Annotated in this window: 56 protein-coding genes (2 of these 56 cut by a window edge); 24 read left to right on the forward strand and 32 right to left on the reverse strand. The window is 74.6% G+C overall.

Annotated features, from left to right (window positions below; all coding sequences use genetic code 11):
• Positions 1 to 849, reverse strand: the 5' portion of a protein-coding gene (locus BLT39_RS18345) for a hypothetical protein (RefSeq protein ID WP_131801514.1). 156 nt of this gene lie to the left of the window's left edge; 849 of the gene's 1005 nt are visible here — the first part of the coding sequence; it begins with the start codon at positions 847 to 849; its stop codon lies beyond the left edge, outside the window.
• A 161-nt stretch (positions 850 to 1010) separates the two neighbouring features.
• On the opposite strand from BLT39_RS18345, the gene BLT39_RS18350 reads away from it, so the two are divergent.
• The 3 genes from BLT39_RS18350 (at position 1011) to BLT39_RS18360 (ending at position 3220) form a co-directional block, all read left to right on the forward strand.
• Positions 1011 to 2021 carry a zinc-binding alcohol dehydrogenase family protein gene (locus BLT39_RS18350; protein ID WP_091067079.1) on the forward strand — a complete coding sequence of 337 codons (1011 nt, stop codon included), beginning with the start codon at positions 1011 to 1013 and terminating at the stop codon, positions 2019 to 2021.
• 150 nt (positions 2022 to 2171) lie between these two features.
• The gene (locus BLT39_RS18355; RefSeq protein ID WP_091067084.1) at positions 2172 to 2672 is read left to right on the forward strand and encodes a pyruvoyl-dependent arginine decarboxylase; all 501 of its coding nucleotides are present in this window, start codon (positions 2172 to 2174) and stop codon (positions 2670 to 2672) included.
• Positions 2669 to 3220, forward strand: a complete 552-nt coding sequence (locus BLT39_RS18360; protein WP_091067088.1) for a hypothetical protein — start codon at positions 2669 to 2671, stop codon at positions 3218 to 3220. Before BLT39_RS18355 ends, BLT39_RS18360 begins: the two co-directional genes overlap by 4 nt.
• A gap of 65 nt (positions 3221 to 3285) precedes the next feature.
• Here the strand turns inward: BLT39_RS18360 and BLT39_RS18365 are convergent, their stop codons facing one another.
• Genes BLT39_RS18365 through BLT39_RS18380 form a run of 4 tightly spaced genes read right to left on the reverse strand, consistent with a single transcriptional unit; the run spans position 3286 to position 7423 of the window.
• Positions 3286 to 4569: an SAM-dependent methyltransferase gene (locus tag BLT39_RS18365; protein WP_091067092.1), complete on the reverse strand. Its 1284-nt coding sequence runs from the start codon at positions 4567 to 4569 to the stop codon at positions 3286 to 3288.
• Positions 4566 to 5378 (reverse strand): DUF1365 domain-containing protein, encoded by an 813-nt coding sequence (locus BLT39_RS18370; protein WP_207508124.1) that lies wholly within the window; start codon positions 5376 to 5378, stop codon positions 4566 to 4568. The genes BLT39_RS18365 and BLT39_RS18370 overlap by 4 nt, the downstream gene beginning before the upstream one ends.
• Positions 5375 to 6685 (reverse strand): NAD(P)/FAD-dependent oxidoreductase, encoded by a 1311-nt coding sequence (locus BLT39_RS18375; protein WP_091067095.1) that lies wholly within the window; start codon positions 6683 to 6685, stop codon positions 5375 to 5377. The genes BLT39_RS18370 and BLT39_RS18375 overlap by 4 nt, the downstream gene beginning before the upstream one ends.
• 48 nt (positions 6686 to 6733) lie before the next feature.
• Positions 6734 to 7423 carry an alpha/beta hydrolase gene (locus BLT39_RS18380; RefSeq protein WP_091067449.1) on the reverse strand — a complete coding sequence of 230 codons (690 nt, stop codon included), beginning with the start codon at positions 7421 to 7423 and terminating at the stop codon, positions 6734 to 6736.
• Positions 7424 to 7528: 105 nt separating this feature from the next.
• Here BLT39_RS18380 and BLT39_RS18385 point away from each other — a divergent pair, with 105 nt between their 5' ends.
• The 4 genes from BLT39_RS18385 (at position 7529) to BLT39_RS18400 (ending at position 11711) form a co-directional block, all read left to right on the forward strand.
• Positions 7529 to 9301, forward strand: coding sequence for a putative bifunctional diguanylate cyclase/phosphodiesterase (locus BLT39_RS18385; protein ID WP_165640317.1), 1773 nt, complete (start codon positions 7529 to 7531; stop codon positions 9299 to 9301).
• Between the two features lie 31 nt (positions 9302 to 9332).
• Positions 9333 to 9992, forward strand: a complete 660-nt coding sequence (gene msrA / locus BLT39_RS18390) for a peptide-methionine (S)-S-oxide reductase MsrA (RefSeq protein ID WP_091067102.1) — start codon at positions 9333 to 9335, stop codon at positions 9990 to 9992.
• A gap of 124 nt (positions 9993 to 10116) precedes the next feature.
• The gene (locus BLT39_RS18395) at positions 10117 to 10599 is read left to right on the forward strand and encodes a YfbM family protein (RefSeq protein WP_242658545.1); all 483 of its coding nucleotides are present in this window, start codon (positions 10117 to 10119) and stop codon (positions 10597 to 10599) included.
• A 17-nt stretch (positions 10600 to 10616) separates the two neighbouring features.
• Positions 10617 to 11711, forward strand: coding sequence for a class I SAM-dependent methyltransferase (locus BLT39_RS18400; RefSeq protein ID WP_207508127.1), 1095 nt, complete (start codon positions 10617 to 10619; stop codon positions 11709 to 11711).
• Position 11712: 1 nt separating this feature from the next.
• On the opposite strand, the gene BLT39_RS18405 is transcribed toward BLT39_RS18400, so the two are convergent.
• The 5 genes from BLT39_RS18405 to BLT39_RS18425 form a co-directional block, all read right to left on the reverse strand.
• A complete protein-coding gene (locus BLT39_RS18405; protein ID WP_091067112.1) occupies positions 11713 to 12462 on the reverse strand; it encodes a GAF and ANTAR domain-containing protein in 750 nt (249 codons plus the stop codon).
• Positions 12463 to 12626: 164 nt separating this feature from the next.
• A complete protein-coding gene (locus BLT39_RS18410) occupies positions 12627 to 13124 on the reverse strand; it encodes a phosphoribosyltransferase (RefSeq protein ID WP_242658536.1) in 498 nt (165 codons plus the stop codon).
• Positions 13125 to 13145: 21 nt separating this feature from the next.
• Entirely contained in the window at positions 13146 to 14066 is a 921-nt protein-coding gene (locus BLT39_RS18415) for a pseudouridine-5'-phosphate glycosidase (RefSeq protein WP_091067115.1), read from the reverse strand.
• Entirely contained in the window at positions 14063 to 14941 is an 879-nt protein-coding gene (locus tag BLT39_RS18420) for a carbohydrate kinase family protein (protein ID WP_091067119.1), read from the reverse strand. Before BLT39_RS18420 ends, BLT39_RS18415 begins: the two co-directional genes overlap by 4 nt.
• A gap of 38 nt (positions 14942 to 14979) precedes the next feature.
• Positions 14980 to 15990 (reverse strand): LacI family DNA-binding transcriptional regulator, encoded by a 1011-nt coding sequence (locus BLT39_RS18425; protein WP_091067123.1) that lies wholly within the window; start codon positions 15988 to 15990, stop codon positions 14980 to 14982.
• A 157-nt stretch (positions 15991 to 16147) separates the two neighbouring features.
• Between BLT39_RS18425 and BLT39_RS18430 the strand changes: the two genes are divergently transcribed.
• Positions 16148 to 16765: a TetR/AcrR family transcriptional regulator gene (locus tag BLT39_RS18430; protein WP_165640318.1), complete on the forward strand. Its 618-nt coding sequence runs from the start codon at positions 16148 to 16150 to the stop codon at positions 16763 to 16765.
• Between the two features lie 126 nt (positions 16766 to 16891).
• Complete coding sequence (locus BLT39_RS18435) at positions 16892 to 17596, forward strand: hypothetical protein (protein ID WP_091067129.1); 705 nt, start codon at positions 16892 to 16894, stop codon at positions 17594 to 17596.
• 6 nt (positions 17597 to 17602) lie between these two features.
• Here BLT39_RS18435 and pucL read toward each other — a convergent pair whose 3' ends face one another.
• Genes pucL through uraD form a run of 4 tightly spaced genes read right to left on the reverse strand, consistent with a single transcriptional unit; the run spans position 17603 to position 19826 of the window.
• Positions 17603 to 18493, reverse strand: a complete 891-nt coding sequence (pucL, locus tag BLT39_RS18440; protein WP_091067134.1) for a factor-independent urate hydroxylase — start codon at positions 18491 to 18493, stop codon at positions 17603 to 17605.
• Positions 18494 to 18541: 48 nt separating this feature from the next.
• Complete coding sequence (locus BLT39_RS18445; protein ID WP_091067136.1) at positions 18542 to 19003, reverse strand: nuclear transport factor 2 family protein; 462 nt, start codon at positions 19001 to 19003, stop codon at positions 18542 to 18544.
• An 11-nt stretch (positions 19004 to 19014) separates the two neighbouring features.
• Positions 19015 to 19332: a hydroxyisourate hydrolase gene (gene uraH, locus BLT39_RS18450; protein WP_091067139.1), complete on the reverse strand. Its 318-nt coding sequence runs from the start codon at positions 19330 to 19332 to the stop codon at positions 19015 to 19017.
• Positions 19329 to 19826: a 2-oxo-4-hydroxy-4-carboxy-5-ureidoimidazoline decarboxylase gene (gene uraD / locus BLT39_RS18455; protein WP_091067143.1), complete on the reverse strand. Its 498-nt coding sequence runs from the start codon at positions 19824 to 19826 to the stop codon at positions 19329 to 19331. The genes uraH and uraD overlap by 4 nt, the downstream gene beginning before the upstream one ends.
• Before the next feature lie 42 nt (positions 19827 to 19868).
• Here uraD and aceB point away from each other — a divergent pair, with 42 nt between their 5' ends.
• From aceB to BLT39_RS18480, 5 genes are all read left to right on the forward strand, one after another.
• Entirely contained in the window at positions 19869 to 21437 is a 1569-nt protein-coding gene (gene aceB, locus BLT39_RS18460) for a malate synthase A (protein WP_091067146.1), read from the forward strand.
• A complete protein-coding gene (locus BLT39_RS18465) occupies positions 21437 to 22633 on the forward strand; it encodes a DUF6986 family protein (RefSeq protein WP_091067149.1) in 1197 nt (398 codons plus the stop codon). The genes aceB and BLT39_RS18465 overlap by 1 nt, the downstream gene beginning before the upstream one ends.
• A 175-nt stretch (positions 22634 to 22808) precedes the next feature.
• Positions 22809 to 23762 (forward strand): ATP-binding protein, encoded by a 954-nt coding sequence (locus tag BLT39_RS18470; protein WP_165640319.1) that lies wholly within the window; start codon positions 22809 to 22811, stop codon positions 23760 to 23762.
• 32 nt (positions 23763 to 23794) lie between these two features.
• The gene (locus BLT39_RS18475; RefSeq protein WP_091067157.1) at positions 23795 to 24613 is read left to right on the forward strand and encodes an SDR family oxidoreductase; all 819 of its coding nucleotides are present in this window, start codon (positions 23795 to 23797) and stop codon (positions 24611 to 24613) included.
• On the forward strand, positions 24610 to 25140 hold the full coding sequence (locus BLT39_RS18480; protein WP_242658537.1) for a MarR family winged helix-turn-helix transcriptional regulator: 531 nt from the start codon (positions 24610 to 24612) through the stop codon (positions 25138 to 25140). Before BLT39_RS18475 ends, BLT39_RS18480 begins: the two co-directional genes overlap by 4 nt.
• Here BLT39_RS18480 and ald read toward each other — a convergent pair.
• Positions 25117 to 26232 (reverse strand): alanine dehydrogenase, encoded by a 1116-nt coding sequence (gene ald, locus BLT39_RS18485; RefSeq protein ID WP_091067162.1) that lies wholly within the window; start codon positions 26230 to 26232, stop codon positions 25117 to 25119. The genes BLT39_RS18480 and ald overlap by 24 nt on opposite strands.
• A gap of 119 nt (positions 26233 to 26351) precedes the next feature.
• Here ald and BLT39_RS18490 point away from each other — a divergent pair, with 119 nt between their 5' ends.
• Positions 26352 to 26813, forward strand: coding sequence for an Lrp/AsnC family transcriptional regulator (locus tag BLT39_RS18490; protein WP_207508128.1), 462 nt, complete (start codon positions 26352 to 26354; stop codon positions 26811 to 26813).
• Positions 26814 to 26826: 13 nt separating this feature from the next.
• Here BLT39_RS18490 and BLT39_RS18495 read toward each other — a convergent pair whose 3' ends face one another.
• Positions 26827 to 27150, reverse strand: a complete 324-nt coding sequence (locus BLT39_RS18495) for a hypothetical protein (protein WP_091067166.1) — start codon at positions 27148 to 27150, stop codon at positions 26827 to 26829.
• Between the two features lie 183 nt (positions 27151 to 27333).
• Between BLT39_RS18495 and BLT39_RS18500 the strand changes: the two genes are divergently transcribed.
• Entirely contained in the window at positions 27334 to 28746 is a 1413-nt protein-coding gene (locus BLT39_RS18500) for a YcaO-like family protein (RefSeq protein WP_165640320.1), read from the forward strand.
• Here the strand turns inward: BLT39_RS18500 and BLT39_RS18505 are convergent, their stop codons facing one another.
• From BLT39_RS18505 to BLT39_RS18520, 4 genes are all read right to left on the reverse strand, one after another.
• Positions 28747 to 29631 (reverse strand): carbohydrate ABC transporter permease, encoded by an 885-nt coding sequence (locus BLT39_RS18505; RefSeq protein ID WP_207508130.1) that lies wholly within the window; start codon positions 29629 to 29631, stop codon positions 28747 to 28749. It abuts the gene before it with no gap.
• Complete coding sequence (locus BLT39_RS18510) at positions 29628 to 30563, reverse strand: carbohydrate ABC transporter permease (protein WP_091067173.1); 936 nt, start codon at positions 30561 to 30563, stop codon at positions 29628 to 29630. The genes BLT39_RS18505 and BLT39_RS18510 overlap by 4 nt, the downstream gene beginning before the upstream one ends.
• Positions 30560 to 31855 (reverse strand): ABC transporter substrate-binding protein, encoded by a 1296-nt coding sequence (locus BLT39_RS18515; protein ID WP_165640321.1) that lies wholly within the window; start codon positions 31853 to 31855, stop codon positions 30560 to 30562. Before BLT39_RS18515 ends, BLT39_RS18510 begins: the two co-directional genes overlap by 4 nt.
• A gap of 63 nt (positions 31856 to 31918) precedes the next feature.
• The gene (locus BLT39_RS18520) at positions 31919 to 33025 is read right to left on the reverse strand and encodes a polysaccharide deacetylase family protein (RefSeq protein ID WP_091067179.1); all 1107 of its coding nucleotides are present in this window, start codon (positions 33023 to 33025) and stop codon (positions 31919 to 31921) included.
• A gap of 134 nt (positions 33026 to 33159) precedes the next feature.
• On the opposite strand from BLT39_RS18520, the gene BLT39_RS18525 reads away from it, so the two are divergent.
• Together BLT39_RS18525 and BLT39_RS18530 are read left to right on the forward strand one after the other, a co-directional pair.
• Entirely contained in the window at positions 33160 to 33945 is a 786-nt protein-coding gene (locus BLT39_RS18525; RefSeq protein ID WP_165640322.1) for a DUF1295 domain-containing protein, read from the forward strand.
• Between the two features lie 20 nt (positions 33946 to 33965).
• Complete coding sequence (locus BLT39_RS18530) at positions 33966 to 34523, forward strand: dihydrofolate reductase family protein (RefSeq protein ID WP_091067185.1); 558 nt, start codon at positions 33966 to 33968, stop codon at positions 34521 to 34523.
• On the opposite strand, the gene BLT39_RS18535 is transcribed toward BLT39_RS18530, so the two are convergent.
• The gene (locus tag BLT39_RS18535; protein ID WP_242658538.1) at positions 34520 to 35857 is read right to left on the reverse strand and encodes an ATP-dependent 6-phosphofructokinase; all 1338 of its coding nucleotides are present in this window, start codon (positions 35855 to 35857) and stop codon (positions 34520 to 34522) included. The two genes, BLT39_RS18530 and BLT39_RS18535, sit on opposite strands and share 4 nt — an antisense overlap.
• Before the next feature lie 130 nt (positions 35858 to 35987).
• Between BLT39_RS18535 and BLT39_RS18540 the strand changes: the two genes are divergently transcribed.
• Positions 35988 to 36587, forward strand: a complete 600-nt coding sequence (locus BLT39_RS18540) for an SGNH/GDSL hydrolase family protein (protein WP_091067193.1) — start codon at positions 35988 to 35990, stop codon at positions 36585 to 36587.
• Here BLT39_RS18540 and BLT39_RS22580 read toward each other — a convergent pair whose 3' ends face one another.
• The 3 genes from BLT39_RS22580 to BLT39_RS18550 are packed head-to-tail and all read right to left on the reverse strand — an operon-like array spanning position 36588 to position 40693.
• A complete protein-coding gene (locus BLT39_RS22580; RefSeq protein WP_165640323.1) occupies positions 36588 to 36728 on the reverse strand; it encodes a hypothetical protein in 141 nt (46 codons plus the stop codon).
• A gap of 39 nt (positions 36729 to 36767) precedes the next feature.
• Positions 36768 to 38612 carry a hydantoinase B/oxoprolinase family protein gene (locus BLT39_RS18545; RefSeq protein WP_207508132.1) on the reverse strand — a complete coding sequence of 615 codons (1845 nt, stop codon included), beginning with the start codon at positions 38610 to 38612 and terminating at the stop codon, positions 36768 to 36770.
• Positions 38613 to 38617: 5 nt separating this feature from the next.
• Positions 38618 to 40693: a hydantoinase/oxoprolinase family protein gene (locus BLT39_RS18550; RefSeq protein WP_091067200.1), complete on the reverse strand. Its 2076-nt coding sequence runs from the start codon at positions 40691 to 40693 to the stop codon at positions 38618 to 38620.
• Positions 40694 to 40880: 187 nt separating this feature from the next.
• On the opposite strand from BLT39_RS18550, the gene BLT39_RS18555 reads away from it, so the two are divergent.
• Positions 40881 to 41813 (forward strand): AurF N-oxygenase family protein, encoded by a 933-nt coding sequence (locus tag BLT39_RS18555; RefSeq protein ID WP_091067203.1) that lies wholly within the window; start codon positions 40881 to 40883, stop codon positions 41811 to 41813.
• A gap of 10 nt (positions 41814 to 41823) precedes the next feature.
• Positions 41824 to 43257 (forward strand): FAD-dependent oxidoreductase, encoded by a 1434-nt coding sequence (locus BLT39_RS18560; RefSeq protein WP_091067205.1) that lies wholly within the window; start codon positions 41824 to 41826, stop codon positions 43255 to 43257.
• Positions 43258 to 43374: 117 nt separating this feature from the next.
• Here BLT39_RS18560 and BLT39_RS18565 read toward each other — a convergent pair whose 3' ends face one another.
• From BLT39_RS18565 to BLT39_RS18595, 7 genes are all read right to left on the reverse strand, one after another.
• Complete coding sequence (locus BLT39_RS18565; RefSeq protein WP_091067208.1) at positions 43375 to 44196, reverse strand: SDR family oxidoreductase; 822 nt, start codon at positions 44194 to 44196, stop codon at positions 43375 to 43377.
• Positions 44197 to 44234: 38 nt separating this feature from the next.
• Positions 44235 to 45518: a mechanosensitive ion channel family protein gene (locus tag BLT39_RS23400; RefSeq protein ID WP_091067212.1), complete on the reverse strand. Its 1284-nt coding sequence runs from the start codon at positions 45516 to 45518 to the stop codon at positions 44235 to 44237.
• A gap of 123 nt (positions 45519 to 45641) precedes the next feature.
• A complete protein-coding gene (locus BLT39_RS18575; protein ID WP_091067215.1) occupies positions 45642 to 46325 on the reverse strand; it encodes an SRPBCC family protein in 684 nt (227 codons plus the stop codon).
• Positions 46322 to 48730 carry an aerobic carbon-monoxide dehydrogenase large subunit gene (cutA, locus tag BLT39_RS18580; RefSeq protein ID WP_091067219.1) on the reverse strand — a complete coding sequence of 803 codons (2409 nt, stop codon included), beginning with the start codon at positions 48728 to 48730 and terminating at the stop codon, positions 46322 to 46324. The genes BLT39_RS18575 and cutA overlap by 4 nt, the downstream gene beginning before the upstream one ends.
• Entirely contained in the window at positions 48727 to 49245 is a 519-nt protein-coding gene (locus tag BLT39_RS18585; RefSeq protein ID WP_091067222.1) for a (2Fe-2S)-binding protein, read from the reverse strand. The genes cutA and BLT39_RS18585 overlap by 4 nt, the downstream gene beginning before the upstream one ends.
• Positions 49242 to 50105: an FAD binding domain-containing protein gene (locus tag BLT39_RS18590; protein ID WP_091067226.1), complete on the reverse strand. Its 864-nt coding sequence runs from the start codon at positions 50103 to 50105 to the stop codon at positions 49242 to 49244. The genes BLT39_RS18585 and BLT39_RS18590 overlap by 4 nt, the downstream gene beginning before the upstream one ends.
• Positions 50102 to 51571 carry a uracil-xanthine permease family protein gene (locus BLT39_RS18595; RefSeq protein WP_091067230.1) on the reverse strand — a complete coding sequence of 490 codons (1470 nt, stop codon included), beginning with the start codon at positions 51569 to 51571 and terminating at the stop codon, positions 50102 to 50104. The genes BLT39_RS18590 and BLT39_RS18595 overlap by 4 nt, the downstream gene beginning before the upstream one ends.
• A 190-nt stretch (positions 51572 to 51761) precedes the next feature.
• On the opposite strand from BLT39_RS18595, the gene BLT39_RS18600 reads away from it, so the two are divergent.
• Together BLT39_RS18600 and BLT39_RS18605 are read left to right on the forward strand one after the other, a co-directional pair.
• A complete protein-coding gene (locus BLT39_RS18600; RefSeq protein WP_242658539.1) occupies positions 51762 to 53216 on the forward strand; it encodes an FdrA family protein in 1455 nt (484 codons plus the stop codon).
• Positions 53217 to 53219: 3 nt separating this feature from the next.
• On the forward strand, positions 53220 to 54626 hold the full coding sequence (locus BLT39_RS18605; RefSeq protein WP_091067235.1) for a YlbE family protein: 1407 nt from the start codon (positions 53220 to 53222) through the stop codon (positions 54624 to 54626).
• Between the two features lie 21 nt (positions 54627 to 54647).
• Here BLT39_RS18605 and BLT39_RS18610 read toward each other — a convergent pair whose 3' ends face one another.
• Positions 54648 to 55466, reverse strand: a complete 819-nt coding sequence (locus BLT39_RS18610; RefSeq protein ID WP_091067238.1) for a mycofactocin-coupled SDR family oxidoreductase — start codon at positions 55464 to 55466, stop codon at positions 54648 to 54650.
• Between the two features lie 106 nt (positions 55467 to 55572).
• Here BLT39_RS18610 and BLT39_RS18615 point away from each other — a divergent pair, with 106 nt between their 5' ends.
• A protein-coding gene (locus tag BLT39_RS18615; RefSeq protein WP_242658540.1) for an SDR family NAD(P)-dependent oxidoreductase crosses the window boundary here: on the forward strand, positions 55573 to 56424 show its 5' portion. It continues 291 nt past the right edge of the window; the window shows 852 of its 1143 coding nt (coding positions 1-852); the start codon lies at positions 55573 to 55575; its stop codon lies off the right edge, out of view.

Consider the following 56424-nt stretch of genomic DNA (forward strand, 5'->3'; position numbering starts at 1 on the left):
GGGGCCGGAGGGGACCGGGGCCGGGGTCAGGGGCAGCCCGGGGAGCGGGGAGGTCGGGGCGACCGGCGCGACGTCGTCCGTGCCGGAGCCGGCGTCCGCACCGGTGGCGGAGGTCCACCCGGCCGGGGCGTCGGCGGCAGGGGCCTGCGCACCCGGCGCGCCCAGGAGCAGCTCACCGTCCAGGCCGGCGGACCCGGCCCCGACGGGGGCCGGGGCGAGCACGCCCGTCACCGGGGTGAGCACGCCCGTGACGGGGCCGAGCACGCCGGTCACCGGGGAGAGCGCATCCACGGCGGGGGTCAGGGAACCGGTGAGCGGTGCCAGGGCCTCCAGAGCCGGGGACAGCGCCTGCAGGGCCGGGGAGGGCGTGCCGGTGACGGGCGAGAGGGCACCCACCACGGGGGTGAGCTCGCCGGTCACGGGGGAGAGTGCGCTGGTCAGCGGCACGACGGCGGCCGCGACGGGGTGGGCCGCGGCGTCGACGGCGGGAGCCGCGACGGCGACGACCGGCGCCGCGACCGCGACCACGGGAGCGGCCACGGGCGCGACCACCGGAGCCGCACCGGCGGCCACGGGCGCGGCCACCGGCACCACGACCGGCGCGACGACCTGGGTCGCCGACGAGGCGACCGCGGCGGCCCCGCCCTGCACGACCGGCGCGGCGACCTGGGCGACGGGCGCGGCCACCTGCTGCACGACCCCGCCGAGCAGCGGCGCCGCGGCGGGCTGCTCCGTCGAGGCGGAGGCGGCGGCCTGGCCGGCCAGCCAGAGGCCGGCGCCCATGCCCGCGACGGCGAGCGTCCGCAGGGCGACCCGGGACAGGCGCGCAGGGCGAGGGGATGCAGACATCCGGCTCACCTCCGCACACGCTTGGTCATCGGGCGACCACATCAAGTTACCTAACGGAACGGTGCCGAGCAGGTCCCTCGATCGGCTGGTTCACCGGAACGGACGGTCACGTTCCGTCACGTCGGGATGCCGGGCCGGCCCCGGTCGCGTTGGCTCCGGGCATGGACTCCACGCGCACGACCACCGCGATCGCCGCCCTGCGCCCCGGCCCCGTCGAGGCCCCCGACTCCTTCGCCACCGTCGAGCTCGAGCTGCCCCCGCTCGGCCCGCACGACCTGCTGGTCGACGTCCGGGCGGTGTCGGTCAACCCGGTCGACGTCAAGGTCCGGGCGTCCTTCGACCCGGCCGAGGCACCCAAGGTGCTCGGCTTCGACGCCTCCGGCGTGGTCGTCGCCGCGGGGCCCGAGGTCACCCGGTTCGCCGTCGGCGACGAGGTGGTGCACGCCGGCTCCATCGCCCGGCCGGGCACCGACGCCGGCCTGCACGTCGTGGACGAGCGGATCACCGGCCCCAAGCCGGCGACGCTGACCCACGCCGAGGCCGCCGCGCTCCCGCTGACCGCGATCACCGCCTGGGAGGTGCTCTTCGACCGGCTCGGGCTCACCGCCGACAGCACCGGCACCCTGCTCGTGGTCGGCGGCGCCGGCGGGGTCGGCTCGATGGTCACCCAGCTCGCCCGCGCCCGGACCGGCCTCACCGTGGTCGCCACCGCCGCCCGCCCGGAGTCGCAGCAGTGGGCCACCGCGATGGGCGCGCACCACGTGGTCGACCACGCCGACCTGGTGGCCGCCGTCCGCGCCGTGGCCCCGGACGGCGTCGACCACGTCGTGAGCGCGTACTCCGAGGGCAACGTCGAGGCCTACGCCGAGCTGCTGCCGCTGCACGGCACCGTCGTCGCCGTCGACGACCCGGTCGGGCTGGACCTGCTGCCGCTGAAGCCCAAGAGCCAGGGCTGGCTGTGGGAGTTCATGTTCGCCCGCCCGCTGCACCGGCCCGAGGACACCTACCAGCACGACCTGCTCGTCGAGGTCGCCCGGCTGGTGGACGCCGGCACCCTGCGCACGACGGCGACCACGGTCCTCACCGGCATCACCGAGGAGAACCTGCGCGAGGCGCACCGCCGGGTGGAGGCCGGCGGCGTCGTCGGCAAGGTGGTGCTCGAGCGCGGGTGACCCGGGCCGACGACCCCGGGTGACCCAGCTCTCATCACCCGGGGTGGTCGTCCCCTCGCCGACGTCACCCGATCGTGGAGGCCCTTCCCCCGGCTCCTGACCTCTCGTTACGTTGCGTCACGCCTGATGGACCGCGTGACGAGGAGACCGATGGACCCCCAGCCCGACCGCACGATCCCGGTGGTCACCGGGACCGGGACCGGCAGCACGGAGCTCTCGGCCTTCGACGCCGCGCTGCGCGACGCAGGTGTCGCCAACTTCAACCTCGTCCGGTTGTCCTCGGTCGTCCCGCCGCGCACGTCGGTGGACACCGAGGGCACCCACCCGGTCCCGGCCGGCGCGTGGGGCGACCGGCTCTACTGCGTCTACGCCGAGCAGCGCGCCTCGGTGCCGGGGGAGCAGGCCTGGGCCGGCATCGGCTGGGTCCAGCGGGTCGACGGCGAGGGCGGGCTGTTCGTCGAGCACGAGGGCGACTCCGAGGAGATCGTCGCCAAGCTGATCGACCTGAGCCTGGCAGACCTCGTGGCCGGGCGGCCCGAGTCCTTCGGCCCGGTGCAGCAGGTGCGCACCGGGGTGACCTGCACGGAGGAACCGGTCTGCGCACTCGTCGTGGCCGCGTACGAGACGGCCGGCTGGGAGTTCGCCCGGTGAGGGTCGAGCGGCTGCAGACCGTCCCGACCGAGCTGGTCGACGGCTTCTACGTGCTCTACACCGCGGCGTTCGAGCCGCTGCGGGTGCTCGCGGCGGCCCGGCACGTGCTGACCGCCGAGGAGTTCGCCGAGGAGATGGCCGACGAGCGGATCGACAAGTACGTGGCCTTCGACGAGACCGGCGCGGCGGTCGGGCTCACCACCTTCACCGGTGACTTGTCGTCGGTGCCGTGGATCGAGCCCGCCTACTTCGCCGCCCGGCACCCCGAGCACGCGCAGCGCGACGCGATCTTCTACCTCGGGTTCACCCTGACCGACCCGCGCGCCCGCCGCGGCCGGGTGTTCCGGGCGACCCTGCAGCCGATCATCGACCGCATGGTGGCCGCCCGGGGCGTCGTCGCCTTCGACATCTGCGCCCACAACGACACCGTGCAGCACCTCTCCCGGGGCATCGAGCGCGCGATCGGCGCCGCGTGCGACAGCACGATGCGCGCCCCCGACGTGCAGACCTACTACGAGATGGTCGTGCACGGCCCCAAGGCCGCCTGAGCCCGGCACGGATCCTGGGCAGTCCCCGACGGGGACGCCCAGGAGCCGTGCCGAGCCGGCCGGGATCAGGCGGGGAAGGGGTTCCTGGCCAGGCCGAGCTGGCTGACGCCCAGGTAGCCCGAGCGGAAGCCGGCCTCGCAGTAGGCCAGGTAGAACTCCCACATCCGGCGGAACGTGCCGTCGAAGGCGCCGTCCAGGGTCGGCCAGGCGTCCAGGAACCGGTCGCGCCACAGGTGCAGGGTGTGCGCGTAGTGCGGGCCCAGGTCGCGGCGCTCGACCACCGACAGGCTGGTGTGCGCGGACAGGTTGTCCTCGATGGAGCGGATCGAGGGGATGATCCCGCCGGGGAAGACGTACTTGTGGATCCAGGTGTAGCTGCGCCGGGTGGCCATCATCCGGTCGTGCGGCATGGTGATCGACTGCAGGCCGACCCGGCCGCCGGGGGCCAGCAGGGTGTCCAGCGCGGTGAAGTAGGTGGCCCAGAACTTCTCGCCGACCGCCTCGATCATCTCCACCGAGACGACGGCGTCGTACTGGCCGCGGGCGTCGCGGTAGTCGCACAGCTGGACGTCGACGAGGTGGTCCACGCCCGCCTCGGCGGCGCGCTCGCGGGCCAGGGACTGCTGCTCGGAGGACAGGGTCAGCGTGGTGACCCGGGCGCCGCGCTGCGCGGCCCGGATGGCCAGCCCGCCCCAGCCCGACCCGATCTCCAGCACGTGCATGCCCTCGCCCACCCGGGCCAGGTCCAGCACGCCGTCGATCTTGCGCCGCTGGGCGTCCTCGAAGGAGTCGCCGGGCTCGAACCAGGCCGACGAGTAGCTCATCGTCTCGTCGAGGAAGGCCTCGAAGAGCTGGTTGGACAGGTCGTAGTGCCGGCTGATGTTGTGCCGGCTGTTCTCCTTGGTGTTCTCCTCGCCGATCGGCTGGGTGCGCTCGACCAGGTGGCGCAGCCGCTGGAACGCCGGGTGGACCAGCGAGGACATCCGCGCGGCGAACGGGGCGAGCAGGTCGGCCAGGTCGGTGCCCGGCCCCGTCGTCCAGTCGCCGGTCATGTAGGCCTCGCCGAAGCCGATCTTGGCGTCGGCGCCGAGCCGGTGGAAGACGTTGGCCGGGTGCACCAGGCGCATGACCGGCGCCTCCCGGTCACCGGCGCCCAGCACCGTGCCGTCGGGGAACTCCACCCGCACCGGCAGGGTCGACACCGCGTGCCGGAACAACCGCTCGGCGACCGCCGCGCGCAGGGGCGAGCGGGGTGCGGTCGCCAGTCCCGGCCAGTGCGCCTCGTCGGGCCGGGGCACCGGGAAGCGGGCGTCCGGGGACCGGCTCGGGTTGTGGTGCACCGTGGTCATGACCTGTCCTCGATCGTGTCCGGGAACTTCTGCCGGGGAGTGTTCGTACCGACCCCCGGAAGCGGATCGTGCGCCGGCCTGGGGACGACCGGCAACCTGCGCGCCCAGAGCCGGATGCCCTGCCACCGGATGAGCGCGGCCACCCACAGGCTCATGAGCGGCCAGCGCAGGATCGTACGGACGACGGCCCCGGTGCCCGCGGCGCGTGCCCGCCCCCGCAGGGTGGCCACGAACGGCGTGCGGCCGCCGACCTGCAGCGCCATCGTCACGTGCAGCTGCTCACCGGGCCCGGAGAACCGCATGAGGTACCGGCCGTCGACGGTGTTGAACGGGGAGACGTAGAAGTCCTTCTCCGCCTCGGCCCGGCCGGCGTCGTCGGGGTGCAGCAGGTAGGCGTGCCGCTCCCCGTAGGTGTTGTGCACCTCGGCGACGATGCAGGCCAGCGACCCGTCGGCCCGGTAGCACCAGTGCGTGGACAGCGGGTTGAACACGTGCGGGCCGCTGCGGGCGTTGGCCATCATCACCACGCGGGCGACGTCGTCCACGCCGTGCAGCGCGGCGAACCGCACCACGTTCTCCTTGATCGACGCGGCGGGGTCACCCAGGTGGTCGGCCGCGTCGAACCGGGCCGCCCAGCGCAGGCCGCGCGGCAGCCGGGGCAGGTCGTCGAGGTCGACCAGCCACAGGTAGCCGCCGTAGGAGAAGGCGTTCTCCAGCGGGTGCGACCGCCGGTGCCCGACCCGGACGTCGTAGAGCGCGGGCAGCGTGGTCGGCGCCCAGTCCACGAGCCCGGGCCGGACGGCGGTCACCAGCCGCTGCCGAGGGACTCCGCGGCGCGCACGCCCGACGCGCAGCCGTCCTCGTGGAAGCCCCAGCCGTGGTAGGCGCCGGCGAACGCCGTCCGGCCGGTGTTCAGCTCGGGCAGCCGGCGCTGGGCGGCGACCGAGGTCGGCGTGTACTCCGGGTGGTCGTAGACCATCCGGCGCAGCACGGTCGAGGGGTCGATGCGGTCGGTGGCGTTGAGCGAGACCAGGTAGTCGACCGGCTCGTCGACGTCGTGCAGCTTGTTCATCCAGTAGGTGACCTGCACCGACGTCGTGTCCACCGCGCAGCCGGGCATCCGGTAGTTCCACGACGACCGGGCCTGGGCCGCCACCGGCATGATCGAGGAGTCGGTGTGCAGCAGGGTCTCGTTGCGGGAGTAGCTGAACGCGCCGAGCACCGCCCGCTCGTCCTCGGTCGGGTCGGCCAGCAGGGCCAGCGCCTGGTCGGGGTGGGTGGCGACCACGACCACGTCCGCGGCGTGCCGCTCGCCGTCGGCGTCCACCAGCTCGACGCCGTCCACGTGCCGGGTGAGCGCGGTGATGCCGGTGCCGGTCTGCACGCTGGTCAGCCCCTTGGCGGCCTTCTCCACGTAGGCGCGGGAGCCGCCGGTGACCGTCCGCCACTGCGGGGACCCGCTCACCGAGAGCATCCCGTGGTGGGCCAGGAAACGGAACAGGTACAGCGCCGGGTACTGCAGCGAGGTGCCCGTGCCCGAGGACCACACGCAGGACACCACCGGCACCATGAAGTGCCGCACGAAGTAGTCCGAGTACCCGCCGAGGGTCAGGAACGCGCCCAGGGTCAGCCCGTCGAGGTCACCGGTGCCCCCGGCGCCGCGCTCGTGGTCGGCCCCGGCGAGGTCCACCAGCCGCTGGGCCTGGCGGTGGAACTTCTTCACCTCGACCAGCATCCGCAGGTAGGCCGGGTTGGCCAGCTGCTTGCGCTGGGCGAACACGCCGGGCAGGCCGCGGGCGCCGGCGTACTCCAGCCCGCAGCCCTCGCAGACGATCGACATGCTCATCTCGGTGGGCTGGGTGGCCACCCCGAGCTCGCGGAAGAGCCGCAGCAGGTTGGGGTAGGTGCGCTCGTTGTGCACGATGAACCCGGTGTCGATCGGGATGACCCGGTCGTCGGGGGTCTCCACGTCGTGGGTGTGCGCGTGCCCGCCGAGACGACCGTCGGTCTCGAAGAGCGTGACGTCGTGGGTGCGCTGCAGCAGGTGCGCGGCGGTGAGCCCGGAGACCCCGGATCCCACGACGGCGGCGGTCGGTCGGTTGTGCACGGCGGACATCTTCTTCTCCTCGGCAGTCGGGGAGCCCCCCGGTACCGCTGAGAAGGGTCACAGCGGAACGGCGAGGCCCTCCGGGCTGGGCTGCTGGAGAGCGTTCGCGACGTCGGCGCGCATCGGTTCGAGGCCGGTGCCGGCCAGCACCACGTCGCGGGCGAAGCCGTGCCAGGTGTGGGCCCGGCGGAGCATCGAGTGCCCGCCCGGCAGGGTGAACCGGGCGACCCGCGCCCCGGCCCGGCGCGCGCGGACGGCGAAGTCGGCCGAGAGCTTGGCCGGCACCCACCGGTCGCCCCGGCCGTGCAGGATCGCCACCGTCTGCCCGCGCAGCTGCATCACCGGCTCGCCGGGCGGGGTCCAGGGGGCCAGCGCGCAGACCGCGGTCACCTGGGGGTCGCCGCCGGCCTTGAGCGCGGCCCGCCCGCCCATCGAGTGCCCGACCAGCACCACCGGGACGTCGCGGCCGTGCTCGGCGCGCAGCTGCTCGATCGCCCACTGCACGTCCTTGTAGGCGTCGGCGGCCTCGCCGTTCCAGCCGGCGACCCGGTAGCGCACCAGCGCCGTCTCGACGCCGCGGCCGGCGAGCTCGTCGCGGACGAACCGCTCGAAGGCGCGCATCCGCACCAGGGACAGGGCACGGTCCTTGGGCGGCGCCTGGCTCGCGGCGGTGCCGCCGTGGCAGAACAGCGCCACACCGCGGGTCTCGCCGTCGACGGGCTGACGCTCGAGCTGGGGATCGGTCACCTGCACCGTTCGATCGTGGGCCGTGTCCGGTTCGACCGCACCCCAAGGGGTGATCCGGCGCGGTGGGGTCTGCACTCCGGACGATGTGGTGCCGAGATGCAGCCCATGACCTCGTGGCTCGCCGGCTGGCGCACCGGCTCGTCGCTGGCCGCCCCGGAGTGGGAGGCGCGGCACCGGTGGATCACCCGTGCCGCGCTCGCGCAGGCGGTGTGCCTGGCCCTGCTGACCGGCGCGCTCGACCACGGGCGCGGTGCCGCGGGCCTGGTCCTGCTGGCCACCGGCCTGCCGGCGGCGCTGGCCACCCGGGCCACCTGGCCCAGCCGGCTGCGCACCGTGCTGGCCACGCTGTCCCTCACCACCGGTGCGGCGCTGCTGGTGCCGGTCACCGGCCAGGGGGAGTCCTTCAGCTGGATGCTGCTGGCCATCGCCGCCTGCGCGCTCTACCAGGACTGGGCCATCGTGCCCACCGCGGTCGTCGTCGCCGTCGTCGACTTCGCGATCGTCGTCTTCGGGCCCGCCGAGCTCGACCTTTACGACCTGCTGCCGGTCGTGGCCACCCTGCTGGTCTGCCTGGTGCACCACCGCACCTGGCAGCTGGCCGAGGACACCGCCCGCACCGACCCGCTCACCGGCCTGGGCAACCGGCGCCGGCTGGCCGAGGCCACCGGCCGGATGCTCCGTGCGGGCGGGCCGCTGAGCGTGCTGTTCTGCGACCTGGACGGCTTCAAGGGCGTCAACGACAGCCGAGGCCACCACTTCGGCGACCAGCTGCTGGCCGAGGTGGCCGGCCGGCTGGGTGCCGGGGTGCGCAGCGGCGACCTGGTGGTGCGCCTGGGCGGTGACGAGTTCGCCGTCCTGGTCCCCGGGCCGGCCGTGCACGCCGCGGACGTCGCCCGCCGGCTGCAGACCGCGATGCGCGTGCCCGTGCAGCTGACCGGCCGCCCGGTCACCGTCACCGCCAGCATCGGGGTGGCGACCACGGCCACGGCCACCGGCCGGGACGCCGAGGAGCTGCTGCGCAACGCCGACGTCGCGATGTACCAGGCCAAGGCGACCGGCCGGAACCGCGTGGTCACCTTCGCGCCCGGGATGGCCGAGGCCGTGCTGGACCGGGTCGAGCTGGCCGAGGACCTCACCGCCGCGATGGCCGCCGGCGACCAGCTGTCCCTGCACTACCAGCCGGTCGTGACCCTGCCCGACGGCCGGGTGCACGGCCACGAGGCACTGCTGCGCTGGCGGCACCCCACCCGGGGGCCGGTGCCGCCGCTGAAGTTCGTGCCCATCGCCGAGCAGACCGGCGCCATCGGCGCGCTGGGCGCGTGGGTGCTGCACCGCGCGGTGGCCGACGCCGCCGCCGGGCTGGCCGACGGGTCGGGCCCGAGCCGGGTCGCGGTGAACGTCTCGGCGGTGCAGCTGGCCGACGAGGGCTTCGTGGACGTCGTCGCGGCGGCCCTGGCGGCGAGCGGGTTGCCGGCGCACCTGCTGGTCCTGGAGGTCACCGAGAGCGTGCTGGCCGACGACGTGGACGCCGTCTGCGCCCGCCTGCAGGCCGTCCGGGACCTCGGCGTCCGGATCGCCATCGACGACTTCGGGACCGGCTACTCCAGCTTGTCCTACCTGCGCCGGCTCCCGGTCGACATCGTCAAGATCGACCGCAGCTTCGTCACCGACCTGGCCCGGGGCGGCTCGGCGACCACCCTGGTCGCCTCCATCCTCGAGCTGGCCCGCAGCCTGTCGCTGGACGTCGTCGCCGAGGGCGTGGAGACCCCGGTGCAGCAGGTGGCGCTGGCCGAGCTGGGCTGCTCGTTCGCGCAGGGCTACCTGTTCGGCCGGCCCGCGCCGCTGGACACCGCAGCGAGGGCCCTCCAGCTGGACTGAGCAGGTTGCGGGCCGGTCCTACATTCGGGGCATGTCGTTCTTCTCCCGCGCCGCCAAGACCCAGCCGGTGTCCGCCGAGGACGCCCTCCCGGGCCGGTCCGCCGAGCTCCCGCACGTCCCCGAGCTGCACGCGGTCAACGGCAACCGGATCAAGCCGCCCTTCCCCGAGGGCCTGCAGACCGCCGTCTTCGGCGCCGGCTGCTTCTGGGGCGTGGAGAAGGTCTTCTGGCAGCTGCCCGGCGTCTACTCCACCGCGGTCGGCTACGCCGGCGGCTACACCCCGAACCCCACCTACGAGGAGGTCTGCTCGGCGCGCACCGGGCACACCGAGGTCGTGCTGGTGGTCTTCGACCCCGCGCAGATCTCCTACGACGTGCTGCTCAAGGAGTTCTGGGAGGAGCACGACCCCACCCAGGGCATGCGGCAGGGCAACGACGTGGGCACCCAGTACCGCTCGGCGGTCTACTACGTCACCGACGAGCAGAAGGCCGCCGCCGAGGCCTCGCGCGAGGCGTACCAGGCCCGGTTGAACGCCGCGGGCTACGGCGAGATCACCACCGAGATCCTGCCGCTGGGCGACTTCTACTACGCCGAGGACTACCACCAGCAGTACCTGTACAAGGTCCCGAACGGCTACTGCCCGGTCAACGGCACCGGCGTGAGCTGCCCGGTCGGCCTCACCGGCGTCTGACCCCCGCGGGGCCGGCATCGGCCAGGGTCCCCGGTCCGACTCCGTCCTCCTGCACCAGACCTGGCGCAGGAGGGCGGACCCCGGTGCGGGAGGACGACGCGGCGGGCACCATGCGCGCGTGGGCATGCTCTGGACCGCGGTACGGATGGACCCGGACCAGCTGGACGCCGTGCGCGCCGACCCCGGCCGCTGGTGGGACCTGCTGGAGTCCGACGGCGAGGACGTCGTGGACCTGGACAAGGCCTGGCGCGGCGTCCACGTGCTGCTCAACGGCGACATCGGGGACGTGACCACCCCGGCCGGTGCCGCCTTCTTCGGCGGGGAGCCGCTGGGCCCGGACGGGGGCGACGCCGACGCCGGGTACGGCGCGGCCCGGGTGCTCGCGCCCGACGAGGTGCTGGCCGCCGCCCGGGCGCTGCGGGGACTCGACCTGCTGCAGCTGCTCACCCGCTTCGACCCGCAGGCCTGGGGCGCCGACGGCGTCTACCCCTCGGGCTGGACCGAGGGTGATGCGCACGCCTACCTCCTGCCCGCGCTGCAGCAGCTGCGGGAGTTCCTGACCGCAGCGGCCCGGGAGGGGCAGGCGGTGGTGGGCGGCATCTGCTGAGCGGGCAGAGTGGGGCGGTGGCCTTCCTCGACCAGCTCCGCCGTGACCCCGACGTCGAGGCGCCCGACCTGGTCGCCGTCGACGCCACCGACCGGCTGCTGCTGGACGAGGCGGCCGCCGCGATCGCCGTCCACCCCGACGGCGTGCTCACCGTCGGCGACACCCACGGCGCCCTGACCCTGGGTGCGATCGTGCTGCACGGCGCGACCGGGGTGCGGGCGCACACCGACCTGCGGGTGGCCGAGCTGGCGCTGGCCGCCAACGCCGAGCGCACCGGCACCACCGGGTTCACCGTCCTCCCGCAGCTGGACGCCACCGGTGCGCGGGTGGTGCTGGTGCAGGCGCCCAAGGCGCTGGACGCGCTGCGCGAGGTCGCCGAGGTCGTCGCGGCGGGTGCGGACCCCTCCGTCACGGTCTACGTCGGCGGGCGGGTCAAGCACATGACCCGGGCGATGAACGACGTCCTGGGCGACTCCTTCACCGACGTGCACGCCACCCTGGCCCGGCAGAAGTCCCGGCTGCTGGTGGCCACCGGCCCCCGCCCGGGCACGCCGTCCTTCCCCCGCTCGGCCGAGCACCCCGACCTCGGGGTCACCGTCGTGGCCCACGGCGCCGCCTTCGCCGGCACCAAGGTCGACCTCGGCACCCGCGCCCTCCTCCGCCAGCTCCCGGCCGGGCCCGGCGGGGGGAGGGCGGTCGACCTCGGCTGCGGCACCGGCGTGCTCGCCGTAGCCCTGGCCCGGGCCGGCTTCTCCGTGCTGGCCTCGGACGCCTCCGCCGCCGCGGTCGCCTCGGCGGCGGCCACCGCGGCGGCCAACGGCGTCGCCGACCGGGTCGAGGTGACCCGGGACGACGCCCTGGCGGGCGTCGAGCCGGGCAGCGTCGACCTGGTGGTGTGCAACCCGCCCTTCCACCAGGGGACGACGGTGCACGCGGGGATCGCCGACCGGCTGTTCGCCGCGGCGGGCCGGGTGCTGCGCCCGGGCGGGCAGCTGCTCACCGTCTACAACTCGCACCTGCCGCACCGGGCGGCGCTGCGCCGGCTGGTGGGCCCGACCCGGCAGCTCTCCCGCGACCCCCGGTTCACCGTGACGGCCTCCACCCGGCTCTGAGTCAGCGCTCCAGCGCGGTCAGCAGCTCCTCCGGCAGGGTGCGCGAGACGACCTGCTGGGCCAGCGCCCGGACCTTGGTGTTGGTGTGCGAGGACAGCACCCGCAGCTGGTCGAACGCCTCCTCCGGGGTGACCCCGGTGCGCGCCGCGAGCATGCCCTTGGCCTGCTCGATCACCGCGCGGTGCGCCACCGCCTCGCGCAGCTGGTCGACCTCGGCGCGGGCCCGGGCGAACTCGTCCACGTTGGCCAGCACGACGCCCACCGCGCGCAGCTCGCCGTCCAGGTGCCCGGTGGTCTCCTCGGTCAGCGCGCCGGCGGCGGAGGCGTAGAGGCCCAGCGCCACCCCGAGCCCCTCGACCGGGACCGGCACCGGCAGCGCCGCGCAGCTGAGCGCACCCTGCCGCACGGCGGCCGCCCGGAACTGCGGCCAGCGGTCGTCGGTGCGGACGTCGGGCAGCAGCTGCGGCTGCGCGGTGCGGGCCGCGGTGGTGCAGGGCCCCGAGCCGGCCACCCGCTGCGCCTCGTCCAGCTCGTGCGCCAGCAGCCCGGTCCACGCCGCGCTCGTCGTGCCGGCCGGCGTCGCGACCGTCACCGACACCGCGTCGGCGGCCGGGACCGCGGCCAGGACGGCACGGGTGAGCAGCCGCTGCACGTCGTCGGGGGAGCAGTCGCGCAGCAGCACTCCGAGCAGCTGGTCCGCCACGCCGCCGGCGGGGTCGCGCCGGGGGTCGGCGGCCTGCGATGGGGTCAACCGGTACCTCGCCGTCCGGCCGGCCCCGGACGTGCGGGGACGGCCTCAGGTCCGGTGCCGCGGGGTCGCGCGCCTCGTCCTCGACGTCGACCGGCCGGCTGGGTGGAGCACCGAACCCGGCCAGAATAATGACTGCGCGGGTTCCGCTTCCAGGTGGCCCCGGGTCAGTGCGCGAGACCTCCGCGGCGGTTGACCACCGGCGGCTGCACCGACCAGGGGAAGTCGATCCACGCGTCGGTGCGCTTCCAGACGTAGTCGCACTTCACCACCGAGCGCGGCTTCTCGTAGACCACCGCCGAGCGCACCTCGGCGACGTAGCCGGCGCAGAAGTCCCGGACCAGCTCCAGGGTCTTGCCGGTGTCGGCGACGTCGTCGGCGATGAGCACGTCGGAGCCGGTCAGGTCGACCCGGTCCAGGTTCGGCGGCAGCATGACCGGCAGGTCCAGCCGCTCGTCGACGCCGGTGTAGAACTCGACGTTCATCACGAAGAGGTTCTTCACGTCCAGGGCGTAGCCCAGCGCGCCGCCCAGGAACAGCCCGCCACGGGCGATGGCCAGGATGAGGTCGGGCTCGAAGCCGTCGTCGGCGACCTGGTGGGCCAGGTCGCGGCCCGCCGTCCCGAACATCTCGTAGGTCAGCGTCTCGCGTTCCGGTGCCGTCACGCCGTCATCCTGGCACCCTGCTCAGCGCTCGAGCAGGGCCTTCGCCACCTGGGCCGCGACGGCCGCGTTGTTCTCGGCCAGGGCGAGGTTGGCCGGGATGGACTCGCCGTCGGTCTCGGCCTCGATGCGGGCCAGCACGAAGGGGGTCACCTTCGGGCCGCGCACCCCGGCGTCGTCGGCGGCGGCCAGGGCGCGCAGCATCTTCGCCTCGATCTCCTCCGCGGGGATCTCGGCGGCCTCGGGGATCGGCACGGTCAGCAGGACGCCGTTGTCCTCGCGCAGCCGGTTGCGCAGCACGCGCGCGACCGTCGCGGCGTCCTCCACCCGGTGCGGGACGGGCAGGCCGACCGAGCGGGAGTAGAAGGCCGGGAACCAGTCGTGCTGCCAGCCCAGGACGGGGACGCCGATGGCCTCGAGGTGCTCCAGCGTGCGGGGCAGGTCCAGGAAGGCCTTGGCGCCGGCGCAGACGGTGACGACCGGGTGGCCGGCCAGCGCGTCGAGGTCGGCGGAGACGTCGCCGGAGACCTCGACCCCGCGGTGCACGCCGCCGATGCCGCCGGTGGCGAAGACCTCGATGCCGGCGGCGTGGGCCAGCGCGACCGAGGCCGACACGGTGGTCATGCCCTCGGCCCAGCGCTGCGCGATGGCCACGGGGACGTCGCGCTCGGCCACCTTGGAGCTGCCGGTGAGCACCCGGTCGACGTCCTCGGGGGCCAGGCCCACCCGGGGCCGGCCGTCGAGCACGGCGGTGACGGCGGGGACGGCGCCCGCGCCGCGGACGGCTGCCTCGCAGCGGTCGAAGGCCTCGCGGTTGCCCGGCGCGGGCAGGCCGAGGTTGGAGAAGATCGTCGACTCCATGGCCACCACGGGCGTGCCCTCGGCCAGGGCGGTGGCGACCTCGTCGGCGACGACGAGACCGATGCGGTCGGCGGTGCTGGTCATGCGGTGTCTCCCAGAGGGGTGGGGTCGAGGACGGCGCCCGGCTGCTGCAGGACGCGGGCGGCCAGCGCGTGGCCGGCCCGGACGGCGGAGGGGAGGTCGGCGCCCGTGGCCGAGGTGGCGGCGAGCGCGGTGAGGAACCCGGCGGCGAACGCGTCGCCCGCGCCGGTGGTGTCGCGGACGGCGGCGACGGGGTCCACGGGCACCCGGGTGGTCGTGCCGTCGGGGAGGGTGACGGTGGTCGCGCCGGCGCCGGCCTTGACCACCGTCGTGCGCGCCCCGGGGACCGGGCCGAGGGCGAGGGACTCCTCGGCGTTCGCGATCAGCACGTCGGGGTCGAGCCCCGCGATCGCGGCCCGCAGGACGTCGGCGCCCAGCCGGGTGACCAGGTCGACGGAGGAGACGTCGACGCTGGTCAGCGCACCGGCGGCGCGGGCGGCGGCGAACAGGGTGGCCACCGCGGCGGCCGGGCCGGGGGTGGCCAGCGCGTAGGCGGGGGCGTGCACCACGGCGGCCCCGGCGACCCAGGAGGTCGGCGGGTCGGCCAGCTCGGCGGCGGCACCGCGGTCGGGGACCATCGTGCGCTCACCGGCCGGGTCCACCAGCACGACGATGCTGCCGGTGCGCCCGGCCCGCTGCACCGCCACCTCGACGCCGGCGGCCTCGAGCCCGGCGGTCAGCGAGGCGCCGAGCGCGTCGTCTCCGACCCGGCCGACGAAGCGGCTGGCGGCCCCGGTGGCGGCGGCGAACACCGCGACGTTGGCCGCGCTGCCGCCGCGGGTGCGCACCACCCGGCCGGGGTTGTCGGTGCCGTGCCGGAGGGGGCCCTCGGTCCAGACGACCACGTCCTCCACGACGTCGCCGATGCAGACCAGCACGGGACCCTCCTCGCCGTTAAGCGCTTAACGCGACGGTATCACATCGTCGCCGGCCCGGTGCTCCCGCGGACGACGAGCTGGGCGGGGAGCACCACCGGCGCCGGGTCGACGGCGGTCCCGTCGATCACCCGCGACAGCAGGACGGCGCCGCGGTGCCCGAGCTCGCGGGCCGGCAGCCGGACCGTGGTCAGCGGGGGTGCCGAGACCGCGGCGAAGGGGATGTCGTCGAAGGCGGCCACCGACAACCGGCCGGGCACCGGGACCCCGGCCGCGGCCAGCGCGGACAGCACCCCGAGGGCCTGCACGTCCGTGGCGGTGACCACGGCGGTGGCCCCGGACCGCTGCCAGCCCTCCAGCGCGGCCGTCGCGTGGCCCACCGCGCCGGCCAGGTCGATGCCGGAGCGGTCGCCGGTGACCACGGCCCCGGGCACCCGCCGCGCGAACTCGTCGGTGAACGCCGTCCGGCGCTCCACGAAGGTCGACCAGGGCCGGTTGCTGTCCACGAACACCACGTGCCGGTGGCCGAGCCCGGCCAGGTGGGCGGCGAGCTCGCGGGCACCGACGACCACGTCCATGGAGACCTGGTGGCCCCCGGCCGCCGGGTCGTCCAGGTGCACCACCGGCAGGTCGGGTCGGCCGGCGGGCAGCGTCCCGGGGTAGTTGATGAGCACGCCGTCGACCGTCGCCGCCCCCACCGGCTCGGTGTCGGGCTCGGCGTCGTCGGAGGCGAGCAGGAGCAGCAGGTGCCCGGTGCCCTCGGTCGCCTCGGCGATGCCGGCGGCCGCCCCGGCGGCGACCTGGGCGGTGAAGGGGTTGGTCATGTCGTGGGCGAGCAGGGCGACCTGGCGGCGCCGTCCGGTGGCCAGGGCGCGGGCCGAGGCGTCGGTGACGTAGCCGAGCGCGGCGATGGCGTCGAGGACCCGCAGCCGGGTGGCGGGGGAGACCCGTCCCTCGGCCTTGCCGTTGACGACGAAGGAGACCGTGGCCACCGAGACGCCCGCTCGGGCGGCGACGTCGACCGCCCGGGCCCGGCGGGGCGGTCTGGTCATGGCTGCGCGGCCTCCCTCGGTGCTGGTCGGACCCTAACCCGCTGTGGTCGACCTGTGCCTGACGCAACTCTCACCCCCGACCTGCCCGTCCGGCGTTGTGCTCCGCGGCCCGGGCTGGGAACGTCGGGAGCGACAACCCCGGACGGAACGAGCCACCGTGACACCCCGACCCGCCCAGCCCGCCGACGCCGCGGCCGTGGACAGACCGCGGCGTGGCCGACCGCGGGACGAGGAGCTCACCGGCCGGCTGCTGCACGGCGCGCTGGACCTGGTCGCCGAGCAGGGCCTCGGCCGGCTCAACGCCGACGCGCTCGTCGCGCGCACCGGGTCCGGGCGCAGCGGGCTGTACCGCCGCTGGTCGGACATGAGCAGCCTGGTCGCCGATGCGCTGGTGCAGCAGCCGCTGGTCCCGGCACCGGCCGACACCGGCAGCCTGCGCGGTGACCTGCTGGCCCTGTTCGAGCCGTGGCGGCACCCGCTGACCGCCGCCGAGCAGACCGCCGCGGCCCTGCTCGGCCCGGCGGGGCACGACGCCGCGCTGCGCAGCGCCCTCGACGAGGCGGTCGTCGAGCCGCTGGCCGCGGTCGTCGCGGCGGTCGTCGAGCAGGAGGCCCGTCGGGGCCGCCCGGTCCCGGCCGACCGGCAGCGGCTGGTCGGTGTCGTGGTGCAGGCCCTGTGGTGGGAGCGCTACGTGACCGGGCGTCCGGGGAGCACGGAGGCCGAGGTCGCGCAGATCGTCGACCGGGCCGTGCTGCCCCTGCTCGTGGACGGCTGACGGGTCTGTTAATTTTCGGCGGTTCGTGTCCCGCAAATGCGAGTCCGTCGAGTCCGCGGCGGACGGGGACCTGTCGTCGAGGAGCGTCACCGTGGTCCCAGCCCGCCGGCGCGCCGGTGTGCGCCGTTGAGCCTGGTCGAGCGTTTCCGCGCCGAGGTCGCGCGGACGCCGGACGGGGACCTGCTGCCCGACCGGCTGGCCCGGGCCTGCGTGGCCCTGCTGCCCTTCGAGGGCGCCGGGCTGTCCGCGAGCCTGCTGCCCGACCACCGGTTGCCGCTGGGGGCCAGTGACCCGACCGCGGCCGCGGCCGAGCGGCTGCAGTTCACCCTGGGCGAGGGTCCCTGCCTGACGGCGCAGCAGACCCGTACCCGGGTGGTCGCGGCGACCGCGGAGGAGCTGCGCGACCGGTGGCCGGTCTACGCCCAGCAGCTCACCGGGCTCACCCCGTTCTGCAGCGTGGTGTCCACGCCCGTGGGCGGGTCCCTGTCCGGCGTCGTCGCCGTGGACCTGTACCGGGCGGCGTCGGGCCCGCTCGCGGACGACGTGCTGGCCGCGGTCGACGAGGTCGCCGGCGCGGTGGGCGAGGCGCTGGCCGGTGACCTGTCCGGCGAGGTCGACCTGCAGCTGGGGCTGCCGCCGGCCCTGCGCACCCCGGCCATCGACGCCCGGCAGCGGGTCTGGCTGGCCATCGGCCAGCTGGCCGGGGCGCAGGGCAGCACCGCCAGCGCCGCCCTGGCCACGCTGCGGGCGCTGGCGTTCCGGCACGGCATCGACGTCGAGACCGCCGCCGACCGCGTGCTCACCGGCGAGATCGAGCTCGCCGGCCCCTGACGGGGGTCAGACGAAGCCGGGGGTGCCCTGCCAGGCGACCTCGGCCGGGGGGACGTCGTCGCGCAGCACGGCCCCCTCGATGAGCCCGTAGGGCCGGTCGTCGGCGTGGTAGACGACGTCGGGGTTGTCCAGCCCGAAGGCCGACAGGTCCTGCAGGAAGTGGTGCTTGTTCGGCATCGACAGCCGGACCTCGGCCACCTCCGGGACGGTCTCCAGCACCGCGGTGCCCATCGCGTGCAGGGTCTGCTGCAGGGCGAGGGAGTGGGTCGAGGCGAAGGCCTCGAGCATCGTCGTCCGCACCGTGTCGTACACGCCGTGCCAGTCCAGGTCGGTCGAGGTGTACCGCCAGCGCGCGGTCACCGCGGTGGCCAGGATGCGCTCCCGGGTCTCGGCGAGGGTGGTGTAGGCGTCGCGGGGGAAGCCCCAGAACTCCGACCCGGTCGACTTCAGCACCACCAGGTCGGTCAGCCCGGCGACGACGTGCAGCTGCGCGTCGTCGGCGGTGACCACGGCGGTGCGCACCTCGGCGCCGGCCCGGCGGAACGCGTGGTCGTGCGGCTGGCCGCCGACGGCGATCCGGTCCCAGCCGTAGGACTCCAGGGCCACCCGGGCGCCGCTGATCCACGGGTAGGACCCGGCGAAGTGGGCGGCCAGCCGGATGCCGAACGCCTCGGGGGAGGAGATCCCGTCGCGGGCGAAGGCGAACACGGTGTTCTTCTGCGCGTCGGTGGTCAGCACGTGCGCGTTGTCGCCGGTCAGGTGCGCGGCGGAGAAGTCACCGCGCAGCGCCGAGCTGACGTTGAGGTCCACGAGGGTGTGCCGCGGGGTGGAGCGGTCGACCGCGACCACCCGCACCTCGGCCTTCCCGTACTGGTTGGGTCCGAGCACGATCGCCATGGCGCCACCCTCCCCGATCTCGATGTCAGCCGTGTTGCACGTGGAACCTCAGCGCAGCGGGATGTCCCGGCCCCGCTCGTCGTCGGGCCGTGGCCCGCGGATGCGCCGGTCGGCCTCCGCGATGGCGGTGTCGTTGATGCTCGCCTCGCGGCGGCGCATGAGGCCGCGGTCGTCGAACTCCCACAGCTCGTTGCCGTAGCTGCGCCACCACTGCCCGCCGGCGTCGTGCCACTCGTACTGGAACCGCACGGCGATCCGGTCGTCGGTGAAGGACCACAGGCTCTTGCGCAGCGCGTACTCCAGCTCGCGCTCCCACTTGCCGGTCAGGAAGGCCACCACCTCCGCCCGGCCGGTCAGGAACTCGTCCCGGTTCCGCCAGACGGTGTCCTCGGTGTAGGCCAGGCTCACCCGCTGCGGGTCGCGGCTGTTCCAGGCGTCCTCGGCGGCCTGCACCTTGGCGGCGGCGGTGCCGGCGTCGAAGGGCGGGAAGGGGGGACGGGGCTCGGTCACGGGGATCCCTCTCAGCTGCCGCGGTAGGTGGAGAACGCGAAGGGGGCCAGCAGGAGCGGCACGTGGTGGTGCGCCGTACCGTCGACGACGGTGAAGTCCAGGCTCACCGACGGGTAGAAGGTCTCCCGGCCCTGCTCGAGGAACCACGACCCGGTCGCGAAGACCACCCGGTGCGGGCCGGTCCCGGTGTCCCGGTCGGCCAGCCGGAACCGGCCGTCGGCGTCGGTGACGCCCTCGCCGAGCAGCTCGTCGCCGGCGAACAGCTGCACCACCATGCCCGCCGCGGGCCGGCCGAGCACCGAGTCCAGCACGTGCGTGGAGACGCTCATGCCGGCACCAGCGCCCGGACCCGCAGCTGCGTGATCTGGGCGAGCTGCTCGACCACCTCGGGCCGCTCCTGGTCCGGCGTGTGCGCCAGCCGGCGCCGCAGCTCGGCGAGCATCTCCTCCGGCGTCCGGCCGGCGGCCCGGACCAGGAACACGTGGTCGAACCGGTCCTCGTACGCGCGGTTCCCGGCCAGGATGGCCTCCCGGACGTCGTCGTCGGCCCCCGACATCGAGGCCTGCTCCCGCCGGGACGACGACGCCTCGGCCGAGTCCCCGGACACCCGGTCCCCGATCCGCGGGTGCGCGGCCAGCGCCTGGGCGACGGCGTCCCAGGGCAGGGCGCGGGAGACCTCGCCGGCCCGGTCCACCAGGGCGTCCACCGAGTCGTAGGGGCGTCCCGACGCCACGGCGGGGGCGAACGGCGCGGCCGCGTTGCACGCCCGCAGCGCCGTCGTCACCTCGTCGTCGTCGGCGGCGTTGAAGCTGGCCAGGTCCACGGCTGCGAGGATGCCAGGACACCCCCGAGTCGAGGAGAGCGCATGGTCGACGTGCAGGTCGTCGGACCCGAGGTCGAGCGGTCCGGGGAGGTGCTCACCCCCGAGGCGCTGCAGTTCGTCGGCACGCTGCAGCACCTGTTCGGTGCCTCGCGCGACGAGCTGCTCGCCGCCCGCGCCCGGCGGCGGCAGGCCGTGGCCGACGGCGAGCCGCTGGACTTCCTGCCCGAGACCGCCGACGTGCGCTCCGGCGACTGGTCGGTGCCGCCCCCGCCGCCGGGGCTGGTCCGCCGCCGGGTGGAGATCACCGGTCCCACCGAGCCCAAGATGGCGATCAACGCCCTCAACTGCGGCGCCGACGTCTGGCTGGCCGACCTCGAGGACGCCAACACCCCGCACTGGCGCAACGTGGTCACCGGCCAGCTCGTGCTGCGCGACGCCGTCCGCGGGTCGCTGGAGTTCACCAGCCCCGAGGGCAGGCACTACGCCGTCCGGCCCGACGCCGTGCTGCCCACGATCGTGCCCCGCCCGCGGGGCTGGCACCTGGACGAGCGGCACGTGCTGGTGGACGGCGACCCGGTGGTCGGCGCGCTCGTCGACGCCGGGCTCTACCTGTTCCACAACGCGCAGGCCCAGCTCGACCGCGGCAGCGGTCCCTACTTCTACCTGCCGAAGATGGAGAGCCACCTCGAGGCGCGGCTGTGGGCCGACGTCTTCGTGCACTGCGAGCGCGAGCTCGGCCTGCCGCGCGGGTCGATCCGCTGCACGATGCTGATCGAGACCATCCCGGCCGCGTTCGAGATGGAGGAGCTGCTCTACGAGCTCCGCGAGCACGCCACCGGCCTGAACGCCGGCCGGTGGGACTACCTGTTCAGCGTGGTCAAGGTCTTCCGCGACGCCGGGCCGGCGTTCGTGCTGCCCGACCGGTCCGCGGTCACCATGACCGCGCCGATGATGCGGGCCTACACGCAGGCGCTGGTGGCCACCTGCCACCGCCGGGGCGCCATGGCGATCGGCGGCATGGCCGCGCAGATCCCCAGCCGCCGCGACGCCGAGGCCAACGCCCGCGCCCTGGCCAAGGTGCGCGAGGACAAGACCCGCGAGGCCGGCGACGGCTTCGACGGCTCCTGGGTCGCCCACCCGGACCTGGTGCCGGTCTGCCGCGAGGTCTTCGAGGGCGTGCTCGGCGACGCCGACAACCAGCTGGGCACGCAGCGGGACGTCCACGTCACCCGCGAGCAGCTGCTGGACGTCGCCGGCGTCCCCGGCGACCGCACCGAGGCGGGGCTGCGGGCCAACGTCGAGGTCGGCATCCGCTACCTGGCCGCGTGGCTGGCCGGCAACGGCGCCGTCGGCATCCACGGCCTCATGGAGGACGCCGCCACCGCCGAGATCAGCCGCTCCCAGGTCTGGCAGTGGCTGCGCGGCGGGGTCGTGCTGGACACCGGCGAGACGGTCACCCCCGAGCTGGTGCACCGGGTCATCGACGAGGAGGTGGCCGGCATCGGCGAGCTGGACCGGCTCGACGACGCCCGCCGGCTGTTCGAGCAGGTCGCGCTGGCCGAGGACTTCCCCGACTTCCTCACCCTCCCCGCCTACGCCCTGATCGACTGATGGAGGAGGCAGTCCTCGCCGAGCTGGACCGGGCGCTCGAGCCGGTGGACGCCGCCCGCGCGGCGGCCTACCCGGGCGAGGCACCGACCCGCCAGCCGGTGCACACCTGCTACGTGCCCGCCGACGCCGTCGTCCCCGGGCTGGTGGGGTCCTGGGGCGAGCAGGCGCTGGCCGCGCTGGACGAGCACGGCCTGCCCGACCTGGGGCTGCCCGGCGAGCTGGTCGAGCAGGTGCTGCCGCGGGTGCGGGCCAAGCTGGCCGCCGAGCCGGTCGAGGACCTGCGGGTGGACAGCGAGGACGGCTACCGCGGCCCGCCGGACCGGGAGGACGACGACGTCGCCCGCGCCGCGGCGGTGCTGGCCGCGGAGCCGGGCCTGCCGCCGTTCTGGGGCACCCGCGCCAAGTCGCTGGAGGGGCCGACCCGGCGCCGGGGCGTCCGCTCGCTGGACCTCTTCCTCGGCGGGCTGGCCGGCCGCGGCCGCGCGGTGGTGACGCTGCCGAAGGTGACCGCGGTCGAGCAGGTCGCGGCGTTCCTGCCGGTGCTCGACGCGCTGGAGCAGGCGCACGGCCTGGCGCTGGACCTGGAGCTGCAGGTGGAGACGCCGCAGGCGGTGCTGGGCGCCGACGGCGCGGCGACGCTGGCCGCGATGCTGCACGCCGGGCGCGGCCGGGTGACCGGGCTGCACTACGGCACCTACGACTACTCGGCGTCCCTGGGCATCTCCGCGGCCCACCAGGCCAGCGACCACCCGGCGGCCGACCACGCCAAGGCCACCATGCAGGTCGCGGTCGCCGGCACCGGGGCGCGGGCGGTCGACGGCTCCACCAACGTGCTGCCGGTCGGCGAGCGGGCCGCGGTGCACGCCGCCTGGCGGTTGCACGCGGGGCTGGTCCGCCGGGCGCTGGAGCGCGGCTTCTACCAGGGCTGGGACCTGCACCCGGCCCAGCTGGTCACCCGCTACACCGCGACCTACGCCTTCTTCCGGGCCGCGCTGCCCGCCGCCGGCGCCCGGCTGGCGGCCTACACCGCCCGGGTCGACGGCGGCGTGCTCGACGAGCCCGCGACCGCCCGGGCGCTGGCCGGGGTGCTGCTGCGCGGGCTGGACTGCGGCGCGCTGGACGCCGCGGAGGTCGCTGCGGCGGCCGGGGTGGGGCGCGCGGCGCTGGACGCCCTGGCCGGGCGCCCGCCGCGGTGAGGGCCGACACGCCGCATGTGCGCGCTCACATGCCCCGCGGCGGGGGTGCCTGTGCAGGTCAGGCGGGCAGGGGGCACCATGACGTGTCGGCGACCCCGGCCGGTGCCGGTTGTGCGCATCCGAATCAGTCATGATGACGCGGTCGATCGGGTTCCGGCAGCGGGGAGGAAGGCGCGTGCACGTGGACGTGGGCACCCCCGACCGGGTGCACGGGCTGGTCGCCTGCTCCTCCGACGACGAGCTGCTGTCGGTCGTCCTGGGCTGGGCGCGGGCCGGGCTGGCCGACGGTGACCTGACCGTCGTCGTCGTCCTGCCCTGGGCCGCCGAGCACGTCCGCGCGGAGCTGCCCGGCGCCGAGGTCTGCGAGCTCGGGCCACCGGCCCCGCGCGCGCCCGACGGCATCGCCCTGCAGCTGGGCCTCGTGCGCCGCGCGGCCGCCGAGGGCCGCCGGCTGCGCATGGTGGGCCAGGTGCACGAGGACGGCGGTGACCCGCGGCTGTGGGACGAGCGGCTGCGGTGCGAGGTCGCCTACGAGCACGTGTTCGGGGCCACCCCGCTGAGCACGCTGTGCGTCTACGACCGCCGCACCGTCCCGCCCGCGGTCCTCGAGGCCGCGCTGCTGGCGCACCCGCAGTGCATGGTCGACCGGCACCTGGGGACCAACCCGGCGCACCTGGCCCCCCTCGACGTCGTCGCCTCGCTCGGCACGCCGGTGGAGCCGCTGCAGGCCGCCGAGCCGGTCTTCGCCGTCGACGACGCCCCGACGCTGCCCGAGCTGCGGCACGCACTGTCGGCGGCGCTGCGCGGCCGGTTCGCCGACCGGGACACCGAGGAGGACGTGCACCTGGCGGCCAGCGAGATCGCGGCCAACGCCTTCCGGCACGGCGGCCGCCCGGTCTCGGCCCGGGTCTGGGCCGATGCCGAGCGCGTGGTGCTGACCGTCTCCGACGGCGGGCAGCAGGGCTTCGACGGTCGGCTGGCCGGCTACCGGCCGGCGCACGGCGACGACCTCGCCCACGGCGGCATGGGCCTGTGGCTGGCCCGCAAGCTCTGCGACCACGTCGACGTCGAGTCCGGCGCCACCGGCACGACGGTGCGGCTGACCACCGCCGTGCGCCCCCGGGCTTGACGCGGGCGGTACCTCACCGCTGAGGTAAGCGGGTGATCGTGGTGACGGCGGCCGGGGGCAGCACGGGGACGGCGGTGGTCCGCGCGCTGCGGGCGCGGGGGGAGCAGGTGCGTGCCGTGGTCGGCAGCGACCGCGCGCGCCCGGAGCTGGACGGGCTGGGCGCCGAGGTGGTGGTCGCCGACCTGGTCGGCGACCCGGCCGGCCTGCCGCTGGCCGGTGCCGACGCCCTCTACCTGATCTGGCCCAACTTCGAGCCCAGCGAGGCCGCCGGGGCGCCGGCCGCGTTCCGGGCGGCCCGCGACGCCGGCGTCGGGCGGGTGGTCTACCACTCCGTGCTGCGCCCGCAGCTGCGCTCGATGCCGCACCACGCCGCCAAGGACCGCGCCGAGGAGGCCCTCGACACCGCCGGCGTGCCCTGGCGGGTGCTGCAGCCCTGCGCCTACGCCGACAACCTCGACGCCGCCCTGGCCACCGCGGCGACCACCGGCGAGCTGCGCAGCGCGTGGGGCACCCGGCAGGCGCAGTCCTTCGTCGACCTGCGCGACGTCGCCGAGGCCGCCGCGGTGCTGCTCACCGAGGACGGCCTGGACGGCGGCACGTTCGAGGCGGTCGGGCCCGCCGCGCTCACCGCCCCCGACGTGGCCGCGGCGATGGCGCACCGGCTGGGCCGGCCCGTGGTCGCGGTCGACGCCCGGGCGCCCGAGCGGGACGACTACGCCGGCCGGTGCCTGCGCACGATGCTCGAGCACTACCGGGCGCACGGGTTCACCGGCAGCCCGCGGGTGCTCACCGACCTGCTGGGCCGCGCGCCCCGCACCTTCGCCGAGCACCTCGAGGAGGTCGCGGCGTGAGCGGCGACGCGATGGACGTCATCCTGGCGCAGTGGGCCCGCGAGCGCCCCGACCTGGACTGCTCGCCGATGGGCATCATCGGCCGGATCTCCCAGCTCCAGCGCGAGGTGCACCTGGCCCAGCGGGCCACCTTCGCCCGGCACGGGCTGGACGCGCCGTCCTTCGACGTGCTGGCCGCGCTGCGCCGGGCGGGGGAGCCCTACCAGCTGACCCCGACCGCGCTGATGCGCACCGCGCTGGTCACCAGCGGGGCCATCACGCAGCGGCTGGACCGGCTGGAGGAGAAGGGCCTGATCACCCGGGAGCGCAGCGAGGCCGACGGCCGGGCCGTCGTCGTCACCCTGACCGACGCCGGGCGGACGGCGCTGGACACCGCGCTGCCCGACCACCTGGAGACCGAGCACGGCATGCTGGCCGGCCTCAGCCCCGCCGAGCGGGAGCAGCTGGCCGGCCTGCTGCGCCGGTTCCTCGTCGCGCTGGGCCGGGTGCCCGACCCGGACCCCTCAGCCGAGCAGGTCGGCGGCTGAGGTCCACGGCAGGTCGTGCGCGGCGGCGACCGGCTCGCTGGTCAGCTGCCCGCCCAGGCTGGTGAGCCCCTTGGCCAGCACCGGCGAGGACGCCGCCGCGCCGCGCACACCGGAGTCGGCGACGGTGATCAGGTAGGGCAGCGTCGCCGAGGTCAGCGCCAGCGTGGAGGTGCGGGCGACCGCGCCGGGGATGTTGGCCACGCAGTAGTGCACGACCCCTTCCTCGACGTAGGTCGGGTCGGAGTGGGTGGTGGGCCGGCTGGTCTCGAAGCAGCCGCCCTGGTCGATGGCGATGTCGACGGCCACGCTGCCCGGCCGCATGGAGGCGACCATCTCGCGGCTGACCAGCTTGGGGGCCTTGGTGCCCGGCACCAGCACGGCGCCGATGAGCACGTCGGAGTCGGCCACGTAGGAGGCCAGCCGCGCACGGTTGGGCTGCACCAGGTCCAGTCGGCCCTCGAAGACGTCGGAGAGGTAGGCCAGCCGCGCCGGGTTGGTGTCGAAGACCCGCACGATGGCCCGCATGCCGACCGCGATCTTGGCGGCCTCGGTGCCGGACACGCCGCCGCCGATGATGGTCACCTTCGCCGCGGGCGTGCCGGGGACGCCGCCCATGAGGATGCCGGCGCCGCCGGACGGGCTCTCCAGGTGGTGCGCGGCGGCCTGCACGGCCATCCGGCCGGCGACCTCGCTCATGGGGGTCAGCAGCGGCAGCCGGCCGTCGGGGGTCTGCACGGTCTCGTAGGCGATGGCGTCGATCCGCCGCTCGACGAGGAAGTCGGTCAGCGAGCGGTCGGCGGCGGCGTGCAGGTAGGTGAACAGCTGCTGACCCTCGCGGAAGCGGTGGTACTCCGCGGGCACCGGCTCCTTGACCTTGACCACCAGGCCGGCCTCGGCGAACACGGCGTCGGCGTCGGCCACCACCCGGGCGCCGGCGGCGGCGTACTCCTCGTCGGTGAACCGGGACCCGGTGCCGGCACCGGACTGCACGAGCACCTCGTGCCCGTGGTGCACCAGCTCCGCGGCGCCGTCGGGCTGCAGCGAGACCCGCTGCTCGTTGTCCTTGATCTCGCTGGGGATGCCGACGCGCACGATGTCCTCCTGGGGAACGGGTGGCACCATTCCACCGAGCCGCTGCGGTCCAGGACCAGAGGAGCCGAACAAGTGCGCAGAGATCGAAGCCTCCACCGCACCGGGTGCGGTGCGCGGCGGTGAGCGAGGGGTCCCGCCGAACGCTGGACGACGTCGACCGCCGGCTGCTGGAGCTGCTGCGCGCCGACGGACGGCGACCCAACAACCAGCTGGCCGCGGCCGTGGGCCTCTCGCCGTCCACCTGCCTGGCCCGGGTGCGCGCGCTCGTCGCCGAGGGCGTCATCACCCGGTTCACCGTCGAGCTGGACCCCGACGCCGTCGGCGACCCGCTGCAGGCGCTGGTCGCGGTGCGGCTGCGCCCGGGCGCCCGGCACCAGCTCAACGTCTTCGCCGACGGCCTGCGCCAGCTGCCGGAGGTGGCGCAGTTCTTCTACCTGGCGGGCGCGGAGGACTTCGTGGTCCACGTGCGGGCCCGGGACACCGCGCACCTGCGCGACTTCGTCACCGACCGCATCTCCACCCAGCCGATGGTGGCTGCGACCAACACCAGCCTCATCTTCGAGCACGAACGCGGTCGGTGACCGCGCCGGCGGGTCAGTGCGTGTCGGCGGCCGGCAGGGCGGCGTCGACGCCGGGCACCCAGCGGACGGCGCCGTCGAGGGTGACGACGACGACCTCGTCGACCTCGGCCGGCAGGTCCAGCCCGGCCAGCAGGGTGCTCACCGACTGGGCGGTGGCGGCCAGGGCGCGCTGCACGTCCGTGGCGGTCGTGGTTGCCTCGAGGTAGAACACCTCGGGCACGTGCGGGTCCTCGCGCACGGCGGTGCCCTCGGGGGCCTCCAGCCGCAGCGCCACGCCCACCTCGAAGGCGTGCCGCAGGTCGGTCTGCACGACCGCGCAGGTCACGAACGTCTGCACCTTGTCTCCCTCTCCCCGCTCCGTGCGATGCGGACCCGGCCGGCTCTGGAACGGGTGCGTACACGGTCTTCGCAGTCAGGGGTGCCCGTCAATGGCCGACACATGCTTCAGCGCTGAGAGATCACTCGCTGGGGTCACCCCGGTGCTCGAGCGGGTCAAGGACGCCCGGGGCACAGTGACGGGGTGACCGACCCGGCCGCGGCCTACCGCGCAGCCCTGCCCGACGGCTGGACCACCGAGCTGGACCTGCGCGGGTACGACCGCACCGGCGTCCCCGTCGTGGCCACCGTCTGGCGCTCCGCCGACGGCACGCGGTCCGGCCACGGGGTCGGCTACGGCGCCACGGAGGCCGCCGCGGCGACCGGGGCCTGGGGCGAGCTGGCCGAGCAGGTGCTGCTGGACGACGCACTGCTCCACGTGGAACCACGCACGGCCACGCACCGCGAGCTGGTCGCCGAGCGCGGCGCCGACCGGGTGGCCGACCCCCGCACCCTGGTGCTCCCCGCCGGCGCCGACCCCGACCGCCCGCTGCGCTGGCTGCCCACCACCCGCTGGGCGACCGGCGAGGAGGTGCTGGTCCCCGCCGAGTTCGTCGCCCCGCACGCCGGGGGCATCGCCGGCGGACCCCCGCCCGGCGGCTGGCTGGTCACCCCGATCACCAACGGCATGGGCGCCGGGGACACCGCCGAGCGGGCCGTGGCGCACGGCATCGGCGAGCTGCTGCAGCGCGACGGCGACACCGTCGACTTCCGCGCGCTGGACACCGGCCGGGTGGTCACCGGCATCGACGACCCGCAGACCGTGGCGCTGCTGGACGCGCTGTCCGCCGTCGGCCTCGACGTCACCGTGAAGCTGGACAGCACCGAGTTCGCCGTCGTCGTGCACGCCGTGGCCCGCGACGCCGCCGCCGACCCGCCGGTGGTGCTCAGCGCGGTCGGCGAGGCCGCCGCCCCCGACCGCGCCGAGGCGGTGCGCAAGGCGGTGCTGGAGCTGGCGTCCTCCCGCGCCCGGCGGGCGTTCGCCTTCGGGCCGCTGGACCGGGTACGCGCGCTGCACCCGGACTACCTGGCCGCCGAGCTCGCGGTCCCGCTGCCGCCGCAGGAGGAGCGCGCGCTGGCCGAGATGACCGCCTGGGACGGGCTGTCCACCGCGCAGCTGGACCAGCTGCTGGCCCCGATGTGGCGGCGGAGCTCGGAGGTGGCCTTCGCCGACCTGCCGACGTCCGCCGTCACCGGGCCCACCGACACCCTGGCGCTGTACCGGGAGCGGCTGGCCGGTTTCGACCTGCTGGTCGCCCCCGCCCGGGTCGGCGACGTGCACGTGGCCAAGGTGCTGGTGCCCGGGCTGGAGGTGGAGACGCTGTCCTACGGCCGGATCGGCGAGCGGGTGCTGCGCCGGCTGCTGGACCGCGGCTCGGACCTCGTCGGGCTGGGGGCGCCGTCCGGGGACCGGCGGCCGGTGGTGCTCACCCCCGAGGCCACCGAGCGGGTCGGCGGCCCGGCCTGGCTGGACGTCGCCGCCGTGGCCCGGACCGTCGGCGACCTCTACCCGCTGTACCGCGAGCCCACCCGGCACGCGCCGCAGCGGCTGGGCTGATCAGCGCAGCCCGCTGCGCGCGACCCCCTCGACGAACTGGCGCTGGAAGAGCGCGAAGACCACCAGCACCGGCAGGGTCGACAGCAGCGCCATGCCCATCAGCGCCGGGTAGTCGGTGCCGTACTCGCCCTGCAGGAACGACAGCCCGATCGGCACGGTGAACAGCTGCTGGTCGTTGAGCACGATCAGCGGCCAGGCGAACTCGTTCCACCGGTACATGAACGTCAGGATCACCAGGACCGCGATCAGCGGCCGGCTCATCGGCAGCACCACCGACCAGAAGATCCGGAGGTGGCCGGCGCCGTCGAGGCGGGCGGCCTCGAGCACCTCGTCGGGGATGCCGAGCATGAACTGCCGGCACAGGAAGATGCCGAACGCCTCGGCCGCCCGCGGGATGATCACCGCCCAGTACGAGTTGATCCAGCCCAGCCCCGCGACCAGCTGGAACTGGGGCACCATGACGACCTGCACCGGGATCATCAGGGTCGAGACGATCATGATGAACACGACCTGCTGGCCGCGGAAGCGGTACTTGGCCAGCACGTAGCCGGCCAGCAGGTTCAGCGTCACCGACAGCGCCATGGCCACCAGCGCGATCGCGGTGGAGTTGAGGAAGAACTGGCCGAAGGGCAGCAGGGTGAACGCCCGGCGGAAGCCGTCCAGCGTCGGGTTCTCCGGGAAGAACCGCAGCGGCCCGCTGGTCAGCGCGCCCTGGTCGCTGAAGGCGGTGACCACCATCCAGTAGAGCGGGAAGAGCATCACCAGCGCCCCGACCACCAGGGCCACCGCGCGCCAGGAGGCCCAGCCGGCGCCGCCGCGGGCCGGCGGGGCGGTGCGCCGGGCCCGCGACCCGGTGCGGACGGCGGGCCGGTCGAGAGCGGTCACAGGTCGGCCTCCTGGGCGCGCTGCCGGCGGTACCAGAGCGCGGTGAGCACGGCGATGAACAGGTAGGTGACGACGCCGATCGTCGCCGCGTAGCCCTGCCGCCGGGCGTCGAAGCCCTCGGCGTAGGCGTAGGTCACCAGCATCTCGGTGGCGTTGCCGGGCCCGCCGCCGGTGAGCACGTAGACGATGTCGAAGACCTGGAAGCTCTCGATGACGCCGAGCACGACCAGGAAGATCGTCGTCGGCTTGAGCAGCGGCACCACGACGTACCGCAGGCGCTGCCAGCGGCCGGCGCCGTCGGTCTGCGCGGCCTCCAGGTACTCCCGGGGGATCGACTGCAGGCCGGCCAGGTAGACCACCATGACGAAGCCGATCTTGGTCCAGATGCTGATCAGCACCAGCGAGCCCATCGCGCCGACCGCGTCGGACTGCCACGGCACGCCGTCCAGGCCGACGGACCGCAGCAACCGGTTGATGACGCCGACGTTCTCGTTGAAGATCCAGCGGCCCGCGACGGCGATGACCACGCCGCTGATCACGTAGGGCACGTAGTAGATGGCCCGCAGCACGCCGCGCCCGCGCAGCGGCTTGTTCATCGCCAGCGCGATGCCCAGGCCGATCACCAGCGAGACCGGCACGGTGAGCAGGGCGTAGAGGAAGGTGTTCGCGGTCGCCCGCCAGAAGGTGGCGTCGCCGAACAGCTCGGTGTAGTTGTCCGTGCCGACGAACTCCCGGGGCCCGAAGCCCGAGGAGGAGTAGAAGGACAGCCAGACGGTGGCCAGCAGCGGCAGGAAGAGGAAGACGCCGAAGACCAGCAGGTTGGGGGACAGCAGGCCCCACGCGGCCAGCGAGTCGCGGGAGACGCGCCGCCTGCGTGGGGGGTCCTCCCGGGGGACCGGGGCGGTGACCGCGGCCGGCGCCGCCGTCGTCACGCGAGCCGCCCGGTGATGTCCTCGGCGAGGTCGGCCAGCACCCGGCCGGGGTCGTCGCCGGCCAGGAACGCCTGCTCCAGCCGGTCGACGATCGAGGAGTTGACCGCGTTGAACTGCGGCACGGTCACCTGCGCCGACAGCTCGGGGGTGATGGTGGTGGCCTGCTCCACGAACAGCTCCATGAGGTCGGGCCGGACGGCGTAGTCCAGCTGCTGGCCGAGCAGGGCGGTGCGGGTGGGCAGCACGGTGGCCTGCTCGCAGAACAGTGCCTGCTGCTCGTCGTCGGAGAGGAACGCGAGGAAGTCCGCCGCGGCCTCGGGGTTCACCGACTGCGCGGTGGCCACCACCGCGTTGCCGCCCAGGTCGGCCGAGGCGCGCTCGTCGGCGGGCAGGAAGGTCGCGCCGTACTGCCGGCCGGCCGAGACGAACGCGGGGTCGATGGTGGGCAGCAGGAAGTCCCCGGCGAAGACCATCGCGATCGTGCCGGTGGTGAACAGCTCGTCGACGTAGGAGCCCTTGGTCGACGTCGTCGGCGGCACCAGCCCGTCGGTGAAGAACGCCTGGGTGAAGGCGAGGGCGTCACGGCCCTCGGGGCTGTCGACCGCGGGGCCGGTGAGGTCGTCGGTGAGCAGCCGGCCGCCGCGCTGGTCGACCCAGTTCAGCCACCGGTAGGCGCCGGCGAGCTGCCAGTTCACCCCGAAGGCGAACTGCGCCTCGCCGGTGGGCAGCCCGGCGGCGATGGACCGGAACTCCTCCCAGGTCCAGGCGTCGTCCAGGCCGGTGGGGATGCGGGCCCCGGCCAGCGCCTCGGTGTCGTAGAGGACCAGCGAGGTGTCGGTGTGGTGCGGCACCCCGTAGACCCGGCCCTCGCTCTGCACCGCGGAGACGAAGGCGTCGCCGAAGCCCTGCAGGAACCCGCCGGGCAGCAGGTCGGTGAGGTCGAGCAGGGCACCGCCGGCGGCGTAGACGCCGATGTCCTGGTAGGTCACCCGGAACAGGTCGGGCCCGCGGTTGCTCGCCAGGTTGGCGTCCACCCCGGTCAGCGCCTCGGAGAACGGGACGACGTTGAACACCACCGGGACGCCGCTCCCGGCCGTCCACCGCTCGGCGACGGTGCGGAAGGCGGCGAGCTCGGCCTCCCCGGCCCAGAGCGTGAAGCTCAACCTGCCCTCGGTGCTGCCGGTGCCGTCACCGCTCTGCAGGGCGAACCCGGTGCCGCAGCCGGTGAGGGCCAGTGCGCCGGCCGCCGTCGCGCCCAGGAACCCCCGCCGGGACAGCCGTGAGCTGATCACCGCCCGACCTTGGGGCCTGTGCGGTTCCGGCACCAGTCGATCTTGTGAGCGGTCTTTGCGCTGTCAGGCCAGCCGCTGGACCGCGGCGTTGGACGTCCACAGCCGGACGCCGGCCGCGGCCACCGCGGCGTCCCCGGGGGCGGCCGGGTCGAACGGCGTGCCGCCCAGCCAGGCCCACCCGGCCGGACGGCGGCCGATGACCTCGGTGAGCCGGGCCAGCGGGGCGAGCACCTGCCGGTCGACGTCGGCGGGGGTGCGCACGGACGCCGAGCTGGCGTGGGTGGCCGAGTGCCCGCACACCACGTGCCGGCCGGCGAGGTCGGCCAGGTCGTCCCAGGTCATCGCCAGCGCGGCGTCGCCGGGCAGGTCCTCGTCCAGCACGCCCAGGTCGTGCTCGGCGGCGAAGGCCCGCTGCTGGTCCGGCGGGCAGTCCAGGAACTCCGTCGGCGGGTAGAACCAGCCGACCAGGCCCAGCTCCTCGCACAGCGGCGCGGCGACCTGCGCGGCGCTGGCGAACCCGTCGAAGAACGCGGGGACGACGCCCGGCCGCGGGTCGGCCCAGCGGCCGGTGTCCAGCGCGGCGTGCAGGTCGGCCTCGGTGACGGGGGAGAAGCGCTGCGCGTACCAGGTGAGCTCCCGCCGCAGCTCGTCGGCGTGCGAGGCGGGGGTGTTGTGCCAGTTGACCACCCGCAGGTGCCGGCCGTGCAGCACCGCGTCGACGACCACGGCCGCCTCGGCGTCCCGGGCGGAGGCACCGGGCCGGCCGGTGTCGTCCGGCCGCCACGCCGCCAGCCCCGCGCCGTCCCCCTGCGCCGCCCCCGCCCCCGCCGCTTGCGCCGCCCTCCTGCTCGGGGTATCGGAAGCTCCACCAGGGCCGGCGAGCCCGTCCGCCGGGGTGGAGCTTCCGATACCCGGGGCACCCGGGCGCAGCCGGAGCAGGGCGAGGGCGGCGAGGGCGTCCTGCACCGTGGTGTCGGGGTCGGCGGCGCGCAGCACCGCCCAGGCCCGCCGGACGTCGGCGGCCAGCGCGCGGTCGGCCGGGTCCGGGGTGCCGGTGGTCGCCGTCCCGGTGCGGTCCAGCAGCGCGACCAGCATCGCGACCCCGGCCCGGTCCTCGTCCTCGGCCGCCACCGCCCGGGCCGCGGCGAGGAGCTCGTCGTCGGTGGCCACCCCCGGATGCAACCACCTCGCGGTCGGGGTGGCCCGACGTCCCCGACGGTGTGCGCACCGGACGACGGCCGGCCACCGTCAGCGGCGTCCGGCCACCCCGGTTGAGCCTGGTCCGCGCGGGGGAGACAGGCGCCGTGGGCGTGGACAGGAGCAACCTGAAGCGGGTCATCGGTGCGTCGGCGGCGGTGGTGACGGCACTGCAGGCCGGCACCGCGGCGCTGGCGCTGAGCAAGGGACGGCGGGACTACGCCGACGGCGTCTGGGGCCCCGGCCTCGCCGCGGTCGCGCTGACCGGTGCGGCGCTGGGCACCGGTGACCGCACCCGGCGGTGGGCGCTGGCCGCGGTCACCACTGCCTGGGCCGTCCGGCTGGAGTCGCTGATGCTGGGGCGGCTGCGCAGCAGCGACACCGAGGACGAGCGGTACACCGAGTTCCTCGAGGGCGACTCCACCCCGACGGTGCTGGCCAAGGTGTTCGGCACCCAGGCCGTCGCGCAGCTGCTGGTCTCCGCCCCGCTGCAGCTGGCCGCGGCCAGCACGCTGCCCCGCTCGGCCCGCCGGTGGCTGTTCCCGGCCGGCGTCGCGGTGGCCGTCACCGGCGCCGTCGTCGAGGCGGTCGCGGACCGGCAGAAGGCCGCCTACACCGCGCAGCCCAAGGACGAGCGGCCCGACGTGCTGGACACCGGCCTCTGGGGGGTGTCCCGGCACCCCAACTACCTGGGCGACTCGATCATGTGGGACGGCGTGTGGCTGGCCGGTGCCGCCTCCGCACCCGGCGGCTGGCTGGTCGCCGCCCCGGCCGCGATGAGCTACTTCCTGGTCTACGCCACCGGTGCGAAGCGGACCGAGGACAGGATGGGCGACCGCCCGGCCTACCAGGACTACCAGCGCCGGGTGTCCTTCTTCTTCCCCGGCACCTGACCGCGGGCCATGCTCACCGCATGGCCCGGTTGCTGTACTCCGCCATCTGCTCCCTCGACGGCTTCGTCGCCGACGAGGCCGGTGACTTCGGCTTCGCCTTCCCCGACCCCGAGGTGCTGGCCGCGGTCAACGCCGACACCGCGCAGGTCGGCACCTTCCTGCACGGCCGGCGGATGTACGAGCTGATGCAGGGCTGGGAGACCGACCCGTCCTGGGCCGAGGGCGACCCCGGGTCCGCGGAGTTCGCGGCGCACTGGCAGCGGGTGGACAAGGTCATCTACTCGACCACGCTGGAGGACGTCGTCACCCGCCGGACCACGCTGCGCCGCACCTTCGACCCCGCCGAGGTCGCCGAGCTGGTGCGCACCGCCGAGGCCGACGTCACCGTCGACGGCCCGACGCTGGCCGCGCACGCCTTCCGCGCCGGGCTGGTGGACGAGGTGCGGCTGCTGGTGGCGCCGTCCTCGATCGGTCGGGGCCTCAGGGCGCTGCCCGACGACGTCCGGCTGGACCTGGAGCTCCGGTCGGCCCGGCAGGTCGGCGGGTTCGCCGCCGTGCGGTACGCGGTGCGCCGCTAGAGGTGCACCGGCTGGCCGGTGGTCTCCAGCACCGACAGCCACAGGTCGCCCTTCGGGTCGACCTGGTTGCGGGAGCGGGTGACCAGCGGGATCGGCAGGTTGACGAACCGGCCGTGCCAGCGCCCGGCGACGATCGCGGTGCGGCCGGCCATCGCGGCGTGCACGGCGGCCTGGGCCAGCCGGGTGCAGTACACCGAGTCGTGGCTGTTGGCCGGCACGCTGCGGATGGCGTAGCCGGGGTCGACGTAGCGCAGCTGGAACGGCACCCCGCTGGCGCCGAGGTGGGCGCTCAGCTCGTCGCGCAGCTTCTTGCCGATGTCGAACAGCTTCACGTTGCCCGAGGCGTCGGCACCGCCCTCGACCCCGGCGAACATGTCCTGCCCGTACCCCTCGGCCACGACCACGACCGCGTGGCCCTGGGCCTCGAGCACCTTCTCCACGTGCGCCAGCACGCCGCGCTCCCCGCCCAGCGGCATGGCCACCTCGGGGATGAGCACCAGGTCGACGTCGTCGCTGGCCAGCGTCGCGTAGGCGGCGATGAACCCGGAGTGCCGGCCCATCAGCTTCACCAGGCCGACCCCGCCGCGGTGCGAGCGGGCCTCGGTGGCCGCCGACCGGATCGACTCCGCCGCCCGGCCGAACGCGGTCTGGAAGCCGAAGCTGCGGTCGATCCAGGGGATGTCGTTGTCGATGGTCTTGGGGACGCCGACCACCGCGATGGGCAGGCCCTGCCGCAGCGCCTCCTCGGCGATGGCCTGCGCGCCGCGCAACGACCCGTCGCCGCCGACCACGAACAGGATGTCGATCTGGCGCAGCCGCAGCGTCTCGACCATCACCCGCGGGTCCTGGCTGCCCCGGGAGGTGCCGAGCACCGTGCCGCCCTGCTGGTTGATGTAGCGGACCGACTCCGGGGTCAGGTCCATCGGCTCGTCGCCGTCGGGGGTCAGCCCCAGGTAGCCGTCGCGGAAGCCGGTCACCGAGTGCACGCCGTAGTGCTCGGCGAGCTCGCCGACCAGGCCGCGGATGACGTTGTTCAGGCCCGGGCACAGCCCGCCGCAGGTGACGATGCCGACCTTGGTGCGCTTGGGGTCGAAGAACAGCGTGCGGCGCGGGCCCCCGGGCTCGAAGGTGGGCAGCTCCTCCACCGGGACGCCGCGCCGGGCGGCCATGCCGAGGGTGCCGTCGACCAGCACGCGGTCGTGCTCGCCCACGTAGTGCAGGGACTCCCCGCGCTCGAGCAGCCCGCCGTCCAGCGGGGAGGGGACGGTCAGCTCGCCGAGGGTGCGGACGGCGAGGTCGGCCGCGGTCAGCTCGAGCTGCTCGTCGGTGTCCACGGGGTCCAGTGTGCCCTGTCCCGGGCCCCTGCCGGGACCCCGGCTCGCCGCTGACCTGCACGAACGGGGTAGACGTCCCAGACGTGTTCCCGTACCGGAACACCCCTGGTCGGTGCCCCGTTGCTCCTCCGTGAGCTTCTCCCTGGCCGTGCTCGGCGACTCCATCGCCTACGGGACCGGCGCCGCCCGCCCCGACGACGCCATCGGCCCGCGGCTGGTCAGGGCGCTGGCCGAGGACGGCGTCGACGCGACCCTGCAGGTGGTCGCCGTCCCGGGTGCGGTCTCCGCGGCGCTGGCCGGCCAGGTCCGGCTGGTCACCCGCTGCGACCTCGCGCTGGTCGTGGTGGGCGCCAACGACCTGACCCGGCTCGTGCCCCCGGCCGCGGCCGCCGAGCAGCTGGGGTCGGCGGTGCGGGACCTGCGGGTGCTGGGCGCCGACGTGCTCGTGGTCCCCGCGCCGGACCTGTCCGCGGTGCCGTGGGTGCCCCCGGCGTTCCAGCAGCTGGTGGCCGTGGCCAGCGGCGAGCTGCAGCGCCGGCAGACCGACGCCGTGCAGGCCGCCGGCGGGGTGGCCGTGCCGATCGGCACCGAGCTGGGCGCGCGGTTCCGCGCGCAGCCGGCGCTGTTCTCCGCCGACCGGTTCCACCCGTCCTCGGCCGGCTACGCGCTCATCGCCGAGGCACTGACCCCCGTCGTCCGCTCCGTCGCCCGGGGCCGCGCGGCCGCCTGATCAGTCGGCGTCGGCCTCGCGGGCGCGCAGCTCGCGGGTGGCCATGCCGCCCTCGCCGCCCTCGTCGCGGGGCCCGGCGTGCAGCTGGGCCTCGGTGTCGGATGAGGTGTCGGACTGGTCCTTCTCGTCGGGCTCGGTCATGCGGCCCAGCCTGAGGGCTGGGCCGCACGACCGCACGGCCTACAGGACGTCGAACTCGTTGAACGCCGCGCCGCCGGACAGGGTGGCGTAGCCGGGGCCGCGGTCGAAGAACGGCTCCTCGCCGGTGCGGGCGGCGCGCAGCTCCTCGCGCAGTGCGTCGGTGGCGGTCAGGTCGGCGTCCCCGTCGTCGTCGACGACCACGCCGTAGTCGCGGCGGGCGCCCTCGACGCTCACCTTCAGCCAGGCGATGTCCTGCAGGACCTCCTCGACCGGCCGCTCCAGCGGGTCGCCCCAACCGCCGCCGCCCGTCGTCCGCACCCGCACGACGGTCCCGGCCTTCAGCGGCTCGGCGTCGGCGAGGGCGTCGACCTCGTGCTCGTCGGGGCCGCCCGGGTCGACCGTGATCTGGAACGGCCGGCCGGCCTTGCCGCCCTTGACGCCCCAGCAGGCCAGGATCGAGCGGTCGGCGATGGACATGAAGTGGGCGTCGCGCAGCACCCGGATGTGCTTCTCGTAACCGCAGCCGCCGCGGTACCGGCCCGGGCCACCGGAGTCCATCGCCAGGCCCAGGGCCTCGATGCGCAGCGGGAAGCGGCCCTCGGTGAACTCCGTCGGCAGGTTCCGGGAGTCGGGGACGACGTGGATGGTGTCCTCGCCGTCGGCGTAGTACCGCCCGCCCGAGCCGCCGCCGAGCACCTCGCGCATGAGGTAGGGCTCGCCGTCGTGGTCGGTGCCGTAGACGCCGGTGTACCGGATGGTCTCCTGGTCGGCCGGCATCCGGCCGCCGGTGGCCTTGGCCAGCACGCCGGCCAGCACACCCAGCAGCCGCAGGATGACGAACGTGCGGGCGTTCGTCGGCGCGGGGAAGACCGGGGTGAGCAGCGTGCCCTTCTCGGGGAAGCGCATCTCGATGAGCGGGACGACGCCCTCGTTGACGTCGAGCTCGGACATCCGCTCCGGCGTCGCCGCCAGGTTCCGCAGGATCGGCGCGAGCCACTTCTTGAGGAAGTTGCCGTCCGAGTAGTCGCCGCAGTGGTTGATCGGCCCCTTGGCCTGCGGGCCGGTGCCGGTGAAGTCGATGACCAGGGGGACCTCGGCGGTGGAGTCCATGGTCAGCGTGATCCGCTGCCGGTGCAGCATCGGCTCGTCGACGCCGTCGTGCTCGGCGTAGTCCTCCCAGACGTAGGTGCCGTCGGGGATCTGGGACAGGATCTCGGTCCGGTAGACCTCGGTCGAGTTGGCCAGGATGGCGTCGAAGCAGGCCTCCACGGCCGCGACCCCGTACCGCTCGAACAGCTCGCCCAGCCGGCGGGCGCCGGCCAGGCAGGCCGAGCACTCGGCGTCCAGGTCGGCGGCCAGCGAGTCGGGCATCCGGGAGTTGCGGGTCATGATCTTCAGCGCCGACTCGTTGGGCACGCCGCGGTCCCACAGCTTGATCGGGGGGACCATCAGGCCCTCCTCGAACATGCTGGTCGCCGCCGAGGGCATGGAGCCGGGGACCGCGCCGCCGATGTCGTCGTGGTGGCCGAAGGCCTGGATGAACGCCACGACCTCGCCCTCGGCGAAGACCGGCACCGTCACGCACAGGTCGGGCAGGTGGCCGATCCCGCCCTCGGACAGGTAGACGTCGTTGTGGAAGAAGACGTCGCCGACGTTCATCTCCTCGATCGGGTAGTCGCGCACCACCGGCTGGACCAGCGCGGAGTACGAGCGGCCGGTGAGCTTGCGCAGCTGCCGGTCGTGGATGCCGGCGCGGAAGTCGTGCGCGTCGCGGATCATCGGGGAGCGCGAGGTGCGACCGATCGCGGTCTCGACCTCCATCTCGATCGCGGCCAACGTGCCGGCGACGATCTCGACCAGGACCGGGTCCGCTGAGGTGGGCACGGCGGTCACTGAGCACTCTCCTTGGTGAGCAGCAGGTTGGCGTAGCTGTCGACGGTGGCGCGGAAGCCGGGGTGCACGGGCACCGTGGAGCCGAACTCCTCGACGACCGCGGGGCCGGCGACGACGTCGCCGGGCTGCAGCCGGGTGCGGGCGTACAGGGGCGTCTCGACCCAGTCGTCGAAGAACACCCGGCGGGTGCCGGTGACGGCGTCGACGACCGACCCCTCGGTCCGGTCGGGTGCGGCCACCAGGTCCGGACGGCGGATCGGGCCGATGCCGCTGACCCGCAGGTTGACCCACTCCACCGCCTGGCGCGGGTCGGTGCGGAAGTCGTAGCCGTAGAGCTGGTGGTGCGCGGCGTGGAAGGCGTCGGCGACGGTGGCCAGCGCCGCGTCGTCGAGCTCTCCGTCGGGCACGGGCACCCGCACCTCGAAGGCCTGCCCGACGTAGCGCAGGTCCGCCGTCCGCTGCATGCGCTGGTCGTCGCGGGCGAAGCCCTCGCCGTCCAGGGCCGTGCCGGCCCGGGCCTCGAGCTCGGCGAAGGCGCCCGCCACGGCGCCGGCGTCCAGCGCGGTGTGCTTGGCGATCATGGTCTGCACGTAGTCGTTGCGGACGTCGACGGTGAGCAGGCCGAACGCGCTGACGTTGCCCGGGTTCGGCGGCACCAGCGTGCGGGGCAGACCGAGGATGTCCATCAGCCGGCAGGCCAGCAGCGAGCCCGAGCCGCCGAAGGTGGTCAGGGTGAAGTCGCGGACGTCGAGGCCGCGGGCGACGGTGACCTGCCGCAGCGCGTTGGCCTGGTTCCAGGCCGAGATCTCCAGGATGCCGGTGGCGGCCTTCTCCAGGGTGAGCCCGAGCTTGCCGCCGAGGGTCTCCAGCCCGCCGGACGCCGCCTCGACCGACAGCGGGATCTCCCCGCCGAGCAGGTGCGGGGGGATCCGGCCGAGGACGACGTGCGCGTCGGTGACGGTCGGCTCGGGGCCGCGGCTGGGGTAGCACATCGGGCCCGGGTCGGCGCCGGCGCTGCGCGGGCCGACCTTGAGCGTGCCCTCGGGTGCGATCCAGGCGATGGAGCCGCCGCCGGCGCCCACGGTGACGACGTCGATCATCGGGATCTTCGACGGGTAGGCGCCGACCGTGCCCTCGGTGGTGAGCGCGGGCTCGCCGTCGATGACCACGGTGACGTCGGTGGAGGTGCCGCCGCCGTCGCAGGTGAGGATGCGGTCGAACCCGGCGGTCTGGGCGATGAGCGCGGCACCCAGGGCGCCGGCGGCGGGGCCGGACAGCATCGTGGTGATCGGCTGGTGCACGACCTCCTCGGCCGACAGCACGCCGCCGTTGCTCTTCATGACGTAGAAGGGGACGCCGGGGGCGATCTCGTCCAGCCGCGACCGGATGCTGGTCACGTAGGCGCCGACCTTGGGCTTCACCGCTGCGTCGACGAGCGTGGTGACCGACCGCTCGTACTCGCGGTACTCGCGCAGCACGCCGGAGGAGATCGACACGACGCAGTCGGGGTGCACCTCGTGCAGCACCTCGAGCATGGCGCGCTCGTGCTCGTCGTTCGCGTAGGCGTGGAGGAAGCAGACGCCGATGCAGCCGATGCCGGCGTCCTTGAAGAACTGCGCGGCGGCGACGGCCTGGTCGCGGTCGAAGGGCCGCACCTCGGCGCCGGTGTGGTCCAGCCGCCCGCCCACGGTCCGCACCAGGTCGGCCGGGACGATCCGGGGCGGCTTGACCCAGAAGTAGCTGTTGCCGTAGCCGTCGGGCACCGACTGCCGGGCGATCTCCAGCACCGACGCGTAGCCCTCGGTGGTGATGAACCCGATCCGGTCCAGCTTGCCCTCGAGCAGCTGGTTGGTGGCCACCGTGGTGCCGTGGCTGACCGCGGTCACCGCCTCGCCGGTGAGCCCCATCAGGTCGAGGACCTTCTGCACGCCCGCGAGGAAGCCGTCGGCCGGGTTGCCGGGGGTGGACGGCGTCTTCGTGGTGGTCGTGGCACCGGACTCCTCGTCCACCGCGACGACGTCGGTGAACGTGCCGCCGGTGTCGATGCCGATGCGTACCCGCCTGCTCGTCATGGCCGATAACTTAGCGATGAGATATTTCCAGGGGAAGACGTGTGGGGCAGAACATCCCGCGCCGATGAGGGTTGGGTCACACTCCGCGCGGGAAGATGTGTCGCGGGGTTGCAGGTACCGGCGCCGCCGGGCATCCTTGTTACCTGTAACCGGGTGTTACACGCAACGATCACGGAGGGCCGACCCCATGACCAGCACGCTGCCGCGCACCGACCAGCTGTCCGCCGCCTTCTCGGCCGCCGACCGCGACGGCGAGGCGGTCTCCGCCCGGCTGCTGGACTCCGCCGCCCAGCTCTCCTACGACCCGACCACCGAGGTCGACTGGGACGAGCCGCTCGACCCGGCACTGCACGGGCTGAACCCGGAGTGGAGCACGCTGTACGGCACGCGGCTCTGGGACGAGATGACCGAGGAGCAGCGGGTCACGCTGACCCGGCACGAGGTCGCCTCGATCATGAGCACCGGCATCTGGTTCGAGATGATCCTGCAGCAGATGCTGCTGCGCGAGCACTACGCCGGTGACACCACCCGCAAGGACTTCCAGTTCGCGCTCACCGAGATCGCCGACGAGTGCCGGCACTCGCTGATGTTCGCCCGGGCCTGCGAGAAGCTCGGCGCCACCGGCTACGCACCCAAGCGCAGCGGCATCGAGCTGGGCCGGTTCTTCAAGACCTTCGCCGACGGCGAGCGCGCCTTCGGGGCCGCGCTGGTGGCCGAGGAGGTGCTCGACGTCATGCAGCGCGACTGGATGCGCGGCGAGGACGTGCTGCCGCTCATCCGCACCACGAGCCGGATCCACGTGGTCGAGGAGTCCCGGCACATGACCTACGCCCGGCAGGAGATGCGGGAGAGCCTCGAGGGCACCAGCGCCCCGCGCCGGCGCACCACCGCCACCCTGCTGGCCATCGTGACCGCCGTCGTGGTCACCAACCTGGTGCACCGCGACGTCTACACCGCCGCCGGCCTGGACGCCGACCGCGCCGAGCGCGAGGCCGCGGCGAACAAGCACCACCACGCGATGATGCGGACCAGCAGCCGGCACCTGATGACCTTCCTGGGCGAGTGCGGCATGCTCACCGCCCCGGCCAAGGCGATCTACCGCCGCCTGCACATGCTCTGAGGGGCACCCCATGGCGTTCGCGATCACCCAGAACTGCTGCTCGGACGCCTCCTGCGTCTCGGTCTGCCCGGTCAACTGCATCCACCCCACCCCGGACGAGCCGGAGTTCGGGCGGACCGAGACGCTCTACGTCGACCCCCGCACCTGCATCGACTGCGGTGCCTGCGCCGACGCCTGCCCGGTCGACGCCATCGCCCCCACCTGGCTGCTGCGCCCCGAGCAGCAGGTCTACGCGCAGGTCAACGCCGACTGGTTCACTCGCCCCGACGCCCCGGCCACCCCGGTCTGGGACGCACCACGGTTCCCCGGCGTCGACCTGTCGGCGATTGGCCGGCTGGAGGTCGCGGTGGTGGGCACCGGACCGGCCGCGGTCTACGCCGCGCAGTCGGTGCTGCGGGCCACCGAGGCCCGGGTGACCTTCCTGGAGCGGCTGGCCACCCCGGGTGGGCTCGCCCGCTGGGGCGTGGCGCCCGACCACCCCGGCACCCGGCGGGTGCTGGAGAGCACCGAGGCCGTGCTCGACCACCCGCGGGTCAGCCTGCGCACCGGCGTCGAGGTCGGCCGCGACGTCACCCCGGCGGAGCTGTCCCGCCGGTACGACGCCGTCGTCTACGCCACCGGAGCGGCCGGCGACCGCGCGCTCGACGTCCCCGGTCAGGAGCTGACCGGCAGCGTCTCGGCCCGCGAGGTCGTCAACTGGTACACCGGTCACCCCGAGGCGGCGCCGGTCGACCTGTCGCAGGTGCGCCGCGTCGTGGTCGTCGGGACCGGCAACGTCGCGCTCGACGTCGCCCGCATGCTGTCGTCGGACCCCGGGCGGCTGGCGGGCACCGCGATCTCCCCGGCCGCGCTGCGGGCGCTGCGCACCAGCGCGCTGCGCGAGGTGCTGGTGGTCGGGCGCCGGGGTGCCGAGGACGCCGCCTGCAGCAGCTCCGAGCTGCGCGCGCTCACCCACCTGCCCGGGGTGCGCACCGTGCTGTCCGGCAAGGCGCCCGACGACGCCCCGCCCGGGTCCAAGGCCGAGCTGTTCGCCGCCCTCGAGCGCTTCGACGACGACCTGGCCGCGCCCCCGGGACCGGGCCGGCGCATCGTGTTCGCCTTCGGCCAGGCCACCCGTGCGCTGGTGGGCGGGGACCGGGTGCGCGGCATCGTGCTGGGGTCGACCGACGGCGACGTGACCGTGCCGGCCGAGCTGGTGGTGCGGGCGATCGGGCACCGCGGCACCGAGCTGCCGGGCCTGCCCTTCGACGCGGCGACCGGGCGGGTGCCGCACGAGGCCGGCCGGGTGGTCGGCGCGCCGGCCGGCACCTACGTGGTCGGCTGGGCCAAGCGCGGGCCCTCGGGCGGCATCGGCGCCAACCGCCCGGACGCCGAGGAGACGGTGGGCTCGCTGCTGGCCGACGCCGCAGCCGGTGTCATCGGCCGCCGCCCCCGCCGCCGCTGACCCCTCGCCCGTGCAGCGTTGATCAGGGAGGTTGATCGAACTCCGATCTGGTGCACCAGATCTCGTGCACCAGGACGGAGTTGGACCAGCTCCCCTGATCGACGCTGAGCCCGTGGGTCAGCCCTGGGCGAGCTCGGCGAGGTGCTGGGTGTCCTGCCAGCCCTGCAGGCGCGACTCGTAGTCCTTGGTCGCGATGCCCAGCGGTGCGGTGCCGAAGAAGACGCGCAGCGGCGGCTTCTCGCTGTCCACCAACTGCAGGACGGCGGCCGCGGACGCCACCGGGTCGCCGGGGCTGGACACCCGCGCCTTGCGCTGCTCGGCGGCCTTGACCCGGAACTCGTCGTAGGCCGGGTTCGGCGTGGCGTGCTTGGCGGAGGCGCCGGGCCAGTCGGTGTCGAAGCCGCCGGGCTCGATGAGGGTGACGTGGATGCCGAAGTCGGCGACCTCGGCGGCCAGGGCCTGGGAGAAGCCCTCGAGCGCCCACTTGGAGGCGTTGTAGATGCCGATGTTCGGGAACGCGGAGATGCCGCCGATGCTGGACACCTGCAGCACGTGGCCCGAGCCCTGCTCGCGCAGGAACGGCAGCGCCGCCTGGGTGACCCACAGTGCGCCGAACACGTTGGTCTCGAACTGCGCCCGGGCCTCGGCCTCGGAGATCTCCTCGACCATGCCGAACTGGCCGTAGCCGGCGTTGTTGACCACCACGTCGAGCCGGCCGAAGTGGGCGTGCGCCCGCTCGACCGCGGCGAAGACGGCCGCGCGGTCGTCCACGTCGAGCTGCACGGGCAGGACGCGGTCGCCGAAGCGGGCGACGACGTCCTCCAGCGAGGCGGTGTCGCGGACGGTGGCGGCGACGGAGTCCCCGCGCTCGAGGGCGGCGATGGTCCAGGCGCGGCCGAAACCGCGGGAGGCGCCGGTGATGAACCAGGTCTTCGACATGCCTGGTGCCAGCGCCTCCCGCGGCCGCGGTGTTCCCGTCAGCGCCGGTCGTCGTCCCGCGGGTGCTGCTCGTCGGTGATGCGCGGCAGCTGGGCGGTGCCGGGCTCGTCGGTGCGCGGCTGCTCCTCGACCCAGATCGGCGGCTCCTCGGCCGGCCGGTCGTAGGCCTGGTGCGGGTCGGGTGCGGCGGAGGACGCGGTGGCCCCGGTCGTCCCCGCCCCGCCGGACGGTGTGCCACCCGACCACGGCTGCGGCGACCCGTACTGCTGGCCGTACTGGTCTTGCTGGCCGTACTGGTCCTGCTGGCCGTACTGGCTCTGCTGGCCGTACTGGTCCTGCTGGCCGTACTGGCCCTCCGACGGCGCCGGCGGGGTCACCGCCTGCGGGTCGTAGACCTGCGTGGGGTGCTGGTCGGCGGGCTGCTGGGGCGGGTAGACGGGGGCGGCCTGCTGCTGCGCGGCGCGCTCGGCCTCGGCCTGCTGGGCGCGCTGCCGGTCGAGCTCGGCCTGCTGGGCGCGCTGGCGCTCGGCCTCGGCCCGCTCGGCCTCGGCGCGGGCGCGCTCGGCGGCCTCCCGCTCCTCGCGGGCGCGGCGCTGCTCGGCGGCGATCCGGTCGGCCTCGGCCTGCAGCACCTCCGACGCCGGCCGCGCGGCCTGCGCCTCGCGGCGCACGTTCGGCGCCTCGGCCTCGACCTTGCTCAGCGCGTTCTCCCAGCGCTGGCGCATCGGGACGATGCCGCCCCCGCCGACGGCCACCACGACCACGCCCACGACGGCGACCAGGATCGCGTAGAGCACGGCGTTGACCACGTTCTGGGCGATCTCGAGCTGGTCCAGCGCGGCGATGACGCCGAGCGCGAGGACGACGGTCGACGCGGCGGTGGCCAGGGTGCGGGCGTAGGACAGCGACCCCAGCGCGTTCTGCACGACCAGCCGGACGGCGGCGGCGATGGCCGCGGCGATGACCAGGATGAGGATCGCGACGAAGACCTTGGGCAGGTAGCCGATGATCGCGGCCAGGTAGTCGCTGATCGGGTTCTGCCCGAAGACGCCGAACGCGGTGGAGAGCACGAAGAGCATCACGGCGTAGAAGACGATCTTCGCGAGGATCGCCGAGGCGTCGTACTGGCTGCCCTGCAGGAGCTTGCGGATGCCACCGCGCTCGACGGCCCGGTCGAAGCCGACCTTCTCCAGCACCTTGGTCAGCAGCTTCTCCAGCGCCTTCGCGATGAAGTAGCCGACGACGAGGATGATCACCGCCAACAGCAGCTTGGGCAGGAACGCGACGACGTCCCCGAGTGCGTTGCCTACTGAGTTGCCCATGTCCTGGACCTCCTGGTGGGTTGGCGGCTCGCCACACCATGCCCGAGCCGGCCGGAGCCCACCTGTCGAGGCACCGGAGGGACCCGTCGGACGCGCGCAGCTCCGGCTGGCCGGACCGTCAGGTCAGCTGCGGCGGCCCAGCAGGTAGCCGACGAGCACGCCGAGCAGCGTGAGCACGCCACCCCCGACGGCGGCCAGGGCCAGCTCGGCCGGGGCCGAGCCGGCCGGGGCGCCCGACGGCGCGGAGAAGCGCACCGGGGCGGCCGGCGAGGTGCTGTCGGGGGACGACCCGCCGCGCACGGCGGTGTCGCTGACGGCGGCCGCCGACGGCGTCACGTCCGCGTTCGCCGGCGCCGGGACGGCGGGGGCCGTGCCGGTCAGCTCGGCGTCGATGGCGGAGAAGAACTGCCCGGCCAGCCGCTTGGCGACCCCGGTGATCATCCGCTGGCCGACCCCGGCCACCGCGCCGCCGACGACCGCGTCGGCGTCGTAGGTGAGCTTGGTGCCGCCCTCGACGGCCTCCAGCGTGATCGGCACGGTGGCCCGCACCGAGCCCGGGCCGCCCGAACCCGACGCGTGCATCACGTAGCGGGTGGGCTCGGTCTTGTCGGTGAGCTTGACCTCGCCGGCGTACACCCCGCGGATGGCGCCGACGCCGACCGAGACGGTCATCGCGTACTCGTCCTCGCCGGTGCGCTCGAGCCCCTGGCAGCCCGGGATGGTGCGGGCCAGCACGGCCGGGTCGGTGATCGCCGCCCACACCTCCGCCGGCGGGGCGGACAGGGTGGCGGTGCCGTCGAGCTTCACGCAGGTGCTCCTTCTCGGGTGGGGACCCGCTCCGCGTCGGGGTCGCGGACCAGGTCGTAGAGCTCGGTGGGGGAGATGGGCATGGCGGCGATGCGCCGGCCCACGGCGTCCTCGATGGCCGAGGCGATGCACGCGGTGCCCGGGATGACGCCGGCCTCGCCGGCGCCCTTGAGGCCTAGCGGGTTCAGCGGCGACGGGGTCTCCTGGTGGTCGATGACCACGTCGGGGACCTCGCTGGCGTAGGGCATGAGGAAGTCCATGAACGAGGCGTTCTGCAGCTGGCCGTCGCCGTCGTAGGCCATCCGCTCGTACAGCGCCCCGCCCACGCCCTGGGCGACCCCGCCGTGGACCTGGCCCTCGACGATCATCGGGTTGACGATGTTCCCGCAGTCGTGGACGACGGCGTAGTCGACGACGTCGATCTCCCAGGTGGTCGGGTCGATCTCCACCACCGCGGCGTGCGCGCCGGAGGCGAAGGTCGACCGGATCGGGGAGTAGTAGTCGACGTGCTCCAGCCCGGGGGCGTCGCCGACCGCGACCGGGGGCTTGGAGTCGTCGCCGGGGCCGGCGAACTGGGTGGCCTGCCGGGCCGCCTCGTCGAAGGCGTACCGCAGCGGGTTGGACAGCACCGCGACCGTGCGCAGCGGGATCGAGGCGCCGGGGGTGCCCTTGACCTGCACCAGGCCCTCGTCGATCTCGAGGTCCTCGACGTCGGCCTCGAGCACGTCGGCGGCGATGCGCAGCGCCTTGGCCCGCACCCCGCGGGCGGCGAGCGCGATGGCGTTGCCGCTCATCACCGCCGCGCGGGAGGCGAAGGTGCCCACCGCGTAGCCGAAGCGGCGGGTGTCGCCGGTGGTGACCTCGACGTCCTCGATCGGGACGCCGAGCTCGTGCGCGACGATCTGCGCGAACGCTGTCTCGTGCCCCTGGCCCTGCGACGTGAGGCCGGTGGAGACCAGCACCTTGCCCGACCCCAGGACCTGCACGTGGCCGCCCTCGTAGGGGCCGGGGCCGGTGCCCTCGACGTACATCGCCATGCCGACACCGAGCTGCTTGCCCCGCGACGCCGCCTCCTCGCGCCGGGCGTCCATCGAGTCCCACCCGACCAGGGCGATGAGCTTGTCCAGCAGACCCTCGTAGTCCCCCGAGTCGTAGATGACCGGCCGGCCGTCCTGGAACGTCAGGTGGTGGTCGTAGGGGAACTGGTCCTTACCGATCAGGTTGCGCCGGCGCACCTCGGCGCGGTCCAGACCGAGGTCCTGGGCGATGCGGTCCATCGTCCGCTCCATGGCGTAGCAGCCCTGGGGCCGGCCGGCGCCGCGGTAGGGCGTGACGATGACGGTGTTGGTGTAGACGCTGTCGATGCGCACCCGGTAGACGGGGATGGCGTACGGGCCGACCAGCTGGGTGGCCGTCACGATCGGCACGATGATCCCGTAGGGCGTGTAGGCCCCGTTGTCGTGCCAGCCGCGCACGTCGAGCGCGGTGACCCGGCCCTCGTCGTCGTAGCCGACCGTGATCTCCTGCCGCTGCTCGCGCTCGTGCGCAGACGAGATGAAGTGCTCGCGGCGGTCCTCGGCCCAGTGCACCGGCTGGCCGAGGGCGATCGCGGCCATCGGGACCAGCAGCTCCTCGGGCCACGGGTGCACGATCTTGACGCCGAACCCGCCGCCGACGTCGGGGGCGACGACCTCGACCTTCTCCAGCGACAGCTGCAGCTTGGCCGCGATGGCCGCGCGCACCGAGGTGGAGGCCTGGGTGGAGGTGTGCACCCGCAGCGAGGCGTCGTCGTGGTCCCAGACCGCGTGCACGCCCTTGCCCTCCATCGGCATGCAGGCGCTGCGCTCGATGTACTGGGTGAAGCTCAGGGTGTGCGCGGAGGCGGCCAGCGCGGCCTCGACGTCGCCGGTCTCCTGGTGGTGCCGGGCGGCGACGTTGTCGGGCACGTCCTCGTGCACGGCGTGCGCGGCGGCGCGGGCCGCGTCGACGCCGACGACGACCGGGAGCTCCTCGTAGCTGACGACGATGCGGTCGCAGACGTCCTCGGCCACGTACCGGTCGGTCGCGACGACCATGACCACGGCCTCGCCGACGTGCTGCACGACGTCGCGGGCCAGGGGGTAGCCGGTGCGGGGCGCGGTCAGCTGCGGGTGCGGGATGAGCACGGGCAGCGGCTCGGCCATCGGGCCGACGAGGTCCTCGTAGGTGTAGACGGCGACGACGCCCTCGACGTCCAGCGCACCGTCGACGTCGATGTCGGTGATGCGGGCGTGCGCGTACGGGCTGCGGACGAAGGCCGCGGCCAGCGCGCCGTGCCCGATGTCGTCGGTGTAGCGGCCGCGGCCGGTGATCAGCCGGAGGTCCTCGCGCCGGCGGACCGGCTCGCCGAACAGCTTGGTGGTCACCGGGCGGCCTCCTTCATGAGGCCCGCGGCGTGCCGGCAGGCCTTCTTGATGTTGGCGTAGCCGGTGCACCGGCAGAGGTTGCCGCCGACGATCTCGTCGACCTCCTCCTCGGTGATGTCGGTCGAGGCGTCGCGCGCCTCGAGGCCGGCGGCCATCGTCATGAGGAACCCCGGGGTGCAGAACCCGCACTGCAGGGCGTGGCACTCGCGGAAGGCCTCCTGCACCGGGTGCAGGATCTCCCCGCCCCGGCCGTCGTCGCGGGCGAGGCCCTCGACGGTGGTGACCGCCTTGCCGTCGACCTGCACGGCCAGCACCAGGCACGAGCGGACCGGGGTGCCGTCGACCAGCACGGTGCAGGCGCCGCAGACGCCGTGCTCGCAGCCGACGTGGGTGCCGGTCAGCTCCAGGTCGTGGCGGAGCGCGTCGGACAGCAGCCGGCGGACCGGCACCGTCGTTCCACGTGCAACACCGTTCACCGTGACGGTGATGGCCCGTTCGGTCGAGACGTCGGTCATCGGGATGCGGCCTCCTCGGCGGCGCGGGCGAGCGTGCGTTCGGTCAGGACGCCGACCAGCAGCCGGCGGTAGTCCGCGCTGGCGTGCAGGTCGCCGTCCGGGTCGACGAGGGTGCGGGCCAGGGCGCCCGCGGCGGCCCAGTCGGCCTCGGCGACGGTGCGGCCGGCGACGGCCTCGGTCAGGTCGTGCACCTCGGGCACCAGGCCCACGGAGATGTAGGCCGCCCGGGCGGCGGTGACCCTCGAGTCCTCGTCGAGGGTCACGGTGACCCCGGCGCCGCACACGGCGTAGTCGCCCTTGCGCCGGGAGACCTCCTCGAAGGCGGTGCCGCTGCGGGGCGGGAGGGCGGGGAAGAACGCCTCGGTGACCACGGCCGGGCCGTGCACGGAGGTCTCCAGGGGGCCGACGAAGAAGTCGGCCCAGTCGACCGTCTGCGGACCACCCGGCGTCGCGACGGTGACGGAGCCACCGGTCAGCGCCAGCACGGAGGTCATCTCGCCGGAGGGGTCGGCGTGGGCGATGGAACCGACGGTGGTGCCGCGGTTGCGGATCGCGGGGTGGGCGACGTTCGCCGTCGCCCGGGCCAGCAGCGGTTGCACCCGCGCGGCCTCGGCGTGGTGGAGCAGGTCCGCGTGGCGGACCAGGGCCCCGACCCGGACCCCGGCGCCGCTGACGGCGACGGAGTCCAGGCCGGGGATCCGGTTGATGTCCACGAGGGTGGCCGGGGAGGCCAGCCGCATGGACAGCAGGGGGAGCAACGACTGCCCTCCGGCCAACACCTTGGCGCCGTCCTCGGCGAGGAGGGTCAGCGCCTCGTCGAGCGAGGTGGGGTCGGCGTAGCCGAAGGGCGCGGGCTTCACGGGTTGCGGGTCTCCCTCTCGATCGTGCGGGTGGCGGTCTGCTGGTCCAGCGACGAGGGGTCGGCGCCACCGGCGTCGTGCACCCCGGCGTTGCCCAGCGCGGGGCCGGTGCCGTGCCGGAAGCCGTCCTCGGACATCAGGGCGGCCCGCATCTCCTGGGGGGCCAGCGCCCGGGCGACGTGCCAGCCGACGACGGCGACGATCGTGCCCAGCGCGATGCCGCCGAGGGAGAAGTTGTCGGTGAAGACCAGGGTCACGTTGCCGATGCCGATGATGATCCCGGCGGCCAGCGGCACCAGGTTGATCGGGTTGGCGAAGTCGACCCGGTTCTCCTTCCAGATCTTGGCGCCGAGCAGACCGATCATCCCGTAGAGGACGACGGTGATGCCGCCGAGGACGCCGCCGGGGGTGGCGTTGACGACGGCGCCGAACTTGGGCACCAGGCCCAGCAGGATCGCCACGACCGCGGCCACGTAGTAGGCCGCGGTGGAGTAGACGCGGGTGGCGGCCATGACGCCGATGTTCTCGGCGTAGGTGGTGGTGGGGGAGCCGCCGACCGAGCTGGCCAGCACGGTGCCGACGCCGTCGGCGAAGACCGCCCGGCCCAGCACCGGGTCGAGGTCGCGCTTGGTCATCTCGCCGACGGCCTTGACGTGACCGGCGTTCTCGGCGACCAGCGCGATGACGGCCGGCAGCACGAGCAGGGTGAAGTTGAGGGAGAAGCTGGGCGCGGTGAAGTCGGGCAGCCCGAACCAGTCGGCCGCCGAGACGCCGGAGAGGTCGACGCGGTCGTGCACGGTGGCCTCGGTGGCCCCGCCGAGGACGGAGGTGATCGGGCCGGCGGTGGCGTCGAGCATCAGGGAGAGCAGGTAGCCGAAGACCAGGCCGAGCAGGATGGAGATGCGGGACCAGAAGCCGCGCAGGGCCAGCGAGGCGACGATGACGAAGGCCATCGTGGCCAGGGCGACCCACTGGTCCTGGGGCCAGTAGGTCTGCGCGGCGACCGGGGCGAGGTTGAACCCGATGAGCAGCACCACGGCGCCGGTCACCGCCGGCGGCAGCACCTTGTTGACCACCCGGACGCCGGCGACCTGGATCAGGATGCCGACCAGGGCGAGGACGACGCCGGCCACGAGGATCGCGCCGACCTTGTCCGAGACGCCGCCGCCCTGGGCGCTGATGGCCGCGACGCCGCCGACGAAGGCGGCCGAGGTGCCGAGGTAGGAGGGCACCTTCCCCTGCACGATCAGCAGGAAGACGATCGTCGCGATGCCGGACATCATGATCGCGAGGTTCGCGTCCAGGCCCATGATCAGCGGGAAGACGAAGGTCGCGCCGAACATGGCGACGACGTGCTGGGCGCCGATGCCGATGGTCAGCGGCCACGAGAGCCGCTCGTCGGGGGCCACGGCCTCACCGGGCGGCGGGGTCTTCCCGTCGCCGTACAACTTCCACCCGAACGCCATGACTTCCTCCTGCTCGGTGCGGCCTCGGTCGGCCGCGGACGCTCTCCGGTGGGCACGATCCCGCCGGGCGCGGCCACTGTGACACCGACCACCGACACTACGGAAGTACCTCAGCGCTAAATCTTCGTGCCCGTGATGTTGCCCGGAGATTTCTCTCACCGCTGAGATACTTCCGCGGTAGCGTCACGGCGTGAGCGACTCCGTGCACGTCTCCCTGCGCAGCGGCGTCTACGCCGACTCGGTCAAGCTGATGCAGGTCAGCAAGGCGGTCGGGGCCCGCGACGGCGTCACCGCCGTGCTGGTCGCGATGGCCACCCCGCTGAACCTCGAGCTCGCCGCCGGCATGGGCCTGGACCCCGGCGAGGAGGCCAGGCCCGACCAGCTGCTGGTCGCCCTGCGCGCCGTCGACGACGCGGAGCTCGCCGCCGCGGTCACCGCCGTCGAGGTCGCGCTGACCGCCCGCGAGGAGCGCGGCTCGGCCGACGCCGTCCCCGCGCGCACCGTCGGCTTCGCCCTCGCCGAGGAGGCCGACACCCCGCTCGCGGTGGTCAGCGTCCCCGGTCCCTACGCCGTCGCCGAGGCCATGGACGCCGTCGCCGCCGGGCGCAGCGTGCTGGTCTTCTCCGACGGCGTCCCCGTCGAGCACGAGGTCGCCCTCAAGGCCGCCGCCCACGAGGCCGGCGTGCTGGTCATGGGCCCCGACTGCGGGACGGCGATCGTCGGCGGCGTCGCCCTCGGCTTCGCCAACGTCGTCCGCCGCGGGCCGGTCGGCCTGGTGGCGGCGTCGGGCACCGGCGCCCAGCAGGTCAGCTGCCTGCTCGACATGGCCGGCGTCGGCGTCAGCCACGTGCTCGGCACCGGCGGGCGCGACCTGTCCGCAGCCGTCGGCGGCCGGGCCACCCTCGACGCGCTGGCGATGCTCGACGCCGACGACGCCACCGAGCGGGTGCTGCTGGTCAGCAAGCCCCCGGCCCCCGAGGTGGCCGAGGAGGTCGGGCGGACGGCGGCCGGGCTCTCCACCCCCTTCTCCAGCGCGGCGCTGAGCGCCGACAGCCCCGACCTCACCGCCGCCGTCGAGGCACTGCTGCGGGAGATGGGCACCGAGGTCCCGGTCTGGCCGACCCGCTCCGGCGCCGACCGCGAGGTCCCGGCCGGTGCGGTGCTCAAGGGCTTCTACTCCGGCGGCACGCTGGCCGACGAGGCGATGCTGGTGGCCGCCCCCGCGCTCGGCGACGTCCGCAGCAACACCCCGCTGCGGCCCGAGCTCGACCTCGGCGCCGACTTCGGGGCCACCGGCCACGTGGTCGTCGACTTCGGCGACGACGCGCTCACGGTCGGCCGGGCGCACCCGATGATCGACCCCACCCTGCGGCTGGAGGCCGTCGCCGGCCTGGCCGCGAGCGGGGAGCCCGCCGTCCTGCTCATGGACGTCGTCCTCGGCTACGGCGCCGACCCCGACCCGGCCGGCGCCCTGGTGCCGGCCATCCGGGACCTGCCCTTCCCCGTCGTCGTCGCCGTGGTCGGCACCGAGGGCGACCCGCAGGGGTGGTCCCGCCAGGCCGACGCGCTGGCCGCGGCCGGTGCGCACGTGTTCGCCTCCAACTCCGCGGCCACCCGGTTCGCGGTCGACCTGATCGGGGCCTGAGAAGTGAGCAGCCTGCTGAGCGGACGCCCGGCCGTGGTGGCCGCCGGCGTCGACGTGTTCTCCGACGCGCTGCGCGCCCAGGGCGTGGGCGTCACCGACGTCGAGTGGCGTCCCCCGACGATCGGGTTGGCCGACGACCTCACCCAGCTCGCCCTGGACCCCCGCCGCGCCGCGGCCAACCGGGTCGCCGTCGAGCGCGTGCTGGCCAGCCGGTCCACCCTGGTCGACGTCCGGCCGGCCACCGAGGTGCTCGGCCTGACCGGCCGCACCCTGCTGCACTCCGGGCCGCCGCTGACCTGGGAGACCGCCTCCGGGCCGATGCGCGGGGCGCTCATCGGCGCCTGCCTGTTCGAGGGCTGGGCCGACACCCCCGAGGCCGCCGAGGCGCTGCTGGCCGCGGGCGGCGTCGAGCTCGACAGCTGCCACCACCACCGCGCGGTCGGCCCGATGGCCGGGGTGACCAGCCCGTCGATGTGGATGTGGTGCCTGGCCGACCCCACCGACGGGCGCGAGGCCTACAGCAACCTCAACGAGGGCCTGGGCAAGGTCCTCCGCATGGGCGCCTACGGCCCCGAGGTCATCGAGCGGCTGCACTGGATGACGACCGTGCTCGGCCCGGTGCTGCAGGCCGCCGTGCGCTCGCGGACCGAGCCGCTGGACGTCACCGGGATCCTCGCCCAGATGCTGCAGATGGGCGACGAGGCGCACAACCGCAACCGGGCCGGCTCGCTGATGACCCTGCGCGAGCTGTCCCCGTCGATCGTGGCCGTGGACGCCCCGAAGTCCGACATCGCCGAGGTGCTGCGCTTCATCGGCGGCAACGAGCACTTCTTCCTCAACCTCGGCATGCCCAGCGCGAAGCTCGCGATGGACGCCGTCGGGTCGGTCCCGGGCTCCACGATGGTCACCACGCTGGCCCGCAACGGCACCGAGTTCGGCATCCGGACGGCGGGCACCGGCGACCGCTGGTTCACCGCCCCGGCCAACACCCCGGTCGGGCTGTTCCTGGGCGACTACGGCCCGGACGACGCCAACCCCGACATCGGCGACTCCGCGATCATGGAGACCTACGGCATCGGCGGCTTCTGCATGGCCGCCGCCCCGGCCATCGTCCGGTTCGTGGGCGGCACCGTCCCCGACGCGCTGGCCACCACCGAGCGGATGTACCAGATCACGCTCGCCGAGAGCCCGGCCCTGCAGGTGCCGATCCTGGGCTTCCGCGGTGCGCCGACCGGCATCGACGTCCTCAAGGTCGCCCGCACCGGCTGGCTGCCGCAGATCAACACCGGCATGGCCGGCCGGGTCGCCGGCACCGGTCAGGTCGGCGCCGGCCTGGTGCAGCCGCCCGCGGCGTGCTTCGAGCAGGCCGTGGCCGCGCTGGCCGAGGAGTCCCGCGCCGCCCTCGGCTGAGCACGGCGCGGGCCCGGCGGGTCAGCGGATCAGCGTGCCCAGGTCGACGGGCAGCTGGATGCCGGTGATGTGCCGGGCCTCGTCGCTGGCCAGGAACGCGACGGCGTTCGCGATGTCCTCGGGCTCGGAGTACTGGTCGGGCAGCGCCTGCATGAAGATCGGCGCGAGGGTCTGCGCGTGCGCGGCGATCAGCGGCTGCAGGTCGTCCACGGTCATGCCGGTGGCCACGCCGTGCGGGTGCACGGTGTTGACCCGGATGCGGTGCTGCGCCAGCTCGTTGGCCAGCGACTTGGCGTACCCGACGACGCCGTGCTTGGTGGCCGCGTAGGCCGAGAGGAACGGCAGCCCGCGCAGCCCCGCCACCGAGCTGGTGATCACGATCGACCCGCCGGTGCCCTGCTCGAGCAGGGTGGGGATGGTGGCCTTGGCGGTGTGGAAGACGCCGGTCAGGTTGACCGCGACGGTCTCGTTCCACTGCTCCAGGGTGATCTCCCAGCTGTTGCCCGCCGAGCAGATGCCGGCGTTGGCGACGACGACGTCCAGGCGGCCCAGCTCGGCCACGCCCTCGGACACCGCGGCCGACAGGGCCGCGAAGTCGGCGACGTCGGCCTGCCGGGCGACGATCCGCCGGTCCTGGGCCTCGACCAGCCGCACGGTCTCGGCCAGGTCGTCGGCGGTGGCGCCGGCGTAGTGCGTGGTGGCCGGCTGCGCGCAGACGTCCACGGCGATGACGTCGGCCCCCTCGGCGGACAGCCGGACGGCGTGCGCCCGCCCCTGACCGCGGGCGGCCCCGGTGACGAGGGCGACCTTGCCCTCGAGACGACGTGCGGGAGTGGTCATGCGGATCTCCTCGGCGCGAGCAGGTGGCACTGAGTGCCATGTGGTGCGGGTCACCGTAGCGCCCGGCTGCGCCCGTGCCCAGACCCCGCCCGCTAGCGTCCGGGACGTGCCCGACGCGACCCGGCCCGACGTCCAGCAGGCGGGTGAGCGCGCCGACCTGACCGGCCTGGGCCGGCCCGAGCTCGCCGAGCTCCCCGCCCACCTGTCCGCCGACGAGCGGGTGCTCGACGTGGGCACGCCCATGCACGAGGGCGTCTTCGGCCTGCTCGTGCTCACCGACCGCCGGCTGGTCTTCCTCAAGGTCGGCCGGCACGCCGCGGAGATCTCGGTCGCGCTGCCCGAGGTGGTCGGCGTGGACTGGAAGCGCTCCTTCCGCGGCCGCAGCCGGCTGGCCGTGCAGACCACCACCGGGGAGCTGGTGTTCACCGAGCTGTCCAACGAGCACGGCGCAGCGCTGGAGGGCGGGCTGCGCTCGATGGCCCGCCAGCACCCCGTCGCGCCCGCCCCCGCGCCCCGGCCGGCGGCACCCGCGCCCGCCCCGCAGACGGGTGGTCCGCGGCTGGACCTGCACGGACGTCGGGCGGTGGTGACCGGTTCGTCCCAGGGCACCGGCCTGGCCATCGCCACCGGGCTGGCCGCCGCCGGCGCCGCCGTCGTCCTCGTGGCCCGCGACCCGGCCCGGCTGGGTGCCGCGGCCGACCAGGTGCGGACGGCGGTCGGGGGCGCCGACGTCACCACCGTGGCCACCGACCTCGCCGCCGACGACGGCACCGCCGCGCTGCTCGTGGCCGTCCCGGACACCGACGTGCTGGTCGACGTCCCCGGCGTCCCCGGCGCGCAGCCGGCGCTGAAGATCGCCGACGAGGAGTGGCGCCGCTGCTTCGACACCACCGTGCTCCCCGCCGTCCGGCTGCTGCGGGCCTACCTGCCCGGCATGCGCGAGCGCGGCTGGGGCCGG

The organism is Klenkia brasiliensis, assembly GCF_900100695.1.
Classification (GTDB): Bacteria; Actinomycetota; Actinomycetes; order Mycobacteriales; family Geodermatophilaceae; genus Klenkia; species Klenkia brasiliensis.

Excerpts from the sequence above, each read along its gene's own strand:
- pucL (WP_091067134.1), bottom strand. The coding sequence starts at position 18,493 with ATGGCGATCGTGCTCGGACCCAACCAGTACGGGAAGGCCGAGGTGCGG.
- BLT39_RS18375 (WP_091067095.1), bottom strand. The coding sequence starts at position 6,685 with ATGTCCGCCGTGCACAACCGACCGACCGCCGCCGTCGTGGGATCCGGG.
- BLT39_RS22580 (WP_165640323.1), bottom strand. The coding sequence starts at position 36,728 with ATGACCGAGCCCGACGAGAAGGACCAGTCCGACACCTCATCCGACACC.
- BLT39_RS18530 (WP_091067185.1), top strand. The coding sequence starts at position 33,966 with ATGGCCCGGTTGCTGTACTCCGCCATCTGCTCCCTCGACGGCTTCGTC.
- BLT39_RS18415 (WP_091067115.1), bottom strand. The coding sequence starts at position 14,066 with ATGACCAGCACCGCCGACCGCATCGGTCTCGTCGTCGCCGACGAGGTC.
- BLT39_RS18385 (WP_165640317.1), top strand. The coding sequence starts at position 7,529 with ATGACCTCGTGGCTCGCCGGCTGGCGCACCGGCTCGTCGCTGGCCGCC.
- BLT39_RS18565 (WP_091067208.1), bottom strand. The coding sequence starts at position 44,196 with ATGTCGAAGACCTGGTTCATCACCGGCGCCTCCCGCGGTTTCGGCCGC.
- aceB (WP_091067146.1), top strand. The coding sequence starts at position 19,869 with ATGGTCGACGTGCAGGTCGTCGGACCCGAGGTCGAGCGGTCCGGGGAG.
- BLT39_RS18595 (WP_091067230.1), bottom strand. The coding sequence starts at position 51,571 with ATGGCGTTCGGGTGGAAGTTGTACGGCGACGGGAAGACCCCGCCGCCC.
- msrA (WP_091067102.1), top strand. The coding sequence starts at position 9,333 with ATGTCGTTCTTCTCCCGCGCCGCCAAGACCCAGCCGGTGTCCGCCGAG.
- BLT39_RS18585 (WP_091067222.1), bottom strand. The coding sequence starts at position 49,245 with ATGACCGACGTCTCGACCGAACGGGCCATCACCGTCACGGTGAACGGT.
- BLT39_RS18555 (WP_091067203.1), top strand. The coding sequence starts at position 40,881 with ATGACCAGCACGCTGCCGCGCACCGACCAGCTGTCCGCCGCCTTCTCG.
- BLT39_RS18560 (WP_091067205.1), top strand. The coding sequence starts at position 41,824 with ATGGCGTTCGCGATCACCCAGAACTGCTGCTCGGACGCCTCCTGCGTC.
- BLT39_RS18395 (WP_242658545.1), top strand. The coding sequence starts at position 10,117 with ATGCTCTGGACCGCGGTACGGATGGACCCGGACCAGCTGGACGCCGTG.
- BLT39_RS18610 (WP_091067238.1), bottom strand. The coding sequence starts at position 55,466 with ATGACCACTCCCGCACGTCGTCTCGAGGGCAAGGTCGCCCTCGTCACC.
- BLT39_RS18465 (WP_091067149.1), top strand. The coding sequence starts at position 21,437 with ATGGAGGAGGCAGTCCTCGCCGAGCTGGACCGGGCGCTCGAGCCGGTG.
- BLT39_RS18550 (WP_091067200.1), bottom strand. The coding sequence starts at position 40,693 with ATGACGAGCAGGCGGGTACGCATCGGCATCGACACCGGCGGCACGTTC.
- BLT39_RS23400 (WP_091067212.1), bottom strand. The coding sequence starts at position 45,518 with ATGGGCAACTCAGTAGGCAACGCACTCGGGGACGTCGTCGCGTTCCTG.
- BLT39_RS18365 (WP_091067092.1), bottom strand. The coding sequence starts at position 4,569 with ATGACCACGGTGCACCACAACCCGAGCCGGTCCCCGGACGCCCGCTTC.
- uraH (WP_091067139.1), bottom strand. The coding sequence starts at position 19,332 with ATGAGCGTCTCCACGCACGTGCTGGACTCGGTGCTCGGCCGGCCCGCG.
- BLT39_RS18350 (WP_091067079.1), top strand. The coding sequence starts at position 1,011 with ATGGACTCCACGCGCACGACCACCGCGATCGCCGCCCTGCGCCCCGGC.
- BLT39_RS18355 (WP_091067084.1), top strand. The coding sequence starts at position 2,172 with ATGGACCCCCAGCCCGACCGCACGATCCCGGTGGTCACCGGGACCGGG.
- BLT39_RS18425 (WP_091067123.1), bottom strand. The coding sequence starts at position 15,990 with ATGACCAGACCGCCCCGCCGGGCCCGGGCGGTCGACGTCGCCGCCCGA.